We start from the raw sequence: 54,209 nt of genomic DNA on the forward strand, positions 1-54,209 counted from the left end.
ACCATTGTTGCGATTGTATTTTTGAAGCCAGATGGAAGTTTTCTAAACTCTTCACTAAAACACATAGTAGGAAGATTGATAAGATTTATTAAATCCTCTCTATCATATAAACCATCATATACTTTTTTAACTTCCTGCCAATGTACATTTTCAAGCAACTCTTCGTCCTCAATAATGATATAAGGTGCAAATAAAGACTTCTTACGAACAAGTAAAGCTGAGAGTAAGTCCTGATACTCAATATATCTGAAATCACCCATGTTACTAAACTCATATGTAATCTTTGTCTTATCACCAGTAAATAGAAGAGTACCTGCGTACATAGAGCGACATGGAATTAAATCATCTGGTTCATACTTCTTAGGTTTCTTAACCTCCGCAACTGTTTCCTTTACTGTATCTTTTTCAACCTTTGCATCTTCTGCCTTTGTTTTTGCAGCAGAAGTAGTTGTAGCTTTCTTCTGATAAGCCATTTATATTTTCTCCTTTCACTCAATTCAAAAAGGACTGCATATCATTTAGATATACAGTCCCAATATTTTTATGTATTACGCACCGATTGTCCAAGTACCAAATCTTGTGTTAGTCATAGTCTTGATACCAAAACGAGATTTGAACTCGTACTCTTTTGTATCATCGGCATTTTCACCAGACTCAGATACTTCCTTAGTCTCATCCATTCCCTCATAATACATCTTAACAAACTTGTCGATGTTAGATGGGAGAATAAGAAGCTTTGTATCATCTTCAATGTAATGCTCTACGTCATTCTCCTTAAATGCCTGTGGAAGCTCGATAATCTGAGTACCCTCAAATGTACCAATTCTACCAGTGTTATAAACATCGTTCTTTGCAGCCTCAGAAACCCACTGAATATCTCCAAGGTTCTTTAATCCTGCAAGAGCAACCTTTGTACCAACGATAGTAGCGATACCACCTGTAGCAAGCTGAACATCAGAAATAAGCTTTACAAACTTATCATGATTAGCTGCATTTAACTCACCACGGATATTCCACTTAGTAGGAACAGGAAGAGAAGTACCAGCACTCATAACAGCTTCATGAAGAAGAGTATTGATTAATCTTGTGAAAGCTTCTGCAATCTTATTGATTAACTCACTCCAATCTTCAACGCCCTGAAGGAATCTTGACATTTCCATGTAAACCTTTGCACCATAAGACTTAACATTTACACCAAATTCCTTACCAGCACCAAGTCTCTGTCTCTCAATACTGTGATGACCATCAGCAATCTCAGCAATAGTGATAATACAAGGATCTTTTGTATAGAACTTGTTTGTCTGTCCAAGAGCGAGAGTCTTAACCTCTACATACTTCTGGAATACAGGGGAACTTGTCCAACCAGATACAAGAGTATCTTCAACAGTCTCTTCAATAACCTCGAATACGGCTTCTCTTACAGACTGTTTCTTAAATGCCTTTCTTACCTCATTAGGAGTCGGAGTCTCAGAAAGACCTGCCATCTCGATAATTGTCTTACGAATCTTATCATTTGCTTCTTCGATAGAATACTGCTTTACAGTACCTTTTGCTGTGTCAACACACAGACGAGAGAAGTTCTTATATTTTGTCTCATCAAACTTTTCAACGATTACATCGCTCATTTCATTAAATCTTAATCTCTGCATAGTATATTAATCCTCCTTTCTACCGAATTACGCATATACCTGGGAATTCTTATCTACCCAAATACGATAATTTCCATTTGCAGCAACCTCGTAGATATGTCCTACAAAACCATACTCAGTCATACTTGGTTTCTCACCAGTTGTAAGCTTAAAATCTGTACCATCTACGAATACATATTTTCCAACAGCTAATTCTGCATCAGAATTGAAAGCTTCTGTAGAAAGTGTGAATCTATCAGTGTCCTGAATCTCGTAAGCTCTCATAACTTCACCCTTACCGTTGTAAAAGTTAGATTCCTCCTGCATCTTTGTTGTATATTCCTCATAAATCTTTGGAGCAGTTAAAATGAGAACAATTTTGTCTCCCTTTGCAGGAACTTTTGCCTCAAATACATCTGCTTTCTTTCTGTCACCAATTACAGCAACAGAACCATTGTCAATATCCTTAGACTCATTTACTAAGTTGTAGTGATGACCAACTTTTGTAGCCTTAAGTAAAGTTGACTCAGCAACACCGTGCTTAGTATATGAAATGAAATTACTAGCCATAGTTTTATTTCCTCCTTAAAATTTCTAATTTTTGTGCAATAAAAAACACCTATGGATTTTCCATAAGTGCTAATTTATAAAGTTATTTAGTTTTTGATTTAATCAAACAGATCACCATATGGTTTATATGTATCTTCCGTTTCTTTTTCTGCATTAAATGCAACTCTGCTCACATGTTTCTTCTGTGGTGTTTCACCTGCAAAAGAGAATGTCTTATTCTTTTTAACAAGTTTTCCAAGAGTGGCATCAGCCTTCTCAGATAACTCTTCCTTAGAATATTTGTTTACAGAATCCTCAGACATAAGTGCTTTGAATTCGTCTGTATCAAGATATTCTGAATATGCTTCGTCATCAAATACAGTCATCTTATCTGCAAATACTTCAGCAGATTTATATGTGTTTAATTCCTCTACAACAGAAGAGTAGTTAGAACGCATATCATTAAGAGAAGCATCTTCTTCGTCAGTTACCCATACAGAGTGAACAGCAACTCTATCGCCTACTAATGAGAAATTGTCTCCATCTCTATTGAATGACTGTCTGTAATATTTTCCATTCCAATAATCAGACATAATAAGAGTATTATCTTCATAAACAGTTACGCCATAATAAGCATTATCTGCTTCTCCATACATCTGATTAACAAGATTGTAAAGAGACATAGTAATCTCATCTAATGATAAAGAAAACTCTTTTACAGAACCGTCAGACATTGTTACAGAATATTTTTCTGGATTTACAGATTCATTTTCTGTTACACCTGTATCTGTAGTTTCATCCTGTGTATTTTCAACTAGATCTTCTTCGGCATTTTCAGTTGTTTCTTCGGAGGTTTTATCGACTGTTTTCTCAGATTCATTCTCTGTTACAGTTACTTCCTCCTCAGTGGTTTCTTCTGTTTCAGTCACCTCTACAGTTTCAGTAACTTCTTCTTCAAATTTTTCCTTTTCCACTTCGATTGTTTCCTCCTTTCCGCTAATATCGTTTTTATTATTGAAACAAACAGACTCAAGTTTTTCGAGTCGTTCTTGTAAATCAATTAAAGTAGAATCATAGTCTGAAAATAGACTATTATTTTTTGCATTAAAATCAGCAATGTCTAACCTTGCGTTAAGCATCCCTTCGCCAATATCTTTTTTGGTGTCTGGATCTTTGCCAAGTAAAGTCGCACCCATAATAACAACATCAGTTAATTCAAGAATCTTATTTTTTCCAGAATATTCCATCTCATTAACAGCAAGTTCTACGCTAATCTTTGTTCCATTTTTTCTTTCTATAATTGAAGCTGCATCAGTATAATCAACTGGAATAGCACAATATCCGTATAAAAAGTTATGTCCAGTTTCTTTTTCAACTTCAAAGAATGGTTTATCAGATGTAAAACAACCAACCTGTTTTTCGATGTAATTTACCGAGCCATCATCGTTTAATTCCATATCATGTGAAGTGAAATCTTTTAATGTCTCACCAGTTTCTTCATCTTCATATTCCATAAAATTTGCCAATACAGGCTTGTATGCCATTGTTTTTGAAGCTTTCTTTAATGCTTCATCTGTTACGCTAGAATGATTTCTATTTTCGCCAGAATGCATTAACTTGACTTTGCAAAATAGAAGTGATTCATCTTTATAATCAGCGTTTTTATCTACTTCAAATTCAGCAGGTACTTGTACAAAAATTTGATGTCCTGATTTTTCTGCACTAAAATGTGTTGAACGCTTATATCTATTTGAATAAAAATCATATAAATCTTCCATAAATAAAAGACGTTTTGTATTCTTCTTAGCCATTTATCCTCCTTTCCGACAAAATAAAAAGCCGTCTAGGAAGACGACTAAAATGTAAGTATGTTTGTACTTTTTACTTTATTTATATCAACACTATCTGAAAAATTAATTGAAGAACTATTCAGAAATGTGTAGATGTTTTTATTACCAGTTTCCATTTTCTGAAAACCACATTTCACAAGAGCAGAAGCAGTAGTAGCATCTGCTGTGATTAAAAATTTTCCTTCCATTCAATTACTCCTTATTTTCCTGCCTTGGTTGTTTCATTCTTTTCTGCGTCACGAGTTTCCTCTGTTGAGTCTGCAATTTGGTCGTCTTTCTTAGTCTGACCACCACCTTCATTATCACTCGTACCACTTTGCGTATATGAAGATGAGAGAGGAGTAAAATAATTCATTAATCCTAATGACTTCATCATAAAAGCATTATTAACAACTCTTGAAGGTGAAGAACCATCCAACGTTGCATAATCCATTGTATCTATACCCAACGTAGCTTTATCTTTTCTTTGAGACATCTTTTCATCAAGGTCAAATACAGATACATAATGGAAATAAAATTCAAAATCCTCTGTGATATTTAATTTGACATATCTCTGGATGTTTGCTTCAATTCTTTTTAATAATTCCATAGGAAGCGTCATATCAACTGTGATAGAATGTTTAAGACCAACAGAACCTGATTTTTGACCATTGAATATCATTTCCGATATACCAAGAGAAGAAAATAAATTTTTAATTGCCTGTGAATATACATTAGTATCATCAACCTGATTTTTATTACCAAACTCAATCTTTTCTACTTCACATGGAGTCCATGCTGAACCAACAAGACTTGGTAATACTTCATCAATCGCAGCTTGAGTAGCTTGTACAATTTCAAGGTCTACAGCAAAGTCATTTACTTCGCCTGAATTTTCATTCATAGGGATTTTTGATAAGAGAAGAACATAATTTTCAAGTTCTGTTTTAGAACGAATAAGAGCTTCGTAATCAAGCAAATCTAAGAGAGATACGAATACAGGTAGGAAGTAGGGCAGTGGTACAACTGGATCATCACCACATATAATACAGATAGTTTTCTCTGGTGGTAATTCAAACCATTTATAATCATTACCTTTTGATTTATATGTTTCGTAACCTTCTACAAAAACATCATCCCATAAACCTTCTTCTGAATCTGTTTCACTATCAGTACCATATAAGAAATCCTTATTGTTACCAGAATCAAAATAAGAGGCATCGAATTTTACAATCCACGTATCATTTTCAGCACGAGAACCGATTTTATAATATTTTGGATCAAGCGGATGTATAAAGAACGAATCACCATCATCATAACAAAATCCACAATAAATACCATCTCTTAGACAAGTGGCAATCATTTGCGAACCTATTTCTTTCAGATCCATTTTATCTAACCTGGTACAAAGTTCTTGATATCCTTTAATGTATTCGGATGCATCCTGTGGAGGATTTGCCCAATCGGGAGTATTGTAAGATACGTTATAACTAAAGATAGGAGTGTAAGCATAATATTCTATAATCTTTTTATAGTTATGACTGATACGATATAAGAAAGCAGATATATCACGAAGATTGTCAATATTGGCAAGAGGACTTTTTATGTATGATTGAAGTTTCTCTTTTGTGTATTGAGTATATGTCTTCGATGTACCTTTGGATATATTCTGCTGTAAGATACGTTGTAATTCCTGAAAGTTAATCATCTGTGCATATTTCTGAGTAGAAGTGGTTAGCTCATTTTTACGAGTTGGCGATGATTCTGTCTGTACTGATTTCTTTGCAGAATTATTTGTTTTCTGTGTTGCCATTTATATTTCTGATTTCCTCCTTTCCTTAGTTATAGAATCCCCATTTTTTAGGGCGTTTTGAGACACCGACCATTTTGGTGATGTCAAAATTGTTTGTACGTTTCTTGTTTCTGATATGATCCATTCGTTTTTCAGATAAATACCATCCAAGCATAGCCAAGACATACGCACGGTCGTCATGCATAGTAGCTTCTGAAGCGCCCGTATCAGCGTCTTTATACGCAGGAAGTTTGAATGAATCTTTACCACCTTCACGCTTATTTCTACAGATATTAACAATTTCCTCTTTCATTGCATCAATCTGAACTAATGCAACTTCTTCATCAGGTGTTAATTTATATACTTGCGTTTTAGCAGCTTCAATCAACGAAAGTCTTTCTTCCAGCTCATTTTCATATTCATCAATGCTCAAATCCAATTTGTCTAATTCTGCACGAATCTTTTCTTCCGATTCATTCATAAGTTTGGTATCAACTTCCATTATATTGAGATAACCTTTGTTATCATATTTTTCTGTGAAATGAATTTTGTCTGCTTCAACCATTTTTATTAAAGCCTCAAACATTTCAGATTTATATTTTGATGGTTCAATTAATTTCAGTTTTTCAACTGCATTAGGGTATCTTTTAGCATACACATCACCATTGTTATATTCCTTATCCAATAAACCACGGTGAACATTACCTTTTTTATCTTTCCAATCTTCAATTAAACTGTCTCGAACCCAAGAGTTTCCACCTCCACCAGAACCAGCATCGGCTAAGAAAATTTCAATATTGTCATAATCCAAAGCTTCACCGTTATAATCAAGAAGTATTTTCCTAATTTCTTTTATCTGGTCTTGAGTCATCATTGGTGTCTTTCGTCTAAGACCTAAATCGGAAAAGGATACAACATTTACAATATCCATTGTATATCCATCTTCCTCGTTATAAAGTAATTCACCTATACCTAGAATTGAATTATCGGTTGAACGTGCTGGATCATATGCTAAAACAAATGTTCTTTCATTTGTATCATTACATAATACAGGTGGACGAGTATAAGAATTTCTAACAATTAAAGCTCTTTTAATAATCTGGTTCGCATTCCCGTCTTGAGTGAATTTGTTATAATACTCACGTTGAGCTTTTTCTGGATTATTTCTTAATTCTGTCTCAACGGTTTCTCTATTCAAAAGTGGAACATAAGGTTTACCATGAAAAGTAGCATTAATAACAACATCACAGTTAATATCTGCTACAAAATATTTTGGATCACCTAACATCATTTTCTTGGAAAAATCACGATACTTTTGATAAAAAGCTGTGTCAATAGAAGAAGCAGAAGAAGCATATAAGAGCTGATGTGGAAATTCCTTTGGAAGAGAAGATATATCAATATTTCCACCAAGTTTGAAATTTGAATCAAGAGTTGTAAATGCACCAATAACATTAAATTCTTCTTCTGAGAGCCAGCCACCCTCATCAAAACAGACGCACTCACACCTCTTACCTCTTTTGGCATTGATATTACTATTCAATGTTTTTACAAAGCTACCATTATACAGTCTATATGTAAAGCCCATTGGATTGTGGATAAATCCATTTGAGTTTGCTTGCGATATTTCAACTTCATTTTTAAAAACATCTGTAAGACCAGTCATTGATTCAATATTTTTTAATGCAATATCTTCGATCTTCTTAAAAGTTTCTTGGGACTGGTCTGCTGTTCCTGAACAAATGTACGTTCTGTAGTTGTTGAACAGAAGTCCCTTTATTATGGTAAATAAAGCAAGTAATGTCGTATTATGAGTGATTGTATTTTTTTCACCACATAGATATAAATGTGACAATGAATCCACTTCAATGCACCTCATAGGAACTGGATCACATGGTTCTATAGAAATAATGTGCTTGTGAAGTGATTTTATTGGAATATCATCTCTTAATCTTTCATGTTTTCTTACAAAATTAAAACAGCTATTATTTTTATTAGTTATAAAATAAATGCGTCCCACGTCAAAGATTCCTGTTTGACATTTTTTGGTTGAATATTTTACATTATGTTTTATTCCTAACGAAGACAATAAAAAAGACACATCATTTAATAATGTGTCATGTCGTTCTATACTTTGTGTAAATTCACATCTTCCTTTTTTATCAACTGTACCATCAGTATCCATTAATCCTTTTAGAAGTTCAAATCTATCAGAAATAGAAGAGTATAAATAATTGTATGGTATTCTTTTTTCTGCGTTTAACAAATTCAACTCTCTTAATTTCGTTCTCAAAGGAGTTCCATCAGAAAGTCTAATTGTTATTCTTTTTTGTGTTGCTCTATCGTTTCTTATAGAATAAACAAAACTGCCAGTCGCTTCTATGTGAGAACATAATTCTATATAATCGTTGTTACAAGAATTTATAGTTCCATCTGAAGAAGCACCATCACCAAGCCATAATCCTAAAATATATGGTGGTATTGGTAATTCTTTTTTTGAGTATTGTAATGGCTTACATAAGTCAACATAATAATTATATTCATAAAAATTATCTTTTCTTACACAACCATCATTCTTATGATTATTTTTTCTTAAACGTCTATAGTCCTTTAATAATTCTTTTGTTGTCTTTACAAGATATTTTTTTTTCTTGTGATCATGTACATACCAATTATGATCTGCACACGCTTTAATCGTTTCACCATCACTAAAAGTAATGATATAACTTTCTGGAATATAGTTAATAGGAGACAAATATATAACTTTTGTTGGGTTGCCTTGTTCGTCAAATACCATATCCCCCAATTTTAAATCTCCCATTGTTTTATCACCATTTGGAGTTGGAATACGAGTATTTAAATCAAGCATTTTTCCTGCGGCACGACTTTCCAACCATAACACAAATGGTTTTGTCCATGAATTCATAAAGGTATATTCTTGTGCATCAAGAAGCTCAACTCCTATAAATTCTTTCATAAATTTTGTCGGGTATTTAATCCCAAATTGCTTTATTTCCGCTAATTTTTTATATCCTTCCAACTTCCTTTCAGATATTTGAAATTCAGTTGGTTTAACATAAATTTCATAATTTTTGGGTATCAATATTCCAGATTCAGTAGTCTCAAACGCCATAACTAATCCTCCTCAATATTGATTCCGTTTTCTTTTACGAGAGCTTTTAAGTCAATGTTTTCTCTGAGTAAAATACGGGCTTTTTCTTCATACTCATCAGCAATTCTCTTATATTTTGTAATAAGTTCTCTCTGTTGAATAATCATATCTGCTGAATCATTTTCGTCTAACATAATCTGCTTTAAGATAGAAGCATTACTGATATCTGCAACTTGCTTTAGACCAGCAGAGTATTCCACATCATATAAATTTACTTCTGCATCTCGTAAATTCATTTCTTTCATTTTACGGACTTTTCCAGTCCATGTGTTTTCACCCTTAGTTGAATTAACACTGTGCTTCAATGAAATTCCATTATCTGCTGCAAGCTTTAAAACCGAAGCGGTTATTTTACTTTTTGTATCTTCGAGATTTTTGATAGTAGATATATTTGCTTCAATATTTGTGTAATCATTCATAAGCCTTGCAATAATATCATTCATTTTCTCTATATGGTTAAACCCTTTTACAATTTCAATGATAGAAGAGAGTCGCATTCTATCATCATTTGCTTCTTCAGCAGCATCCAAATAACCAATGAGAGTTGCATATAAAAAAGGCTGTTCAGCAGTTGATTCTTTTGAAAATGGATCATAGCCTAATAGCCTTATAGCATCTTTTTTATTCTGTTCATAAGCTGACATTATTTCTTCATCTGAACTATCTTCATTTTCTACGGAAGAATTATCAGAACTATTTTCTGATATATTTGTTTTGACTTTATAAAAATCGGAATCAAAATATGTCATACCATTATATTGCCCCATTGAGATCTGACGGATATATGCAACCCAAATATTAGATTTAACTCTTCCAGAAGCAAGGTTTTCCATTTCCTGCATACTTGAATCCCATATCCTATCAAGGTATGGCTTATTTAAATATTTCAATGCGAGCTTCACTGATTCTTTATCAGGCTCATGTTCAATATTTTTATTGTCTACTTTTAATGCTATTTTACGAGCACAATCTTTACAAATAGGAGTAAGACCACTTTTACACATAGGATCTGTACTCATATAAAATTTATTCCTTGCTTTATGTGTATCACACATGTAACACCAAGCACCTTCTTTAAGTGACTTGATTTTCTCTTCTTGTGTTTCAACTTTTTTCTTTAATTGTGCAGCCGTTAATTTTGTAGGCTGTGTCTCTTTTGTCGTAGCCAAACTAACGACCACCTCCTTTTATTCCAATATAAAAGGAACTAACTAAACAGCTAGTTCCTCATAATAATTTTCAATGTTTTTATACTTATCTATAGTACCTCTGACTGTAGTGTCAGAAATATCATATTTTTGTGAAATTTCAGGTAAAGAATATCCACTTCTATATAATTCAATTATTTCTTTTTCTATTTTATCATTCATTTTCTTATTGCCTGGAGTTCTATATGGAATATTTTGACCGTTTAGATATCTACCTACAGTAGAAGGAGAAATATGTAACTGTTTTGCAATATCATAATTGATAACACCTTTATTATGTAATTCAAAGACTTTTTGATATATTACATGATATTTATCATCATTTTTTATTTTTCTATTTGCATATATTGTTTTTTCCACTACAGATTGAGAATAACCAAGAACTTTTACAACTTTACTAATACTACCTAACTCATCATAAGAAGATAAAATTTCTTCTTTTCTGATATTACGATAATATTCACCAATATTTTTTGTATATTTTGTTAATTCTGGTAGTATATAAGAATATGTCTGACCTGTACAAATAGCCGTAACTACTGCACGATTTGTATTGAATTGTTTGAATATTTCTTTCCTGTCTATACCAAGAAATATCATCATTTTAATGTGCCTTACATCATCTTTTGAAAGACTCGCTAAAACTCCACGCTTTGCTAATGACATACTGTTTTTAAATTCTTCTGTTTTCTTACCTACGCCATTTCCACCAAGCTCATCATTATATCCAAAATCTTGATTAGCTGAATTGAAATAAGCAATATAATTTATTTCACACTCATTAAGTTCTTCTTGTGTTCTACATTCTTTTAATATTTCAAAAGTAAAATTGTCTTCTCCATATTTATTCCACGCATTTTGCAAATGTGTATTTCCGTGATATCCACCTCTTAATGATGCTCTGTGATTTGTCCATCTTTGAAATATATTCCAAGACTGTCCAACATATTTTTTATTATTCTTAGTATTGGTAATTAAATAGATTCCAGAAACAGTTTTATGTCCATTTCTTTCATTACTACATTCAGGACATCCACAAGTATTTCTTTTTAATCTTGTACGAACATCATTAAAAGAATATTGTTGAACACCTATATATCTATGCTTTTTACAAATATAATCTAGTTTGGAATGACAAGTCTCATATTTTGATTTATCAGATATAAGTTCCAAACCACATTCATCAAAAACTCTTTTTACAATATTAAAATCTGTTAATTTTCCTCTCATAACATTTCTCGCTTTCCACTCGCAAAACCAATTAAAATAGAGTGAGAGAGTAGTGCGAGTATCTACTATACTGAAGCTCATGACTTCTTCAGCTTCTCACTCCATAATCCAACCACCTGCAACCGAAACAGTAACAATCCTCTCATAGTTGGCTATATATTTATTCTCTTTTACACAATTTACACTTGACTAATTCGACAGATTGCGATAAAATATGTCAAACTTATAAAAGGAGATGATATAATGGTTGAAGTTAAAAACATCAACGGAACATCAAAAGATAGATATTCAAATCCTAAAGGTTGCTCCTCTTGGATAACATATTGGGAAAATAAATCTTTACTCCCATTCCCAACATATTGTCAATGTGAGGAATGCTATAATCGTGCAAAAGTGGGAGCACACGTTAAGAAAACACATGAAAGCAATAAATGGTACATAGTTCCATTATGCTATGAGTGCAATAAGAAAACCGAACCATTTAATGTAAATGAAGATGACTTGGTAGAAGTAAATAAAGAAAATACCGTTGATTTATGGTAATAGTATAATTAAATGGAGAGTTGACAATACTCTCTATTTTTTGTATATAAAACCATTTGTACAAACATTTTGAATTTTTGAAAGTGCAATTTCTAACACTTAGCACACCTTCTACGATTTGAACATAGACCTGACGATTTTGGAGATCGTTGCTCTACCAATTAAGCTAAAGATGCATATAACAAAAGAGTCATCTTATTTGAGATGACTCTTTATATCACTGTTTTATAAAACTAATTTATTTATTTAGCGGGAAAACTTGCTCCATACTTTTTTTGTCTGGGAAAATAGAATCAAAGACATATGTGTTTTTTGTGGCAGATTTATCATCTAAAAAACCATCTAATGTATATTTTCCAAAAAAAAGAACATAAATATAATTTAATATTTTACGCATAAAAAATACCTCCCAAAAAAATAAACACATATATTATAGCATAAAGACATTCAAATGTCAATAAATTAAATATTATTATGTATTATTTTTTTTAAATAATGTTGATATTGGGACAAAAGCATAAATATGATATCTGCGAATGATTTTACAATATCAATATAAAATTTTGCTTGTCTATCTAAAAAAGCAGAATCTGATTTAGAGTCTACACATAAAAACCCAATCACATGATATACATTTTTTAATTTTGATCCATATAATTTATTTTGTTCGATTTGTATTGGCACTACAATTGTTCCAATATAATCATTTTGCCAATTAGGATTTGAATTTTTATAGTATTTTCCCTCTTTTCGTAACTTTTTGTCATATTCTAATAAATTCTGCTGATAAAAACAGTTCATACTTAGCCCATTTACAGGATTTACAATCTCTAAGAAATCTGTATTTTCACATAATTTTATTAAATCTGTTTCATACTTTCCTCTTGTTGTTTCGGAGTTATTAGACCGGCAAAATGTTCTTAAATAAATATCTTCAATACGATCTTTTGGTTCTGTTACAATTTTTACACAACAAGAAACTTTTTGATTACAATAGGTTTCTAAAACATTACACAAGTAATTCAAGATAGATGATAGATACACACGATAAAGATTAGTAAGTGTTTTTGTATCTGGATCATTGTTTTGTTTATGATCCTTCATTACATCAAAATAGATATCTCTTGAATCATGTGTTAATTTATGATAGTTAAAAGATGCAACTTTTAAACCATCAAGATATAATTTTTGATATTTTCTTATTTGACATATTAATAGAATAAAAAATGAAATAACAGCAATTATAAATAACCATATAAAACTAGTCCTATTTTTATATAGCGCAATAAAATTAATTACACTTGTTATAATTGTAATAACGCCAGAAACAACGGACGTAATATTAATAAACCACAAAGGTATATTATTCAATTTCTCTTTCATTAAACTTTCACCTCAATATTTATTTAATATATTATAATATATTATCTTATAATTGGGCAAAAGTCTACAAAAATATTTAAATTTATAATTTATAGCCTAAATTATTCTATATCCTGTAATATTTTTCAAATTTCTTCACATACTAATACTAAAATACACAAGGAGGTTATCATGAACGCATCATATAAAACAGCAATCCAATTTCAAGATTTATATATCCCAGTAAAAATGTTAAAAATATCACACAACAATTCCATAGAGCTTAATCAACTCTGCAAAGACTCTAAAGAAAGAGTATGTTACATCAAATTCTGTCCGTCTTGTAACAAGGAAATAACAAATTCAGATATAGTAAAGGGATATAAATATGCAGAAGATAAATATGTTGTCTTAGAACAATCCGATATAGATTCAATCACATCGAATCAAGACAGAACACTTTCAATAGAATATTTCTGTAAACCTAAAGAAATATCAAGTCTTTTAATAGATAAATCATATTATCTAATTCCAGAAATGGAATCAGAAATATCATACGAACTTCTTCGTAAAGCTATGATTACAAATAGGGTAGTAGCCGTTACCGAAATAGTGTTAGGCACTAAACAAGAATTAGTAGCTTTATTTTCTGACAAACATTGTATTATTGCAACCATTTTATTTTATGAGAACGAGATTAACGAATTACCGATTATCATGAAGCATAAAACAGATAAACAGCAACTCGAAAATCTCAAACAAGATATCTTAGATAATACAAAAGAATTTGATTGGGAATCTCATTATGATAAATATCAACTCAAGTTAAGAAAATTGATATTTGATAAAATTCCAAAATGATATTGCCTTTCTCATTCCATCCTCGAATGGCGAGCTTTCATCTAAACTGCATAGGACGTGTCCTATTGTTACAACAGTACCAGTCCGAAGACCACAAAGGGCATAGGGCAGTAGTAAGTGTTGAGCTTACACACCTAAGTTCCGTATGCATCCAAAAAATAGGTTTTGACATCAGGTTTACCGCATAATACTCGGTATGGGATTCGAACCCATGTTATCCGATAGAAAGTCGGAGGTCTTTGACCACTTGACTAACCGAGCATATTTAGGGTGGGAAAGTACCACCCATTATTTTTTACAGAGTATATTCTGTAGTTCCTTCAAAAGTATTATTCAATGCACGAATTTCAGCCAACTTCTCAGTAACAGCTTCCTTAACTTTCGTAGCAAATAATACACACTGAGCCTGTGCATACAGTTCCTTCTTATCAAGAACAGTATTTAATACTGTATCAGGATATTTTGTTACATCTCTTTCAAAGTGAAATGCTAAATCTTCATTGATAAGTTTTCTCTCATTTGTTACATCCGTAATCTCTAATTCAACAATAGTAGAATCGTCTTTCGGATCTGTTGTTACTTCTGGAACCCCATTATTAAGCTTTATATTTCCCTTGAACTGAATTTTACTATACTCGATATACTTATTGTAATTTGCAAGTAATTCTTTTTCCTGCTCACTCGTCAAATCAGCAGTGCCAAGACTTGTAACAGTAATATCTACACTTGCAATATCATTTTCTACATTAAATTTCTGATCTAATTTCATGAATTTGTACCCTCACTTTCGTTTGCAATTATTTGGTTGTATGCATCTTTGAAACTGATTACTAAATCCCTTAAAGTCTCTTTATCAATAGTACAATCCAAATTACTCATATCAATATTTGGATTTGATACCGTAAACTCCAATATATTTCCATTGGGTGCAAATAAAACTTCCACAGATTCATTAAGTAGAAGAGTAATAGAATCAATTTTATTTCCATTATTCGATGTTACTCGTTTTACTTGACCGACTTTTAATCTATCATTTTCAATAGATAATCTACTTGCCATTATATATACTCCTTTCTTTTATTTTTATTTCCTTTTATTCATTAACTGGGCATACTGGATTCGAACCAGTAAATGATGGGATCAAAACCCATTACCTTGCCTTTTGGTGAATGTCCAATATAAAAAAAATAGGAGAGTAACGACCCTCCTATAAAACTATAAGATTATATCATTTTATCGAATTTCTTTAGTTTGTACTTGTTTACAATCCAAGTTGCATTTTTATAATAATTACCCACAGGAACACAGTAACCACCACTTAATATCTTTCTAATTTGACTAGAAGAATTCTTGGTGAATGGGGCAGTACCATAACAACCATTATTAATAACACGAAGATATGCATATACTCCATTTTCTAAACTGCTATATCTTACACTACCACTTTTAATTCCCCATAGATTATAACCTCGACAATGTTTTCCTAATGTACTTTCAACCATAGCTTGAGAAATTGCTGTTGATGGTAACACACCATATCGTTTCCACTCTTTAATACAGATGTTTGCTATTGTATAAGCTCTGTTTTTCTGAACTTGCGATAATCCAATCAGTTTTACAGATTTAACCTTAATTATTTTTGGCTTTTTAGAACAAACATATTTACTATTTACATATGCAAATTTTCCTTTATATTCAATTTTTGTCCATTTTTTCTTCTTACCATTAACAACAGTAATTTTTTTACCTAAAGGAAGGATAGTAAAAGACTTACTTTTCTTAGTTGGTTTTTTTCTAATATGAACATTAGCTTTTACATACATTTTTTTAGTTGTATATGCTTTTAATCCTTTACCTTTTGTTTCAAGAATAGATTCTTTTCCAGTCTTTTCATCAATGTTAAAATGTTCTGATACAAAATCTTTAAGATTATCAATATTCGAAATGTATTCAGATTTTGAAATTGATGAACCTGATGCTATTGATGGAGTAGTAGTGACTGTATTTGCAGTTACTTTCATTGTGTTATTACAAGTTATTAAAAATAAGCCTGCAACAATTAAAAAACTTTTTCTCATAATTTCCTTTCTTTTGCAGTTTTCTTGTTACATATATTTATTCTCTGTTTGAGATTGGATTATGATGAATGTTGTGGCAGGACTCGAACCTACAATTATCATAAATGATCGTTTTGACTCCTTTAGACTACACAACGCTTAAATAGAAAATTTTCTACATATATTTTATTTTATTCGCTAACCAACACACGAACTGGTAAAATATACAAACACCTATGCCACCCAAAATACACTGCGCTTGTGTAGTGACATTCCATATTATGTATTGGTGACGTTAATCCAAACTTGCCCATGTTTTACCCAACACTTGTATGAACTCTGCAAAATTCATACAACTTAGACATAAGTTTTTATGATACAGAAATTGCAGTTTTGTATCATGGCAGTTACAGACCACAGGCTCAAAAGACACTGTAGTACAAACTTCAATTTAAGGTTCTCATTAACGTAGAGAAGCACGAACATCTTCTCATTTATGAAGGCTGAGAGCCACCGAAAATCCTAGATGTCGGTAGGAACGATATACTGCATTAAGGTTTCGTGCGCACTAGAGTCTTTGTATAGTCGGCTCTACCAAAATGCAATATTTGAGGAATCACATTAATGTGACAAATGGTCTTACAATGCTACATGAATAGCAAATGCCAAGAAAATTCTCACTTTAGCTTTTGGTATGAGAAAAGAATAGCTTTGCCTTCTATAACCAGTCGTAACCTTGTCTTTTTATAGCGTAGGACGACATCAACGCTGTTTATAAAAATCTACCAACAAATTGATAGAGCACCCTCACTTCTTTTGGATGTGAGCAGCTTATTATATTTATTTATTCTCTGTTATTGGGAATTTTTGACAGAATCGCCAGTATCTTATGTGGTTCAGCGTATAAGATTGGATATGAGATTGGTAAGAATGCAAGAAAATAACCGCATGGTCTGGTAAACTTATGGCGGTTAGATTCATTCTTTCCAATATTTGATTTCAAGACAACTGTTCTGCTATACGGATAGTGTCTTTTATTTATTCTCTTCGTCAGTAACATTAGAATTTTTGCTTCTTAGAGCATTAATTTTATTCATAACCTCTGCTTTGGTCTGCTTACGGCAGTAAAATTCTCTAGTTGTTTCAGTGGAACGATGATTGGCAAGCTCGGCTGCCAATGCTAAATCACCAGTTTCCTCATATACAAGATTTAGCCTAGTCTTACGCTGACAATGAGGTCTATAGTCAGAAATTCCAATAATTTCGCCATATTTCTTCATTCTATCTCTGATTGCACTGTCACCCATAGGTTTGTATTTTCCTTTATATTTTGTAATTAACAACGAATCACATTCTAAATGGTCATAATCATTCTTTCTCATCTCAAGCCACTCTTGAATGAGTTCTTTTGCAACACTCCCAAAAACAACCTGCGTATGATAACCCTCTTTTTCCCTTATGTCAACAAACATATTATGTTCCAAATCAAGCTTGGATAATTGTAGTTTTAACAACGCACCGATTCTATTTGCTGAGTCAAAACTTACTTCAAATAAAATCTGGTCTTGAATTGAATACTTATCATTTTCAGATAACTCTCTACGAATTGTCTGAACTTGTTCTTCTGTAAGGAAGTAAGAGTTCAAAATATGTTCCTCATTAGCTTTCTTCATTCTATCAAGTTTACCGTCAAAAGGATGATACTTAACGAAGCCACGCTTCATAGACCAAATATAGAATGAACTAACAGCAGAGATTTTCATGTTGATAATCTTTTTATGATTCAGAAGTGTTTCTTGACAGAACATAATATAGTTCTCCATAATATCAACGGCATTTTCCATAAACTCATCTGAATACAAATCTAAATCTCCATAATTTTCACCTAACCACATAAGAAAATGACGAAACAATCCTTCATATCTTTTATATGTAGTATCTTTAACATCCTGATTTTTTATAATATTTGATTGGAGATATTTCTTATATTTCTTCAAGTTATCAGGATTTATGAATTTCTCCTTATCCTTGGTAAAATATTTTACCCTTGTTACATGTGCCACTAAATCACTTCCTTTCGTATACAAAAAAGAAGCGAAATAGTAGTGGACTAAATCGCTTCTCTAAAGTTATCTAACTAATTTCATAACCCAATTGTTATAATTTTCAATAATCCATTTTCTACCTTTTTCAGTCCATTTCAGACAAGGCGAAGAATGTTCTTGTGTGTAACTCTGATAGTCAGCATATCCATCAGAAATTAACCATTCGTAATCTGCATAAGGACACCAAGTACCTGACTGATTTTTGAAAATGATTTTATTCATATTCATAATTTTATTTAATTTTGTGGCACTCTTAAATCCTAAGTCCTTTGCAATCACAGTTGTAGTAATAAGACCTTCTTTATTCAGAACATCATCATGGTATTCAATTTTTGGTTTTTGTTCTTTAATTTCCGCAACAAGCGGAGCAGTAGCAATTTCAACAAGTTTATTGTGTGCATATGCAACTTCACTTGCGTCTTTACTAAATAACATAAGTTTGAATTTTTCTTCTTCTGTAAGCTGAGTACTTGATTTAAGTTTCTCTTCCATTTGGTTAAAAGCATTTATGTATTTCAATTTCCATTCAAGTGCTTCTTTTCCAGTAAAGCCCATTGATAACAATGAAAATCCATCACGATTCATAAGATATTCTGGATTTTGTTTTCCATTAGAAGCCTTGTAACTACTTAATTTGAATAGAGCGCAAAATTGCGCTGTACTAATTTCTTTAGAAATATTCTTTATTGCTCTAAGAACTTCTTTGTGATTTTTCCCAAATTTCTCAGCAACTTCACGACTACTTGCTAATACTTGTCCATTTTCTTCTTTTAAAATAATTTCACTCATTTGTAAAATCCTCCTATTATTAAAACAATTGTTATTAGTAATAGGAGAGTGGCAGGTAATTATCCTGCAAACTCTCCGTTGTCGATGCGATAGGAACATACCCTATACATGCGTATCATCAACAGAAAGGTAGAGATAGGAGAGTGCAAACCATCCTACAAACTCTTTATTGAATTATCCGTTCAACCTATATTTATATTCTCTGTTCTCAAACTCAAAAACATTGAATTAGTGGGCAGGGTTGGACTCGAACCAACGAAGCCGAAGCGCCTGATTTACAGTCAGGTGTAATTGCCGCTATACGACCTACCCGTACAAAAAGAGTGTGTAGTATACACCACACACTCTAAGTTCAGATGTTATTCGGAATCAGCAAATTTGTCTCTTAAACACTTACACACTGATTCTTCTATAACATATCCTATAACTAAAATCCAAAAGCCTTTAACATCTTCTGAATATCTTCATGACTTAACTCATCGCTAGAGTAGTAAGAATAACTCATATAAGAGTCGCCATCCGACCTACTAGCAGTAAATCCGTGAGTATTTCCATCTTCGTCTTCAGAAGTACGTAAATAAGTTTCATCATGACAATTACAGTTCTTACAATTACCATCGCAGTCATCTTCCTGACCAAACAGAATAACTTCTTTATTCTCATTTACACAATAATCAATGATATTCTGCTCAATATCACCATCCATATCAATGTAGAAAATATCTGTTTTATCAAGAACACCAAAGTCCTCAATAGGAACAACAGTGATTACACCATTGTCATCAACCGATACTAAATATTCGTCTATATTCATATAATCAACAAGGTCAATCTCTTTAATACTTGTCTCATCAAGTCTAATAAGATTATCCAAAATATATCCAGCAATTTCTTTATTTACAATTACACCAATTGTTTTATCAGTATGATATAATCTATTGATATAAATAGAGATAATGTCATCAACCTTATCCTCAAGATCAATCATCTGAATGTTTTCGTATTTATTTTTCTTCAATACAAATTTCCTTCTTTCTCCATAAAAATAAGAACTATGCCAATAAACTAAGTTCTTTATCTAAAATTTGTTCTATATTATCAAAATCCCAATACCAAATTTCTAATAGTTTGATACTATGTTCTTTTGCATATTGTCGTTTTCTTTTGTCATGTTCTTGTTGAATTTGAAAATATTGCTCTCCTCCAAAATACTCTATCGGTTTTTCATGTTGTTTACCTTGAAATTCAATAAGTAAATTAGATGATGGAATATAGAAATCATAGGATAGTTCACCATTATTTACTCCATGTAATTCTTCGAATGTTTTTTGATAAACTACTTCTATATTTTTGTTTGTAAAATAGTTCATAATAGAAGTTTCTCCATTTGAAATATTACATTTTTTACAAGGAAAAATATAATCTGTTAATAATTTTCCAGCTTTAGAATATTCGGAAATGCAATTACATTTTTTATGTTTTATCTTTATTGGATTATCAGCCCCAATATAATCACTAACCAAATCGAATTGTTCACCAAATAAAATATTAAATGTGTTTATAAATTTCTTTTTATTTTTATTTATAATTTTTATATTAGAACAATATGGGCAATGTGAAGTTTTGATTTTTTCAAAAATTTTACCAGCTTTGTTTAAAGAAAATTCATTATGACATATCATACATTCATAATCCATTTTACTATCAATTCCAATATACTTAGATTTAGGAAGATATCCTAAATTTTTGGCTTTATTTACAAATTCTTTTTCATTCATACCTATGTAAATATCATGCTTACATAATTTATTACTACATTTTGTCTTACTTTTGAAAAAATTAGCAGGTTTCATTTTAAAAACAGTTCCACACTTATTGTGCTTAAATTGTATTGGTGTACTTGAGTTGATATATTCACTTAACACAGAATATTCATCACCAACCTCATTAAAAACTTTGGTTTTATAGAAGTCAGTAGTAATAATTTTTCCACTGCATTGAGGACACTTTGCTCCTGACGCTTTTAATACATGTGGTGTTGTTTCCCATTTGTATCCGCATTTTTTACATTGTATTTTAATTTTAGAAATTGCATTAATATATTGAGATAATAATTCTAAGCTTGGATTTAATGTATATATTTCATTTTTAAATTCGTTATTTGTTATTATCTTTCCCATTGTTCTGTCCTTTCTTGTACTTTTTACAATATAAAAGGCTAGTGCTTTTTCACACTAGCCATATCATTCATAAATTTTTCTGTTTCCTCAAAAATAAAAATTGTCTTTTCTTTATTTTTCTTGTCTGGCTTAATATCATAAATTGGATTTCCCAATTTTAATAAATATCTTGCAACACCAGCAGTAAATATTGATTTATATGTCAATATTTTTGTCCTTTCTTTTTGTAATGATTAAATATTTTTTGCAGTCTTTGACATCTTAAATGTAATTTCCTGATGTGCAGGAGTTACATATGTTTCGCCAGCTCTTTCACCTAACATAATCTTTCCTCTACGCTCTGGGACTGTCTTAACCTTAAACTTTCCAAGCTTTCCAACTGGAACTGACTCTTTAGCGTTAGCTTTTAATGTATCTGTAATGACCTCTGCAAATGTGTCAAGAACAACAGCGATGTCGCCTTTCTTAGCTCCTTCAATTCTTTCTGCAATTGCACTTATTAATTCATTCTTTACCATTTTTAATTTTCTCCTTTATTTTCCTTAATATTTTATTGTAATATAAAAGAGGGTAGCGTCCATATAAGGTACACTCCCTCGATATAACGATTTTATAAGGATAATCGTGAACCAAAGTTTGTTTTTCTTTAACAATATGTTATAATATATAATATTCTCCCCACCTACTGATCATATTTTGTGAAAGGTTGGTGATTCTCATGAACAAATGTGTTTATCCATATCTTGTTCATGTCAATGCTTACACTCGTGTAAGATTCGGAAGAATTGAACATGTTTGTAGACATTGGCGTAGATTTCCTACGAGATAGCTTGTCTGTTGTTATTATCTTTCAGTGCGGATCGGTAATTACTCGACAACAGACGGGCGGGAGAGTATTTATCTTAGAATTGGTAATTTGTTAGTCTAATTGAATATCATATAAACAAATTAACCCTTTGTCAGCTATAACTGATACTGTTTGCTCAGGTCTATTAACTTTTCTTATTGAAGTCGCAAATTGATCGCTACCTGATACACATCCTGACTGTATTACTTTTGTATCATATACTGTTTCCATAGCATTAGTGTGTCTATGCCCTAACAACACAATGTCTGGCTTTACATTGAACATCATTGTAAAATTCTGTACAACATTACTTGGCGAATCCTTATGTCCATGTGCTGCAAACACATTATTCCCACGGATATTGAACATTGCAATTTCAGGTTCAATATTGTTGTTACCAATAGTAATATTCTCAAAATTCTGCATTCTGGCTTTTAAATAGAACGGCAAGAGTACGTCCATATTTTCGCCATCTAAACCATCTTCCTTTTTAGGGGATATCCTAGAATGATTACCAGGCGTTGTATATACATAGATATGATTAAAATGATTTGCTAATCTAGTTAGCATAGCAGAAATCAACTCTGAAACATATTTGAACTGTTCCATAAGATCCATATTGTTCTGTAATCGAAGATTATTATGAATAATTCCACTAAGAATCTCGCCAATTACAAGATAACAGTTTTCAGATTGATGCATTCCACGGATATCTAAAATATCAGAGGTGAATTTTTCAATTCGTTGCTTTAAAATATCTTCATCAAAATCATTCTTCCAATTATGTATCTCAATTCCAGTATGAATATCTGTTAAATGCACAAGTAAATCTGTTGAACTGTTAAATAATGTATAATGTACTGGAATATTCATTGGTTCAACATTTTCGCAAATAATTCTTTTAACCATATCAGCATATGATTCTTTACGAGCTTCCTGTCTAATGAGTCGATTATACTCAACTCTTGCATCAGAAAGTTTAATCTTTTCTTTACGCATTTTAATTAACTCAGCATTATCTGAATTATTTTCTGTTTCTACTGGTTCATTAACCCATCCAGCGTCAATATACTCATATAATAATTTACTACCTTTGCGTACTGTATCTCTGTGCTCTAAATCACCATTAAATTCAGAACGAAAGTCAGCAACATCTTGCCATTCTAAATTTTCATCTGTTCTTTTTCTCTTGAGTAAGTCTAATTGTTCTCTAAGAAATTCATTCTTCTCGATGTCGTCCACCTACTCTCTATTCTTCATTAGATTCAGTAGGCTCATCGAGTTCACTTTCCTCTTTCACCTTCACGTTTATTTCAACATCGCTACCGTTAAATACCGATAGAAGAGTAACAAGCTTCTTTTCTTCGCCATCTACTTCAACAATCATACTATCTGTGTCAATGATACCTGCAATTTTCATAGATTTCTGCTTTGTTTCCTTAAATACAAAGTTTGCCATTTATCCTTTTCCTCCATAAATCAAAAATTCCCACCAGATTTATATCTGCTAGGATTATAATAATTATCTTTCTTACCTTTTTGTTTTCGAGTGTCTAATATTTTCTGAATTTTATCACGATACTCCTTACTATCACTTAACCGATACATACTTATAAGTGTATGATTTTGTGAATTTAATGGGATTTTATCATAACAAATATTATGTATAACAGTCTTTGCTAACTGCTTTGATAACATATGTGTGTGATAGTCACCTTCAATATCAATTCTTGTCACTCGAAAACTACCATCTTTAATTTTCTCAATTTTAAAATCTTTTTCAGTCATAGGCGTTACCCAACTGACTGAATTTTTCGTATTTTTTCTAAAGCATTTATATTATACATTCTTTCACAAAGATAATATTTTCGATTCTTAGTATATGTATGAGATATTCCATTTTCACCATAACAAATTTTATAATCTCTATTAAGAATCATCGCTTCTTGTTTCGTAATCTGAACTATTTTGATTCACTCCTTTTGAGTTATTTCTTCCATATAACAATAGAAGAGTAATTGCAGGTAGACGAATCGCACGTCTTCCATGAGATTATGACTCTCATATGCTTCTTTTACAACAACCTGCGATAAAAATAAAATAGCTAGTGAAAGCACCGATTTTCAGTGCAACCACCAGCGTAAAAAGTAATACAAACAAAATAAATACTTTATTATGATAGCAATAATCCCTTCGGATTGCCTCCACAAACGCACTCATATTCAGCCACAATATAATGAAATCTGAGCATATAAACCGTCATCCATATACTTTTTCACCAACAGGAATACACCTGTCTCTGTATCGGTTCGATTGGTTACGAACATCTTTCACCCGTCATTCAGAATTAATCAACCTCAAACTTACTTGTATAATTTGATGTTCTCTTTATATACCTTGTTCTTCTACTGCCTTGGGCTACTCAATCACTTGACTTATCTTATACGATCCATTTCCAGATCATCACGGCAAATTGACTTATTTTGGTATTCCCCTACTTATCTCCTATAGATTACCAGTCTACAGGCATCAGGGTTAAGCATTACAGTGTAACTCTCTATTACATCAACGACAAGATAGCAGCTTTTAACTACATTTGCTCTCAGTACATACGCTTATCTTTAAGGATTTTCCTAATATCCTAATATACCTCACGGTAGTTTGGAGCAAATCATTATAAAGTATCCCATATAATAATTTGCCGATATTCACGCATTCTCAGCACAGTGACTAAACCGATCTACACTGAGTTCATTGCAATCATAGTAAAGTATTTATTTTGATTGTTTCTATTTTATTTGTCAGCCAAGAAAAGCTGATTTCATTGTTTTCCATTACTGATATATAACACCACAAAAACAGTTATAAACCCTTATTTTATAAGGAAAACTCGGATTTTTAAAAAGTCTAGTGATTATTTTTCCACCAACTTCTTTTAGTTTCTAACCTACGAATTCTTTTACAATCATTACAATATTGAGTATTTCTACCTATTTTCTCAATAATTCCACCACATCGTTTACAACGAGAATACTTATTATTGTGCCCACGCTTAACAGAGTAATAGTCTTTTTGGTAGTTTTGAAAATACGCATTTAACGATCTATTGATGTACTTAACATAGAAATTATCTTCAGTGATAAAATCATAATTATTTACAATCTGAGTCTTATCCTCATATTCTTCAATTAGTTTGCAATTATCAAAGCATCTTCTTAAAAATCCTTCAACAACCTTTTTATACTCATTCCAAGATAATGTCATTTTCTCCATTTGAAAACGTTGTTTAAGTTTTTCAGCTTTGTCAATCGTATCATCAATAATATCCGTGACTGTATCTGCGTCCATTTCAATTCCAGATAACCAATCAAAGTATATTAACTTTGGTTTCTTTAATAAATCCATGTACTCCTTATTGAGAATTACCTCTTTATCAAAATATTTTGTATAAATATTATTGATTTTCTGCCTGATAATAGCACACCAATTTTCATCTTTAGTCATTGACTTGTAATATCTGTATTCAATTCCTGACCATGTATCAAATACTTGTCCAAGTTCTGTATTAAGTAAATCCTTTCTGACCTTAAAATAAATTGTTTTCATATATGTACGTCTTTTATTATCAGAAGCCCATATTGAGGAGCAGAACGAGTTGAATATCTCGTCCTTTACCTCATTATTCTCTGCTTCTTTGTAATCTTCTATAATTTCATATAGAAATGTTTCATTACAGTCGTAAATATGTATCACCTGCCTCAAATTCATAGTATTTTCCAAGATATTCATATGAATTGTCCGTCTTATAAGGAACTTCTCTTATTGATATATTTCTCTTTGGATTTGTGTTATTCTTGAGATTTTCAATGATATAATCACCATAAGCCGACCATGCAAGAGATTTACTAATAGAAACAGAAAAGTAAGAAGCTTTAATAACATAGTTTGCTATAATATTTTCAGGCAATCCAATCTCATTTAGGAGTTCTGCCTTATAATCATTTACAACTTCATCCATATTGAATTTATGGTCTTCATCATCCAACTTATCTCTATGTAGATTCAGATGCTGCTTGATATCAACCGCATACATATTTATAAACTTCCTACATTTCTTTAAGACTTTTCTATCAGACAAATCCAAATCATTATCAATGATTAAGCATCTAGTATCAACCAAATCAATTTTATTATCCCATAAGATATTTTTCTTTTCCCAAGTTTCAATATAATCACATAACTCATTCATAGGAGAAGGAGAGTGATATGCATTAAGATGTTCTTTGCCCTCATCAGAAACATCTCTATTCTTCTTGATTATATTCATATAGGATTTCATTTTTTTAGGATAGTTATGAAGTAAGAAATATGGAAGCTGTTTAAGATGCTTTCTAAGACCTGAATTCATATGCCATCTGAATCCTGTTTTAAGGAAGTCGATTTCTTTGCCTTGAAAAATTCTTAGAAGAGAAGAGTAATCAGAATATAATTTTTGAATATCTGGATTAGTCGTATATTTATTCTCTATACTTGTGGCAACATTAGTAATTTCACCAATACGATTATCTCTTGTCATTACTTCATATTCAATTAGATTCTCTTTTGTGTATGGTTTTGACTGAGCAGTTACTTTATCTTCAATATCAAGTATGATATGCTTGTCTATTTTTGAATCAATAATGATAGGATCATTGCTTAAATAGAAAATATCCCCATCAAAATCTGCGCCACCTTGCTGTGGAGCTGATACATCATACATGTTAAACATTACTACATCTTGGTCTTTAAAATAATCGAACCATTTTGTAAGAATGTCATTTCGTACAATCTTAATTTTATTTACTTCTGATGGATCAACAAGCGGAGAACGGAATGAACAACAATATCCTGGTTCAAAATTTGCTGTATATAATTCTCTTTCTCCAAGACAACCAACTGGTTCTTCACCAACGGCATACTGAAGATAACCAATCATATCACCGACACCTGTATGATAAAAACCTGAACAATAAATTTTACCAACCTTTGCTTCATCAATAGACTTTTTAAGTTTTCTATAGATAAATTGCTTAACGGCAGGATCTTTCAGCATAACATCATTTACCAATGCAGCTTCAAGATATTTACTTTCTGGCTCATAATCTTCTGTATCAGTAATTCCCATGAATTTATATGTATAGAATTTATCACCTTTAATGATTTTTTCATACATGTTAGTGGTATATTTTGCAAGCTTAATGATTTTCCCATCATTCTTAGAATCTAATATATCATAGTCCTTTTTTGTCTTATCTGTATAACATTTGACATATTTATCATTCCAAAGATCCAGACATTGTAAATACTGAAAATTCATTCGTGTATATTTATTTAAATGCTTAATATGATGGCTGTATTTACTGATTCCAAGTTTGAATTCATACTTTCTAACAGTATTCATATATTCAACCCATGCGTTTTCGCCATAAGTTGACTTAAAAATCTTGTGCCCTTTAAACATTGAAATATTCCAAATGCAATCTACATCATCAATGTTATGAATATGCCCATAAATGTCAGTAATAGTGGTGTAACCCCATTCTTTAAGAATTTGTTTAAATGGTACATATACAGAATATCCTTTAATAAATGGTAAACGCACCTGTGTTCCAATAACTTTGTAGTCTAATCCAAGTTGCTCACTCACAGTATTCATAAAGTTTTCTTCATGACAGCCACATCCGTCAAAAGGTGATAATCCAATATCTTTTAATCCTTCTTCAATTTCTCTGGTTTTATATTTCTTTTTCTTACCAGTATTTTCATCAACAAATTCTTTTTCTCTTTCAACTACATATTTGATAAGCTGATTTTTCAATGTTTTTTCATATTCGCCTATAATTACAATATTAGGCATATAATCTTTAATAAGAGTACATGAACTGAATGGTAAACATCTCTGAGCTTCGTACTTAGAAATAACACACTCATCAATTTTAATATCCATCTGAGTAATCAAATATAACTCATCAAAAATTTCATCACATACAAATGCAGTAATTCCATCTTTACCTTGGGAAGCTGATTTACCAAAACGAGAGTAGTGGATTCCATTATATGTGAATCCATCATTTAGAATTCTTCTAAGTGATTCCTCTTGCTTTGGATTCTTCTTTGCAACAACCAACATAAGTTCACTTATATGAGATGATGATTCGCCACGAAGTCTCTGAATCTGATCAAATAAAGGAGAATCACCTTGCTTGATAAGATATTCTTTTTTGATTTCTGTATCTCTATTAATCTGAATATTAAAATCTCCATCAATAAGTTCTCTTATTGGAATTTTTACTAATGTATACTGTACCTTTTTTATAATTATCACCTCTTATTCATAAAATTCTGGAAATGTTTTTCTAAAATAATTATCAGACATTCTAAAATATTTATCATAGCCATCAAAATAATTATATTTCTGCTGCATTTTAAACTCTTTGAACATAGGGAAGAAGTGATTTAACATAGAGTCAGAATATATATCTGTTTTAAAAATTCTTCGACACATAACTTCACCTGGATTTACATTTAACCTACCAGACATAACCATTTGGTCGGACAAAAATTGCTTATACACAATATCTAAACTGATATTATATCCATCTTTCTTAGAAATACCATACTTAATAACGTGGCGATTACCATCTTCTTCATCAAATACAGTTGTATGACAGTCAGGACAGATAAATGTCACATAATTCATATCATCTATTTTAATTAATTTGTGTCCACAAATAGGACAGATAGTTGTTTTGTTCATATAAAATCCTCCTAAAATAATTCTTATACTTTTATATTCTCTTTTCATTTTATAGAAATCTATTTATTTATCATGAAAACAAATGAAATGAAATTTCTATTTACTCCACAAAATATACAGGTACTTTTCCCATTCCATATTTCTTATAAATCAAATAAGAGCAATATCCATCCACCAATTCAAAATTTTTGTTTAACTTAATTTTGCCTAAAGTTCCATATTTCCTAAAATTATATAATTTTTCTTTAAATTTCTTAGAATTTGGACTTGTGATTTGAAAATCATATGTAATAACAATATCTTTAATAGGTATCCAATACTCAATATCAGTTCTATAACCAAATAACAAATTTTTTAATATTTTAGTCATCATCATTAAAATCCTCCATTTCTTCAAATTTATATCCCAACCAATCAGCCAACCAATTAATACCAGGGATACATTCCCTATGTATATATTCACCATCATCATTCTCTAAAAACTCATCACCTATTTCAATAGGTTCACTGCATTCACAACACATATAACTGCTTTGTACTGGTTCATACTCTGGACATCCCACCTTATGATATCCAACCCCATGACAATAAGGACAACATAATCTCATGGTTTAAACCACCTCCTCTACATATTCATACCCATACCCATCGTTGGTTGTATAGTATATGTGTTTGATACCAAGATCTTTGATTGCAGCCATACAACTAGGACATGGTCGTGCCAATCCGTGTTCCTGATCATAACGAGTCCTGTAAATATACAATTTCACTTTGGAAAAATTAATATTGAGGTGACGAATAGAAGAGATGCAACTAATCTCGGCGTGAAGTTTTGGTAGGAGATTATTGATACGATATTGATTATAATACTGTTGTAAAGGATGAGTTTTATCTGTATTATATCCAACACCAATAATTTTACCTTGGTATACTGCAACACAACCAATATGTATTTTTTGAAAATCTGATAAATCGGCAATATTACGAGCTTTTAAGAAATATCTACGATCCGTTTTACTTATCAAGCCAAACCTCCCAGTAACCGTCACGGTATCTTGTTTTTAAGTCTTCATAATGAAATTTCAATAGATCAAGGATGTGATAGATATAATAAACATAATCGACCTGACCCGCACGTATATTACGTAGCACATCATTTATAAAACTGCAATATTCCTGCCAATTAGTTGCTCCACTATATTCACCGTATTTCTCAGTATTCCATGTACCAGGTTTCTGAGAATATTTACCAGTCATTCTCGTAACAGTTGTAGCTGGTGTAACAAATAGCTTGCGAATCTGAAGTTCTTGCTGCCATTTTTCATCGGTGAGATCAGAAGATGGTCTTCCGTTTGTATTACTTACAAGTTTCATCTCTTTTAATTCTTCTAAAGTCATTGATTTGTATATATTCATTTTTTTCTTTACCTGCTCCTTTTCAAAAATTGTCTTTTCAAGGTTGTCTGCCTCTACATATTTATTTATTCTCTTTTTGTTTGGTGTTGATGTTGAAAAATCTTCAATATCAATTTCACCTGAAAATGTGTTATAGTTCTGTGTGTAACTTGTTTTCATATTTTAATAATTCTCCTTTAGTTTTTAAAATAATTTTGTTCATTGCAATCAGCTCCTTTTGAGTGCTGCGTTAATTGGTTTCTGTATTTTATTGTTCTCCAAAAGTTCTATCTGTTTTTTTATTTCCTTATCAGGACTATATTCTTTATCAATTCTTTGACCGTGTTCATCATGAATAAAATGCCTATAATCAGCAAACACCTTTGGAGTAGTAGCATATTTTTCTTTGCCATCCTTAATATATTTTTCTCTCTTCATAGGTTGACATTTTACAATTTTGAGTTCTTCTAAAATGTCAACTATACGACTAACATATCTTTCAGAAAGTCCAATATCTTCTGAAATAGTCTTAAAATATCTATAACAACATAGCGGTTTGCCATCCATTCGATTCAAATTAACACGAATATAAGAGAGTACAAGTAGAATATAAGCTGATGATATTCTTGCAGTATCAATCTCTTTATCCTTTAATTCTTCTTTGAAATTTAATATTGCATCCAATTCATCAAAGTAAATGATTCCAAACTTGTCAGGAACATCAAATTTTTCTATATTAAGTTTTACTTGCTGGTATTTGACCGAATTAGTCTTTTCTTTTAGACTTTTCTCAAAATCTGGACACAATTCAAAGTATCCATAATGATAGAGAAGTAATAGAACTTCATAATATTTCTGATTTATCTTTCCATCTCTGTAGTTAGGTTTCAATTTAGACCAGTGGCAAAGCTCTGTTGTAGAAAATGCCACTGTGTCATCAAGTGAACGCCTTGCACAAAGATATGAGAAGATTATCACACGTTTAGACGAGAGATCTTTATCATAAATGATTTCTCTTGGAATTTTTACATAGTTTGGCAAGACGTATCACCTCACTATGCTGCGAATGGATTTATTTCACCGTTATTGGTAGATTTTAAATACTGTGTTAAGGCACGACATTTTTCAGAACTAAGTACACCGTTATCTCTTTTTTCAATTAAACTATCAATACAATGTCTAATATACCATCCAGACGGTGTCCAATAGTTCGCAAATTCCTTTGCTTGAGAATACATACTATTTTCTTGCTCATAGTTTTCCATATTTAAATCATGCCACGAATCTAAATCAAATTTAGTAGCAATATCTCCATAAATCTTTTTAAATAAAAATGAACTAAATAATACATATTCACAGCTATCTATATCATTATTAAATAAACTCCAAACTCTTGATTTACATAATTTATTAAAATTCCTCTTTCTTTTTGAATGAAATGGCGAACAAATAACATTTGTGTTTTTCTTTAAGTTTTCTACCTCTGTTTGTGTCTTTTCATGCTCTTTTTCTATAATGTCAATTCTCGCTTTTTGCTTTTCGCTTTGTTCTTTAATTAGTTCTAACTGTTCGTTAATGTCTTTCTTGTCAACTTCATTCAATTCATTTCTAAGATAGTCTCTTTCATTCTTTGTCATTTCTGCGATAGCTTTTGTTCTAAAATTTTCCATATGTAATTTCCTCTCTTTCTTACTGTACGTCTACGACATAATCAATATTATTATTTAAAAGTTTCTTCATTTCATCAGACCAATCATCAATCCTGCTAATAATATCTGTTAAATTTCCGACACATACATCACTAGAATCAAGCCTTTCCATACAACGCTTGAATTTAATTGGAGCAAGCTCTGTCTCTAACAATTTCTGTAATCTTACAGTCAGACCTGCCAATTCGGTAGCAGAGTCGATTTGACGACCTAAATCGGTTTTCTGTTTTGTAAGAAATTTAATATCAGATTTTAACTTGTTATATTTATCAGATTCTTCCTGATTGAGTTTGACTTTTCGTTCCAATATATTTTTCTCCGTTTTGAGTTCAGAGATTTGTGTTTCTAACTCTTTTACTTTTGGGTTATCATTTTCTAGCTGTTTAATCTTGTCAATATACTGTTGAACTTGCTTTTGCGTTATTTTTTTTGTAGTATCCATTGAAGAAATAAGTTTAATCTGTTCATCTTCTGATAATTCTTTCATTATTGCAAGAGCAGTATGCGTTGTTACAATTCCTGTATCTACGAGATCTTCTAATTCAGGGATTGCTTTTGCCAAACGCATATAATTGTTCATGGTTTGATGGCTTATACCATAATCTTGAGCAAGATCCTTTTGTGTGGATGGAGCATTAGCTAAATCTGGTGTATGCAAAATTTTTGCACTCACCTTTTTATGCTGATTTCCTTGAAAAGATTTTGCACCATGCTCAAATCCATACCAATCGTTCAAAAACTGAAAACACTTGCCAAGTTTAATAGGATTGGCATTACCAACTACACGTTGACGTAGATTTGATTCAATTAAATCCTTTACATCAGTTTCTTTTTTGTAATCATCATCAGAGTAATGAATAACCTTATAATCAATACTTTCTATATTTAATACCTTACAAGCTCGTACTCTTTGATGTCCACTGATAATAATGTTTTTATCAGTGATAGTAATAGCATTTGTTATTCCTGATGACCTCACCGACTGAATCATAGAATCCCAAGCATCACCTGTCATATCATCAAAGAATTCATTATTCCTTGGATGTGGTTTTAATTCGTTAATGTTAATCTGTTGCATTTTTTAATCTTCCTTTCTTTAATAAAAATATTTTTGTTTTACAGTTACAATTTGTGAGATGAGAGTGTGATAAGTGGTTCAATAGTATATTCTCCATTTGAATTCAAAAAAACATTAAAAATTGCACTTGTATGAAATTGTTAAAAATTCATTTGGGTACATGCTGTATGTACCTAAAAGTGAAAATTTACTTCATTTGGGTACATCCCAGCTATCAATTTTGTGCAGTCTATATCTATATAGACTCATATTATCAAGAGAAGAATATTCCGTTTGTATTTCGCTAACGCTACATACAAACTCCATAAATTTTTGTTTAATTGTTATTGGTTGATTTAGGTACATGATGTTTTGGATTGATGGTTTCATTTGGGTACATGTATGATGTACCTATAGTTTTATTCTCCATCTGGGTTATTATTCTGTTCCAAATCAACATACTTCTCTTTGTAAATATCCTCTACAAAGAATACTGGTAATTTGTCATGGTACTTTTCATATAATTCCTCATCAGAAATACGAGAGTAGCATTTGCCTATTGGTGAGTTAACTTCTCTGATATAATCTTTTATAATAGATTTATTTTCCTTGAATCGCTCATTTATTTTTCCACAAATAGTACAGTAGGTATATAAACCTGTATTAAGACGAGTCTTTCCTGCAAATATAGATTTGTTTTGAATCAGACATTCTTCATAATGATGTTTGTGCTTTGATTTGCGGTTACTCTTTGAGATATTACTTTCTGTTGACTTGAGATATTTTGGTATTTCTGTTTCATATTTGTTCATTTGGTTTTCATTCCTTTCTATGTTGATATTTATATATTCTCTATCTGAATTGTATTTATGAGCTTGTTATCAGTTGTCTACCCTAAAGATATTCTTTTCTCGCTGACGCTGCGAAAAGACCGTCCCTATCAAGGGACTATATCTATGCTGTCGCATGAATAAATTTTTAATCTTACTTACAATAGTGATGGAAGAGTAATTGTTTTTATAGTCTACTATTAGAGATATTTGTTGTAAAATGAGATAATTTTAAAATTTTATACAGTTTATGACAAATTGTATGTCTGACTGTTAAAATGGATTTTTGATGCAATTTTTAACGATTTGAGTGAGCATATAGAACATATGAAATATATGAATCAATTTATCTTGTTATAATATTCTTGTTATTATTTTTTGGTTTGGTTGTATAATATAATGTTTTTTACCTGCTATTATGGGCGATTATCTTTAAAAATTGCAGTAAATTTCGTTTGAAAGGCATTTAATGATAAATTGGTAGGCTAGAACATAAAGTGTCTAATTTTTCTTTGAGAATGAAATTTTGTGAGCATATAGAACAGATGAAATTTTGATATAAAAATAAGACATCTTACGATGCCTTATCAAATATTGTTGGTATTTTTGTATTTATATTATTGGTATCAGTTAAATTATTTTGTTCTAATAAATTATCTACTATAGACTCAAATAGTTTACGCAGTGTTTTGTTATGCTCAATCACATCAAGTGTATAACATGATTCTAAATGATTTTCATAACAGTAATCATCTATTTCTTGATTAAGATCTATGTCTGGATATGTATTTTTCATCTCATTATAGAGATTTTTATATAGTTCTTTATAAGATATTTGGAAATAGTCTGTTGAAAGTTGATATTTTGGGAACATCTTAGTTGACCAATATGACCATTTCTTTTTAGGAAGCTGTTGTGGCTTTTTGAGAAAGTTAATTTCTTGCTGCATTGATGTCATTGTCTGTGTGAGAGTGGTAAGTGTATTAGTTATTGAGGTCAATGTTGATGTTATCTGAGATAAATCAGGCGTTAATTTATTATGTCTGTATTTTTCTATGATATCCCATGTCCAGTCCATAAACATGTTAGCATTCTTTTGTCTTGACCAACGACAAATCTCCATAATACCTCTTTCTGTATAAAGCATTGTGTTATAACATTTCCCATCAGTTGCCCTCAGTTTAGTGGTAACTGATAATTCGTCTAAACGATTTCTGTGCTTAGAATGAATGTTATCAATTGCTTTTTGTGGATTAGAATATTCCAATGCCTGACCAATCTGTTCTCTTGTTAAAAGAATGTCATCATTCATATTCCTGTAGAAGTTGCATGGTAAGTTGTTGAATGTTTCAGTTGAAATTAATGTTAAGTTGCTCATAATTTGATTCCTTTCTTTTTATGTTAAATGCGATTTATAAGTTTCTGATTGTATATTCTCTGTTTGATTTTATTTTTTTGCATAAAAATAAGACAGACTGAGTAATCAATCTGCCTTAAATAATTAATTTTTATTTAGAATATAACCAACTAGACTCTGGTTTAGCTATGAGACGAGCATTATTATATGCCATATCAAGTGTTAAGCATGTATATCCTTGATAACAATTATCTAATTTTGTGACTGCAAGAGCTAAATCAGGTTTTCCTTCATCTGTGTCTAAACATAAAGGAAGTAATAATTGGATTTTATCTTCATAACATTGTGGAATTGCTAATTTATAATTTGCTGAAACTCTACGTTTCATTAATTCAACTGCGCCTGTTAAGATGCACATTTTATTTTCTTTTTCTAAAAATCCTTTTGGCAATCTTTCTTTATTCTTTTCATCTTCCAAAATATGCTTGAAATGTATGTCTATTGGATAATGCCAATCAAACAATAAAAGAGAAGGATCTTCAAAATAATTGGCTTTTTGTGGACGTTCAGATATTCCATGTTGATTTAATTCATGCCCAGTAAGAAATGATACATTATACTCTTGATCAGAATATGCATATATTGATTCATAATATTTTGTAAAAAGTCCTGTATTAAATAAGGCATAATTATCTTTTCTTATAATTTGTCTTTCTGTTCTAAGACGTTTATAGGTATGAACTAAATAATTAGTTAGTATACCATTATTAGGATAGGTCGGATTTGACCAAATTTCTTTATCTGCTTTTTTAGATAAAAGTTCAGTATATTCATTCCAGTTTACATTAAAATGCCCCATATGCTCAGCTCCTTTTGTATTCTTAAACGCTTCTGTAAGTATATCATATTTTTGAGATTCTGGAAATGGGAAAGTAGCAGTGTTATCTGATTTATATAATTCAAATGGATATGATTCATATTTTTGTAATTTTTGTGGTATGTATTCACCTTGTAAATTATTGCAAGCTGTTTGATATGCTTCTAATGGGGTGTTGGCATATACGAGATAGATATGGTCGTAAGGTTCGTAGCAATAAGCTGCTGTCGTTGGTATTAGATATGTATTCATTTGAGTTCTCCTTTAAGTTGAATAATTATTTTTTGTATTGATTATATAGTTATTCTCTTATTGGAGTGATTTTGTATGGTTTTTATATACCCCTTTATGTTGATAATAGATGTGACGATAGAAGGTTAAGTTTTTTAAGATGAGAATAGTAAATTTTTGATACAAAAAGTGTTATCGAATTTTGCCTTATATAATAGGTAGTTTTTAATTTTTAGATAGAATTTTTAGAAACATGAATTTTTCAAAAATAGGGTTTGACAGGGCTAAAAGTATTGATTTTGTTTGGTTTTAACGATATGGGGTACGATAACTGGTTTAATGGAGTAAATTTGGGATTTTGCTTAATTTTTGTGGGATTTTAAGAGATTGTTTTTTTTTTGATTATAAAAAATGATGGATTATTTTTTAGTTGGTGTATAGATGAAGCTGCTATACCCAGAATAAGAAACAAGAACACTTGTTTTGGTTTTTACTACCCCCCCAAACATATGTTTTTCTGCGGTATTTCTTCATTTTTCCGCAGTCGAACAAAAGTTTGGTTTTTCTTTACTGGATAAGTTGAACAAGTGTTCCGAACATCTGTTTTTATGCTGATATTGAGCTGAACAAAAATTTATCGTAATTTTTTTAAAATTATCATTGACAATAACATAATCATGTGATAACATAGATAATGTCAATAGAACATAGCAACACACGAAAACAATTTTTAAAAGTTTTCAAAAATGCTATTGACAATCACATAAAAATGTGATAAGATATAGACAAGTTGAAAGAAGTACTGTAAAACGAGCCTTCCTTGTAAGGTCGGGAAAATTACAACTTGACAATCACACGAAAGTGTGATAATATAAAATCACCGCAAGGGGGATAACCTCAAAACGGTAAGTACCTTGGAAACTGTATATTGAAAAAAGTTTTTATGTAAAACTTTTGGTTGCTCCCGTACTAGGTGGAGTGTAAAAAGTCCAAATTTTTTACATAGAAAAGGAGGTGTATTCAATGATATACATCTTGTTAAAGTTAGTTTGCTACTTGTTGGCAATACTAATCTTAGTTGACATTTTACATAATGTCAGCAAGTAACAACTAACTTATTTTCAATGTATAAACATTGACACCTCCACGGCTTATGCCGTCACTGAAAAATGAAGTGACTGACTATAGACCAACCATCTATAACTCTATCACAGTTCGGTGAAAATTTCAATATATTTTTTTTAAATACCACAATAATACCGCCTTTTTGGTGGAAGTGGGTTATTGCAACTCATGTACTTTGTGGTTGCACATTGATAATTAAATAGTAGTACCGTCTGTAATTTTAAATTACGGTAAAGATGGGCTTATCCAGTGAGATAGTGCTTGTAAAAGTGCAATGACTCTCACGACCCCGACGGGATAACGATAACGCATTCTTTACAATTTAAAACGAGGTACAATCTGCCCTATAAGCAGGGATGTGAATAAGGGGCAGTCCATAAGGCGATAGTGAAAACCTCAAACACGCTAGCAGTCTGTCTATTTGAAGGCTATAGTGACATGGTGTGTGGTGCAAGTCCTAGAGGTCAATAACTATAAAGTGGTGTAGATTATAAGTCCGTACTTATAAAAGTTATTAAGACATGACTAATAATAGTATCTAATTCCACTTGTGGGCGATGAGATACAACGAGGGGTTGTAATCATTAAAAGGTTATAACCCTCATCAAAGTTTTACATAGTGTTTTAAGGCTAGATAAGTCTATCTGAAAAACATTAGGCACACTACGAGTGCAGACTTTTCTGAATCAAAAATAAATGGTAGTTTGTGTCATTGTAACATCAGCTCTAGCACTAGCCTTTTGCCAGTGTGTAAAACACTAAAACTATACAATAATAATGTTCGTGGATGTCCCCACGCTAAAACTAGGATGGATGGAGTATATATTATGGCTAAAAATCAGATTAACTTTTCAAAAATGACAGAGGTTGCACACAATCAGCTCAACACATTTAAAGAATCAGCTTATGCAATAGCAGAAGAAGATTTACGGTTTAAGGCTGAAATGAAGCCACTTAAAGCAAAGCTTGACGCAATCCTTGCTAATCGTGACAATGACATGAAGCAGGGAATGTCTGTTGACGAGGTTGTTGTAAAATTCCCACGCACCGAAATTGACAACGAGATCCGCAAGGCTGAAACTAATCATCAGGTGATTGTTGAACCGCTTAACAAGGCTATGAAAGATAGTTATGTTTTCGTTCCTGAAAATATCTTTACGGCATATACGCTTAAAATCAATGACGGTAAGCGCGGTGAATTTCTCAAGGCTATTACTGAATTTCTTTCTAATTTAGGCATTGAGGGATGTTCTCAGGGACAGATTAGCAAGTTTGCAGAATCAATGTCGGATAAACTCGGCGCAAAGTATGCCACATCAAAGAAAATTGTTGAGGATGGCACTCTTGTAACCGCCATGAAAAAGAATCAGTTTAACAAACTTTTCATGGCTGTATTCTGTGAAATGTATATCAAGTAACTGAATTTGATATAATAAAAGAATAGTGCATAGTTAGAGGAGCAGATCAACGCAAAAGGTCTGCTCTTTTATAGTGTGCATTATCACAAATTACTTGTAAATCACACAGTTATGTGATAGAATGGAGGTGTATCTAATGGAGGTAAAATAATATGATTGTATATAAAAAATTAGAAAAAATATTGCAAGATAGAAACATGCAATGGAAATCATTGTGTAATGCTGGAATTTCTGTAAATATGCCAGCTAAATTTTCAAAAAACAAACCAATGAATACGGACATTATAAACAAAGTCTGTGAATATCTCCATGTCCAACCAAGCGAAATTATGGAATGGATACCTGACGCAGAATATAACAAGGCAAACGAAGAAAAACAAGCAATAGAAGCCCAAATAGCAGAACTTCAAGCGAAATTAAAGAATATGTAAGGAAGTGATTATAATGAATAAGAAAAATAATTTAAATGGGATAACCTGTGTACGCTTTAACGACTACACAGATTACGACCCTAATCGTTGTCACAACGGAGGTAGCTATGGTTTCTGGACGGACTATGACCGTCTTGAAAACGGAAAATGGGAAATCAGTTACGGTACAACTGCCGATTTCTCATACTGTCCTCGTTGTGGCAGTTTCAACGATCATTATGAAGGTGATGATTGTTGTTATGATTCGGGCTATAGTTGTGGAGAATTTGAGCAGATAACCGAAACTGAATTGCTCAAACTTATCAATGAGTTTGAGGAAACAGATAAGGAGTATATAGAGTACGAATAAATAATATATACTCCTTTATATAACCACGCAAACCAAAGCACCCATCACATAGGGTGCTATTTTTATACCCAAAAACGCAAAATAAAAGGAGGAAAACAATTATGTATCAGTACACAAATAAAAATGGAGAAACTTTTGGAATCTCACACACAGAATCTAGCACTATGGCTTATATTAACGGCTCATATGTGGCACAGGCAGAAACGGAAAGAGAACTTGAAGAAATTCTTGACCACTTTTCACACACAGATACTAATACAACACGCAATTATATTGGTATCTCAAAAGAAGAAAAGGCTACCGATTAAGGTAGCCAACTTCCTATTTAAATGCTTTTCCTAAAGCGTTACGGAAATCATCGTTATTAAAAACATCAACATCATTTTCAATAATATCTAACTCCTGTAATGTCTTACAGATTGTGCGAATGTAAACGAAACGAGAAAAATCTGTTGTGGCACGAACAACTTTTACTAAATCCTCTGGCGTGATTGGATTATGTAATTGTTCAAGATTTGTCACACGAAAAAAATTCTCGTCTTCACACTTACAAGCTTCTTCGGAAGCTAAAGCAAGTTTAGAAATAAGTTCGCTTGTTTTAATTTTATCCATAATAAATACCTCCTTTGTGTTTATTATTTATTATACAAGGGAGTACAGTAAAAAGCAAGGAGGAAGTCAACATGACAACAAAAGGAATAAAAACAAATAACCTTGCGTTCACAATGCAACGCAAGTCATCACGGAAATACAAAAAGGACAAACCTGAGAAATGGATCAGACAATCAGGCGAAAGCAAAGCGATGTTAGCAAAACAGTTAATGTCGCTTTTTTAATTGAATAAAGGCGAATAATATAAGTAAACAATAATAAATATTAGGAGGAACACATAACAAAATGGAATCATTTAATTTTAGGATAGTGCCAATGTCAAAAGATGTTGACATAATTGATACAAACAGGGTAACACCTGTTGAATCTTTGTCAGGTGTAAAACTTATGGAGTATATTGAAGTGGATAAAACACTTTTGTACTCCAAAAGACAAGAAAAAAGAGAAAATGTAAATGCAAACGAGAGTAAATCATTTGCATCAATTTTAGGTGACGCAATGAATAAATTAAGGAGGTGAGATTGTATGAGTATGATACACACTAAATTGACACAATACATTTGTGCACTGTCAAAGCCTGAGCAGGATAAAATTCTTGAAAAGGCAAAAAAGAAAATTGAACAATTAGTTTCAGAGTGCGAAGTCGAAAATGAACTTGAAATAATTCGCAATTCAAGGGTCTGTGATGTTGCGGATTTAATTGAAGCATAAATACAGGAGGTGATTTTTATGGTAGATTTAAAAAAACCCACTTGTAAGGGGTGTAAGTATTATAATGTATGTGGTGAAACAACAAGAAAAGAGCCATGTGCAGGAAAAGAAACAAGTAAACAGAAATAAATAATATATAAAAGCAAAGGGCGATTGTCAGAAAGATGATCGCCTTATTTTAATAGAAAGGTTAAAAAGGTAAAAATTATGTGTAAAATCAACGGAAAGAAACTGAGCGAAATCAGAATAGAAAAAGGTATCTCAAGAATGGAATTGGCTTCACGGATTGGATTATCAAAATCATCCATTCAGAAATACGAAACAGGTGTAGCAAATCCATCTGATAAAGTAGCAGATAAGATTTGCATGATTTTGAAAATAAACAAAAAAGAAATTGAAGTACATGATATAGGATATAACTTTATGGATAATACAAGTAAGACTGTCGAGTATGTGCGAAAACAGAAAGGATTTATTAGATATTTAACACCAACTGAAACAGAAAAATGGGTTCACAATCATTGTGAATTTGATGAAAAGACAGCTAAATGCAAGATACAAACTGCTTTGAATAATTCTTTTGGTATAGCAAAAAAGAAATACATACTGCTTGATCCGACACTTGTACATATACCAGATTGGCAAAGAGATACAGACATGGCAAAAACCATTGAAATTGCAGAAAATTATAATGAGAATAAATTTGATCCAATTAAAATTTATATACATGATGGGATTTTAGATGTTGCTGACGGTGCACATAGATTAGTCGCAATTATTAGAAAAAACGAAGAAGCAAAAAAGAAAGATGAACCGTTAATACAGGCACAAATGGAAATAACAGAATGCAATGAGCATGAGGCAATTCTAACATTCTTAGGTCAGCAGTCAGGGCGAAAAACAATGAGCGTTGCAGATACATATAGAGCAGGAGTTAAAGCAAATATAAAAGAATATATAGACTTTAAGAACTTATTTGAAGGATATAATATTCAAATTACAAGTGAAATGCACAAATTAAAAAATCCAATAGGTGTAATAAATCCGTCAGGAGAAGCGTTACGATTAGTTGAAAGAGATAGGGAAACACTCATTAAAGTTTTGGATTTGATTATTAAATTGGATTGGTGTGGAGCAAAGAAAAATGTATTTATTATCCGTAATTTAAAAGCATTACAGAGTTTATACGCAACATACGGAGATGAGATTGAAGAAAAATTACTGAAAAATTGCAAAGGTGCTGTTTATTTTGAAAGTAAAATATCTTGTATAACAAGCAAAGCAGAACTGTATGACATTCTTTCAGCAGAAATCAGTAAATAAAAGCGAATATATAAATGAAAGAGGTGAGATTATATGAGAGGATTACCAAAAAGACTTTCAAGAGAGATGCGAGAATTTGTCCCTATATTGGAAGTGAATAATTACGAATGTAGAAGATCAAGCGGTAGCCATTTTATGTTTGTAAATGCAGTTTCAGGGAAAACATTAGTTGTAAATACTCATCTTAACAAGATGGTTAGACATAAATTAATTAGGGATTATAAATTGAATTTGGAGGTGCGTTAAATGAAAGAATTTCATAGAGAATTGTTAAAACTAAACAATTCAGAAGGCAAATGCTTTGGACTAATTGAAACAAGCAACAATTATATTGTAGCTTGCGATTACGACCCATCACAGAGATGGAGAGAGCAATGGGGACATGGCATATATTATTCATTTTTAAATGAAAGAGAAAAAATATTTGCTTTAGAAAAAGCTTCTCATATATTGAGAAGGAAGGCAGATATATATACAGAAGATGAAAGAGAAGAAGCTCTGCACAACGCAAAATGTGGAGGAGTTCCTGTTGAAAGTTTATCTAAAGAACAAATCATGTATCAAGTGCATGATTATTGGAATGAATAAGGAGGTAAGGAAAATGAAAACATATAATTTGGTAGGCAAGGACATAGGGATAGAAGTTAAAGCTAATTCAAAAGAGGAAGCTATCGAAAAAGCGGAAGAGATTTTGTTACAGGGATTAGGTGGCTATGTCGAGTGCATAGATATGATATATAAGGTGGTAAGAGAGTGTTTTGATCCAAAGTTAAATGTAGCACCTTATGAAGAGATAATAGAAAAAGAATTTAAAACCTATGAAGAAGCTTGGAGTTATGCTGAAATCTTAGCAGAGGAAGAGGTAAATGATCTGAATGAAGATTGTGAATCTGGAATTAGTTTTGGAATAGCTGAAGGTGATGAAGCTTACCAGAATAATAAAACTATTAAAGTGCAGTGTTATTGTGAAAATGATGATAACACTGAAGAAGTGACACATTACAGAATAGAAGAAATGGATATTTCATAGGAAGGTAAATGGTGATAGCATGAAAAAAGTAAAAGTAACAATGACTGTTGTATTAAATGATGAAGCAGGTGTAGAAGAAATTAAAAAGTGGGAGCATCACATTGACTATATGATTGATATGGATAGTTATCCAGAAATTCATCACATTGAAAATGTAAATGTTGAGGAACAGTAAATGCGTGTTTCTTATGAATTGGAGGTAAGAGAAATGAAATATAAAAGACGGTTAAGATGTATAAAGGATTATGAAGAAGATTTAACAGGCGATGATGATTTTGCTACAGTTTGGACGGCTGGTAAAGTATATGGAGCAATTAAGCATCATGACGGAACATATACAGTTGAAACAAATATGGGTACAAAAGGAATTGTAGGTGTTGATTATTCATGTACACCAGATTATTTTGAAGAAGTGAACACAAACTAAATGCTTGTTTTATTAGATTAGAAAGGTAGGTAAGGGAAATGTATATTTTTACAATTACTTATAATTTTGATGGAAGTAGTGTTGCAAAGAAATGTGAGACAATGGAAGAAGCTATTAAAACACTTCATGAGTATCTTGATGAAGAAGTAAACACAATCAAAAACGAAAGCGAATATGAACCATCTGTATTAGATTGGTCAGAGGATGATGTTGTTCTTGTATATGCAGAAGGCTATACAAAAGAAACAGAAGATAGAAATTATGCATTGGAAGATTGTGCTTATTATAGAATTTTTGAGGTGTAAGAAATTCGCATTTCATTGGAGGAAATATTATGACATTTAAAGAGATGATTTTTAAAGGCTTATGTGATGGAACAGTAAAGATTATCAGTAATCCAAACGATGATTGTATTGCTTGCCAAATTGGAGAATTTTGGTTTTACTTTATTGGAAGTGAAGATGAAGATTTAACACCTGATGAAGTATATGAGTCATATACCAAAGAACAACTTACAGAAATGATTTATTCAACATTGCAGGATATGGAAAAGAATGAATTTGATGAAGTTGAATATTATAAAGCATTTTTGGAAGAAGAATATGAAGCGAATAATAAAAATATAAGCATGAATGAATTGGCAGAATTATTAGATGCAAGAGATAAATTATGTGCCTTTTGTGAAAATGATAATTGCGAAAAATGTCAAGTAACAATGCTTATTGATGATGCTTACAATGAATGCCCCGAAGCAGATGAATAAAGCAAATTAAACTAAGATTTCTTAGGAAGGAGTGAAGAAAATGACTAAAAGAAAACCACGATGGAAGGATTTGTCTTTTGAGGACAGAATAGAAAAGCAGTTAGTACGGGCTGGATTGTCAAAAGAGAATGCTTCTAAATGGAAAGATACTTATAAGAAGCGTCATACTAAACAGAATAATGCAACCGCAAAGGCAGTTATGAGAATAAATACCTAGCTGCCTATTTTATTACAAGAAAGCGAGGAAATGAATATGGAAAATTGGGTTGACAAAATGAATGAGATGTTTGCTGAAAACTGCTATACGGACAATGGACGTGTGACAGTTGATTACTGCAAAAATGCAGACAAGTTGTTAGTTACTGTTTTGGAAGATACTTTTATTATTAGCAATTTGGGAGAGTATACAGATTTTGGGCTGATGATGAAGTGTATGGAGATGGTGAAATCACTTTACAATAAGTAGACTATAAAGGGGGATGAATTATGTATGATTTTACAAAAAACGAAATGGAAATTATTAAAGATAACCTGATGGCATTTATTGCAAACTTTGGTTATCCACGGATTACAAGAGGAGACGATGGAGAAAGTTTCTATGTATTCACTGATGATTCAGATTCATGGAGACAGTATTGTTACAACATTGACTATCTCAATGGATGGTTATATGGCTGCGTTCAGGCAGCTTGTGGAAATCCAAAGCGAGATGAAGAAATGAGAGAAATGTGTAATAGTGCAAGTTTTAGAGAAAGATATGCAATCTTGTATGGAGAAAGAGAAACGAAAAATATCAGTGGACATAAATGCTATGTGTTTACATATTCAGAAGATGACGAATACCAGGATGCAAACGGAGCTTTATATGACATAGTGACAAGAAGTTGGAGAAATTAGAAAGGCAGGTTGATTAGTATGTTTGAAAAATATAATGACGCAGAACAGTTGAGTTGCAAGAATGTGTTAGATGGAAGATATGTATCAAAAGTTGATGGATGGAAAGATATTGATGATGATACAAGATATGAATTATTTAAATTATTCAGAGAATATGTTGCGAATACAGCAAGAGGCAGACGTAGACAGAGAATTATGAACGCAAGTATGAATTATGTTGAATCTTGTGGAATTTTAAACAGACTTTATTACAGTTTTGAAAGAGACAGAGTTGAATATTGTTGTGGACAGGAATGGAATTCAGAAATGGCAATATTAAGAGATTGCTTTGATTAAGGAGGTTGAGTGTTATGAAAATAATTGACAAGGCTGTTTTATCAGACGGAACGAAAATACAGCTTGAAGATTGGCATAGTGAAAACACAAAAGCATATCCAGATTTACACGGATATATGATTGGTGCTTATCCGATAGCAAAAAACACAAACAAATGGGGGCTAATAAAAACAGGTAAGAGATTTAGGTTAGGTATTGATAGAAACGAATATGCAAAATATACCGATGACATGGTGCTTGCAGATTATGAAGCGTTGAAAAATGGAACTAAAACACTTGCTGATTTGCGAGAACATTTTTGGAACAGAGAAAAAGATGCGTTTTACTTAGGCTTAATTGATAAAGAGCCAGAGTGGTAAAGGAGCGTGATTATATGGCAAAACAGTTTATAAGAGAAATAAAACCACATGTGAATCTATATAGAGATACATTAAATGGAATTGCGTGGATTGAAGATGGTTCAACTGGACTTGGAATTAGTGTTCATTCAAACATAGATAAAAGCGGCTCTGTTACAGGAATGAAAAATCTTGGTTATTGGGACAGATCAGACAGAATAGTACAGAGTCATGGATGGAAATATAATATTGACAGATTCGTATGTGATAAAGACAACAAATTAGAAATGATTGTGGCTGATGAATGTATGTGTCAAGGTTGTATTGAAAGGAGACAAAAATATGGCAAAACAAATATATTACTTGCATAGTTGTAATGAATGGAAAGAGTATTCCAGCATGAGACTTTTATTCATTGGCACATCTCAACAGAAGTTAAAGATGAAAATCTCGAAAGAGATTGAAGAAGGCAACATGGAATATAAACCTATCACTACAAGATACGATTATGTGGATGGAGAATTTAAGCTAGTTGACAAAGAAAATACTCCAAAAGAACAGGCAAAACTATTCAGGAAGGATTGGGAAACAGAAACAAGGGATATTATTAAGTCTGAATTAAAATATGGAGATTTTGATTATACATATAATAATGAAGAAATGTAATCAAATGAAATTGTAATTTTATAAGAAAGGTAAAAGGTGATAATTATGGCAGATAAAAAGAAAACAAAAAGATTGCACATTGCAATGACTTATACATTCGTGGGGGATGTAGGAATTGATATTCCTATGGAATTGTTAGAAGGTAAAACAGAAGAAGAACAGTATGATATTGCATTTGATTATGCAAAGAATCATATTGATGAAATTCCAGTTGCAACCAATGCAGAATATCTTTCTGATTCGGATGAATTTGAAAGAGATGATATTGATTTTGAAGAAGATGAAGACTAATATAGAGAATAATAAGGCAGACGCAAACAAATGTGTCTGTCTTATTTTATTGGAAGGAGAATGAAAAATGAAACAAAATCGGGTTTGTTATTACATTGAAGATAGTCAGTTTGGAATGTATGTATCATATGGAATATATGAGTATAAAACAACATGTACTCACAAAGTATCACGGTTGAAAGCACCAGAAATCAGACTAATAAACGGAGTTCCATTTGATGATTTCCAGTCAGAAACGGAATTTAAGAAAGTTCCTAAAGGATGGACTTATAGTACAGATTTATATACAGTCACAGAGGATCTGGAAAAGAAAGATAAAATCAATGCTGCAATGAAAGGTAGATCCATCAAAAATCCTTTAGATATTCAGTGGTTATTTGATAATGGTTATCTTGTAAAAATGGAAAATGTAGAGCCAATTATTGAACCTGAATTTAATCATAATACATATAGACTTGTGAAAAAATATCCTGCATGGACACAATGTTATGGAAGTCATAATGATGCATATCCGAATGAAGTGTTCGAGACTTATGAGGATGCTGAAAAGCGAATGAATGAAATTAAGGAAATCAGGCACAGAAAAGCGGTTGAATGTGCATTATTAGACTTTTATGAGGATTTAGAATGGGCATTAGAAAAATATGAAGCTGAACATGGTGGAAGAGAAATTGAAGAAATAAGGCAGAAAATTTTAGCAAGACCACATTTAGATGACACTATGTTTAGATACTACAAGGGAGAAATTCTTGTCGTATCAAGGGAAGCACATAGAAAAGATACACATATTGAATGGGAAAAGATAGCATAGAAAGTGAGGTTGGTTGATATGAGAAAACACGAAAATTTTCATTGGGGTGGATATAAATATGCACCTGAATCAGTAGGATTTTCCTTAAATGGAAAGCACATAAATTTCCCAGAAGAAGTAAGAAGTCGTTTGGCATATTTAGCAGTATGCGGAGAGAACAAAAAGTTATTAATTGAATTAAAACGAGCATTACGAGCAGAAGAAAAGAAACCACGAGTTGTAGGAAAATGTATTTGTTTCTTTAAGAAAGATTCAAACGAGTTCTATTATACACAGCAGCTTAGATATAGCCCAGATGATTTACATGATGCATTAAGATGTTATAAGGAATGGAAAAGATATATTCAGAGTAAGAATTGCATGTTGGAGACTGGATATGAAGTAACTGAGGGTGAATTTAATCCGTACGGAGAGAGTAAAGCAAAACGGAAAACTATTACAAGCGTTGTAGACTTGACAAGATGTAGAAGTATTAACATTATAAGAGAACCGATTTTTGGATAGGAGATAGCAATTATGATAGTAGACAAAATAGAAAATAATATTTGGACTAGAACAGATACAGACGAAAATGAGGTTTTATGTAAGATTGAGTCTTTAGGAAACAATGTTTATAAAGCAACTAATCGCTTCACAAAAATTACAGCGGAAATTGTGCCTATTGATGATTATAAAACGTTGATAAGATGTATTGAAAATAAGCAAGCTGATAAAAATGGAGTATATAGGAAAACAAAGAAACTGGCTGATCATAATACAAGTTGGTTAAATTATATGTGTCAGGAAATTGGCTTCGTAAGAAAAGCTAAACCAACAGAATAAAATCAAAGGAAAGAACTGTTTCTTAAAGAGAAAGCGAGGTAGCAAATATGATAGTAAGAGCAATATGGGAATTTGATGTAGATGACTCGGAAATGGATGGGAAATGTGTAGATATAAAAGGATTATGTGAAGATTTAACAAGAAGAGAATTGGAATATTGTTTAAAACACAATAAATTAAATGCAGATGATTTTCAATATGAATGTCATCCTGAATTACCTAGTGATTGGGATTAAGAAAGTGAGGTATAAGATATGAATGTATTAAGAGTAGAACTTATAAGGGAGATTGGAAATGTAAAAGAATACAAAATTACTTATCAAGAGGATAATGTGGTTACAGCAAAAGTTGTAGGGAAAACTTTTAATTATGATGAAGAGGAAATTAAAAATATTCCGGAAACTGTACTTAATTTTGCAGAGAATTGGATTCTTGGAGAACTATAAAGGAGCGTGAAATTATGACAAGCACAATAGAAAGAGATTTTGTAATAAAAAATGGTGTAGTAAGTTTTCCAATGAAAGAATATCCAAACTATTGTGGAATTGAAGATATTGGATATATTTCACACGGAGAATGGGCTGATGCAGAACTTGAATACAAGGGAGAGTTATTTAATGAACATATAATAACTGATCCAATGTATGATAGATTTTATGCGGATTTTCCTGAAAAAGACGGAGATTATGATGAATTTGAAAAGTATGTGTATGAGCATAGTGATGAAGTGTATGAGTTGTTAGAATATGAATTATTTAAAATAAGGAGTGATGAAAAATGAAAATTACGCAGACAAGAGTAAAGCAATATAACAGTACATATAAAACAGTTATTTCAGTTGATGGGATTCCTATATGTATTACACGGAGTAACAAGAGAGCAAGTGACATTGTTTCTTATTTGTCTGGATATGAAGTTGAGATTAATGATGGAAAATTAAAAAAGCAGTTGGATAAGATCAGAGTTGGAAAGTGAGGTTGAGTAATATAAGTAAATTAAGAGTATGGTGGATTCCACAGGTAGGGGCAGATGGTGGAGCATTTTATATTCCAATTAATACAGTAGAAGAAGGCAAAAAGATTATGGATTTATTGGCTGCTTATGACGCATTTCAGTTACAGAACAGAATTAAACCAGATTATTGCAATACAGGCGGTATTCAGATTTGGAACGAAGAAGAGTCCGAATGGGAAGATTGGTGGATGGAGACGGAAGATGATTATTTCGATGATGTGGATGATTATTGTGAGCAGTGTGAAAAGGCAGATGAGTTGGAAAATTTTAGAAGCAAACTGTTTAATCAGATTGATTGGGATAAGATTCATAAAATGACAATGTAAAGAAATAGCAATTTCATTTTAAGATTGGAGAGTGATTTTATGGTAACAGAAAATGGAATGGTAATGATGACAGTTGAGGAATATAACTTATTAAATATGACAAAAAGCAAAGTTGAGGAACTTGAAAAGTCAAATGAAATGCTACGAAAAGCAATGATACAGTTAACTGGTAAGGGCAATACAACGGATATTAAAGTTTCTCGTTCAGATTTTGTTAAAATGCACGATATGGCAGTGAACGAAATGTTTGAGACAAATAGTGAAGAGAACGATGTTTATGGACATAATATCACAGTACATTGGCATGGAATGTATTGCAGTTGTTCAGATGGAGCAACACCAAGTAATTATATAATTCCTGCAATAGTAGATTGTGATAACGAATTAGATTTGGAGGAGGAATAAAGTAAATGAGAGAATTTATAGTTAGATGGACAGCAAGTGGATATTGTGTAGACTTTTATTATATGGTTGTTGCTGAATCATTAGATAAAGCAAAAGAATTATGGGATGAATATGTAAATACACATGAGGATATTCAATATTCATGGAATAAAGCTGTTAAGGCAGTTAAAAATCATTATGGTGGATATATCACATGGAAAGATAATGGAGAAAGTGATAAGGCTGAAGGCTGTTATAAAATGGAAAATGTGAATACCTATGAAGGTAGCGATCATTTAAGAGACTAAGGAGTGGCAAAATGAGAGATATTGATATTCACTTTAGACAAACAGGAGATAATGAGTATTGGTTGATATACAATCAAGAATCATTTGTAATTAAAACATATAATGATGGAAAATTTCACAACAAATTATATGAGTGCGAGAAGGAAATTCCAGAAGAACTTGAATGGTTTGTTGATACTGTAATTAGAAGAGAGTTAGAAATGGAGTGATGATATATGTACAAATGTGGAAATATGTAAAGCCTGAAACAGACAATTGCAGTTACAAAGATGATAGATGTTGTTATTATTGTGATAAGAAATGGGATTGTAAAGCAAAAACAAAATGTAAATTTGATTGTTGGGATGATGACGATGATAATAAAGATGATGTAAATGCTTATTGGGAAGATGACAAGGAGTGATGATATATGAAACTTACAGAGGAAACCGTAATTAAGAAATATAGAGAAAATGATATTCTCATTAAAACAATTAAACAATTTTACTATGATACAGAAGAAGAAAAAGCTGAACACTGTAAGGAAATGGAGCATAACGGCTATAATGATAGTGGTCAGGTAAAAAAGAATCTTGGAACAATCATGAAACCTGAACATGTATGGTTTGGAAGCTATTATAAATTTGAAGTTAAATAAACTTGAAACAAGAGTTTCAAGTTTTAATTTTAGAAAGGAAATGGTGAACATTATGAGTATGAGAAGTAGTTTTGTATATGGATTTGGATTTAATTGTGATTGTGATGAGGGAAAATTAATTGATTTTATCAAAAATCATAAAGAAACATTTACTAAATCAGAATGTGAAAAGAAACTATATGATGAATTGCTCGATTATACAGAAAATGAGTATGATTTAGAAGATTTCTTTAAAGATTATGAGTGTGAGAATAATGGATCTTATGGATTAGGTGCAATAATTGCTAATATCATGTCAAGAGAAACTGGGATTAGATTTGATTATTGTATGCCAGATGATAGTGGTGATACATTAGCGTCTGTTGTGTTTGGATCTGGCTATCCTTGGCAGCTTAATGATATTGAAAGAAATATATCAGAAAAAGCATTAAAAGATACCTGTAAAAAATACATGGATGAAATTGGTTTAATTGATGAACCTGATTATTTAGAACTTGAGTATTTTGGATAACCATAAAATGAGGTTTACTGTGAAGAATGGAGGATATATGATGAAACGTGATTTAGTAGATGAATTGTATAAAATAGCGTATAAACGATATAGAGAAAAATATCCAAATAAAGATTTCGCATCTATTCCAAATTTTTTAGATTCACTTTGGTTCAGTATTGAAGGTGAACTTAATAGAAATGGATACGATGCTGCAAGAAAATATGCAGAAGAAGCAGAGTTAATTGTATTAAGGTGAATGAAATGAGGATTTGCTGTGAAGAATGGAGATGATTTTATGAGTAAGCTAAAAGAGAATTTGATAAAACAATTTAATTATTGTAATGCAATAGCAGAAGATATACTTCAAAATAATAAGTCAAAGGAAATTCAGGAATATACAAAGAAATTTGCAGAAATTGAGAGTTCTTTAGTTGGTGGAACTGATGCAGATTGGATTCGTATTAACTGGGGAGATATTTATATCTTCTTGTGTGATAACGGAGATGTTGGTTATCAAGTAGACCCATTAGCTGAATATGGTGGCGAGCTTATTGATATGTGGAATTGCGCAAAAGAAGATTTTATAAATGCAATTTTATCATTAGAAGATGCACCAATTATTAGAGACGGAATTACTTATTTTGAAGCAGATGAATCAGTAGATGAACCCGGTATGTATATAGTAATGAAACGATGATTTATTAGGAAGATTGGAGAAATTGATATGAAGTCACATACAGAAAAACATAAAGTGAAATTAAATCCATGTAAATATTGTGGTGAGGCAGAAGTCGAAATTGTATATAACAGATTCAATAATCAAGATCATTGTGTTGTGCAATGTAAATGTGGAGCATATGTACAAAGATATTGTACAAATCCATTATTAGCACCAGAGCTTGAAAAAACTGTTATTGCGATTTGGAACAATGGTAATATTAGTAAGCCATTGTAAATATAAAACAATGATTTACTACGGAAAGTGAGGAAATTATATGGAAGAAAAATATTTAGAAATTGCAAGAAAGTATCTTTGTGATACGAAAGAAGGACTCAATAAATCAATTTGCATTACAATCAAAATTTCTGATATTGATAATGCAGAAGACAAAGAAAAATTTATTAAAGAGAAAATTGAAACTACATCATATAAATTCAGTATGGCAACTATCCATACAGACCAATATGGAATAAAAACAATTATGCTATTTAATCAGTAATCTAATGAAACGGAAATTTGCTGTCCTTTTAATAGGACACAAGACATGATATAATATAAAAAAACTGGGGGTAGTTATTATGGCAGAGTTGATTGGATTTATTTTAACAATGGGCATCTATTTTTGGTTATGCAGTTTAGGAAACAAACCAAAAAATAATCAGAAGTTTGGCGATGGAAAAAGTCGTTATGACTTTCAAGATTACGTTGACAATAAGGCAGATAAGTATAATAAATAGGAAAGATGGTGATTAAATATGTTAGTAGAAATGTTAGCATTGTTAGGATTAAAAGGTGTTGCAAGCGTAGGACGTGCAGTTGATGATGTAAAAACGAAAAGAAATACGACAGCCTTAGATTCAAATGGAAATATAACTTGTATAGGTAGAACTGGAAAATATTATGTCAATGGAGAGGAAACTTATAGTTGGACACAAGAAGACAAATATGGGAATACCCATAATTTGACAATCGGTGTACATAGTGGAAAAGTGTATAGGGATTCTTTTGATGAACGAATGCGTCAAGAAAATAACAAGGCAAAAGAGAAAAAAGTTCGTGCAATAAAAAGTGGCAGACCAACTTATGACAAATACAATCCAATGACTCAAAGGGTGATGGCTACAGAAGTTACAACAGATAAAGTAATTGTTTGCTTTGGAGAATTTTTTAATAAAAAAACTAAAAAAACATCTTACAGAAAGTGGTATTTGCAACCAGGGCAAAATAAATACAATTGTCAATCACCTGCTTCAGGAGATCGAGGAATTGAAATAACGGAACAAGAATATAAAAAGTTGCATGATGATCGTCATGATTTAGAAGGAATTCCAAGCGGAGAGGTTTTAAATGAACTATGGGGGGACTACATGTTTTCATTAGATTGGAGTGATTAAAATGAATAAGCAGTGAAGAGAAAACGGAGTTGATAAAATGATATTGTACAAAAATGTAGATATTTGTGATTTAGAGTCAATTACTAAAAATGGAATTTTAAGTATGGATGAGTGCGGAAATAATAATTGGGACGAAGGAAAACGAGCAGAAAATGATACATCGGTGGTATATTTATTT

General features: G+C 31.5%; 83 protein-coding genes and 4 tRNA genes (2 of these 87 cut by a window edge). 46 read left to right on the plus strand and 41 right to left on the minus strand.

Going from position 1 to position 54,209, the window contains the following annotated elements; translation table 11 throughout:
* From DWZ63_RS10295 to DWZ63_RS10335, 9 genes are all read right to left on the minus strand, one after another.
* Window positions 1-473 carry the 5' portion of a hypothetical protein gene (locus tag DWZ63_RS10295; protein WP_118499798.1) on the minus strand. The gene continues 97 nt to the left of window position 1, outside the view, so the window shows 473 of its 570 coding nt (coding positions 1-473); it begins with the start codon at window positions 471-473; its stop codon lies beyond the left edge, outside the window.
* Window positions 474-548: 75 nt separating this feature from the next.
* A complete protein-coding gene (locus DWZ63_RS10300) occupies window positions 549-1,649 on the minus strand; it encodes a hypothetical protein (RefSeq protein WP_118499799.1) in 1,101 nt (366 codons plus the stop codon).
* 27 nt (window positions 1,650-1,676) lie between these two features.
* Window positions 1,677-2,198, minus strand: coding sequence for a hypothetical protein (locus tag DWZ63_RS10305; protein WP_118499800.1), 522 nt, complete (start codon window positions 2,196-2,198; stop codon window positions 1,677-1,679).
* 98 nt (window positions 2,199-2,296) lie between these two features.
* Window positions 2,297-3,988: a hypothetical protein gene (locus DWZ63_RS10310; RefSeq protein ID WP_118499801.1), complete on the minus strand. Its 1,692-nt coding sequence runs from the start codon at window positions 3,986-3,988 to the stop codon at window positions 2,297-2,299.
* A gap of 44 nt (window positions 3,989-4,032) precedes the next feature.
* Window positions 4,033-4,215 carry a hypothetical protein gene (locus DWZ63_RS10315; protein ID WP_118499802.1) on the minus strand — a complete coding sequence of 61 codons (183 nt, stop codon included), beginning with the start codon at window positions 4,213-4,215 and terminating at the stop codon, window positions 4,033-4,035.
* 11 nt (window positions 4,216-4,226) lie between these two features.
* Window positions 4,227-5,819 (minus strand): hypothetical protein, encoded by a 1,593-nt coding sequence (locus tag DWZ63_RS10320; RefSeq protein ID WP_118499803.1) that lies wholly within the window; start codon window positions 5,817-5,819, stop codon window positions 4,227-4,229.
* Window positions 5,820-5,844: 25 nt separating this feature from the next.
* Complete coding sequence (locus DWZ63_RS10325) at window positions 5,845-8,931, minus strand: LAGLIDADG family homing endonuclease (protein WP_118499804.1); 3,087 nt, start codon at window positions 8,929-8,931, stop codon at window positions 5,845-5,847.
* 2 nt (window positions 8,932-8,933) lie between these two features.
* Complete coding sequence (locus tag DWZ63_RS10330) at window positions 8,934-10,139, minus strand: hypothetical protein (RefSeq protein ID WP_118499805.1); 1,206 nt, start codon at window positions 10,137-10,139, stop codon at window positions 8,934-8,936.
* Window positions 10,140-10,181: 42 nt separating this feature from the next.
* The gene (locus DWZ63_RS10335; RefSeq protein ID WP_182431492.1) at window positions 10,182-11,408 is read right to left on the minus strand and encodes a GIY-YIG nuclease family protein; all 1,227 of its coding nucleotides are present in this window, start codon (window positions 11,406-11,408) and stop codon (window positions 10,182-10,184) included.
* Window positions 11,409-11,651: 243 nt separating this feature from the next.
* On the opposite strand from DWZ63_RS10335, the gene DWZ63_RS10340 reads away from it, so the two are divergent.
* Window positions 11,652-11,951, plus strand: coding sequence for a hypothetical protein (locus tag DWZ63_RS10340; RefSeq protein ID WP_118499807.1), 300 nt, complete (start codon window positions 11,652-11,654; stop codon window positions 11,949-11,951).
* Between the two features lie 103 nt (window positions 11,952-12,054).
* On the opposite strand, the gene DWZ63_RS10345 is transcribed toward DWZ63_RS10340, so the two are convergent.
* The 3 genes from DWZ63_RS10345 to DWZ63_RS10350 form a co-directional block, all read right to left on the minus strand.
* Window positions 12,055-12,127, minus strand: a tRNA-Trp gene (locus DWZ63_RS10345).
* Window positions 12,128-12,189: 62 nt separating this feature from the next.
* Window positions 12,190-12,348 carry a hypothetical protein gene (locus DWZ63_RS15730; RefSeq protein WP_182431493.1) on the minus strand — a complete coding sequence of 53 codons (159 nt, stop codon included), beginning with the start codon at window positions 12,346-12,348 and terminating at the stop codon, window positions 12,190-12,192.
* A gap of 65 nt (window positions 12,349-12,413) precedes the next feature.
* Window positions 12,414-13,334, minus strand: coding sequence for a hypothetical protein (locus DWZ63_RS10350; RefSeq protein ID WP_118499808.1), 921 nt, complete (start codon window positions 13,332-13,334; stop codon window positions 12,414-12,416).
* 171 nt (window positions 13,335-13,505) lie between these two features.
* Here DWZ63_RS10350 and DWZ63_RS10355 point away from each other — a divergent pair, with 171 nt between their 5' ends.
* Window positions 13,506-14,174, plus strand: coding sequence for a Ku protein (locus tag DWZ63_RS10355; RefSeq protein WP_118499809.1), 669 nt, complete (start codon window positions 13,506-13,508; stop codon window positions 14,172-14,174).
* Between the two features lie 188 nt (window positions 14,175-14,362).
* On the opposite strand, the gene DWZ63_RS10360 is transcribed toward DWZ63_RS10355, so the two are convergent.
* The 28 genes from DWZ63_RS10360 to DWZ63_RS10490 form a co-directional block, all read right to left on the minus strand.
* A tRNA-Glu gene (locus DWZ63_RS10360) sits at window positions 14,363-14,435 on the minus strand.
* 34 nt (window positions 14,436-14,469) lie between these two features.
* Complete coding sequence (locus DWZ63_RS10365) at window positions 14,470-14,943, minus strand: hypothetical protein (RefSeq protein WP_118499810.1); 474 nt, start codon at window positions 14,941-14,943, stop codon at window positions 14,470-14,472.
* On the minus strand, window positions 14,940-15,233 hold the full coding sequence (locus DWZ63_RS10370) for a hypothetical protein (RefSeq protein WP_118499811.1): 294 nt from the start codon (window positions 15,231-15,233) through the stop codon (window positions 14,940-14,942). Before DWZ63_RS10370 ends, DWZ63_RS10365 begins: the two co-directional genes overlap by 4 nt.
* Window positions 15,234-15,278: 45 nt before the next feature.
* Window positions 15,279-15,350: transfer RNA gene (locus DWZ63_RS10375), tRNA-Gln, on the minus strand.
* A 47-nt stretch (window positions 15,351-15,397) separates the two neighbouring features.
* Window positions 15,398-16,252, minus strand: a complete 855-nt coding sequence (locus DWZ63_RS10380) for a glucosaminidase domain-containing protein (RefSeq protein ID WP_118499812.1) — start codon at window positions 16,250-16,252, stop codon at window positions 15,398-15,400.
* 1,013 nt (window positions 16,253-17,265) lie between these two features.
* Window positions 17,266-18,294 carry a site-specific integrase gene (locus DWZ63_RS10385; RefSeq protein WP_118499813.1) on the minus strand — a complete coding sequence of 343 codons (1,029 nt, stop codon included), beginning with the start codon at window positions 18,292-18,294 and terminating at the stop codon, window positions 17,266-17,268.
* 66 nt (window positions 18,295-18,360) lie between these two features.
* Window positions 18,361-19,125: a phage regulatory protein/antirepressor Ant gene (locus DWZ63_RS10390; RefSeq protein ID WP_243020586.1), complete on the minus strand. Its 765-nt coding sequence runs from the start codon at window positions 19,123-19,125 to the stop codon at window positions 18,361-18,363.
* A 232-nt stretch (window positions 19,126-19,357) separates the two neighbouring features.
* Window positions 19,358-19,437 (minus strand) — tRNA-Tyr (locus tag DWZ63_RS10395).
* A 115-nt stretch (window positions 19,438-19,552) separates the two neighbouring features.
* Complete coding sequence (locus DWZ63_RS10400) at window positions 19,553-19,999, minus strand: hypothetical protein (RefSeq protein WP_147353221.1); 447 nt, start codon at window positions 19,997-19,999, stop codon at window positions 19,553-19,555.
* A 178-nt stretch (window positions 20,000-20,177) separates the two neighbouring features.
* Window positions 20,178-21,305 carry a zinc-ribbon domain-containing protein gene (locus DWZ63_RS10405; RefSeq protein WP_118499815.1) on the minus strand — a complete coding sequence of 376 codons (1,128 nt, stop codon included), beginning with the start codon at window positions 21,303-21,305 and terminating at the stop codon, window positions 20,178-20,180.
* Window positions 21,306-21,343: 38 nt separating this feature from the next.
* A complete protein-coding gene (locus DWZ63_RS15735; protein WP_182431494.1) occupies window positions 21,344-21,511 on the minus strand; it encodes a hypothetical protein in 168 nt (55 codons plus the stop codon).
* 27 nt (window positions 21,512-21,538) lie between these two features.
* Window positions 21,539-21,823, minus strand: coding sequence for an HU family DNA-binding protein (locus tag DWZ63_RS10410; RefSeq protein ID WP_118499816.1), 285 nt, complete (start codon window positions 21,821-21,823; stop codon window positions 21,539-21,541).
* Between the two features lie 401 nt (window positions 21,824-22,224).
* Window positions 22,225-23,394 (minus strand): hypothetical protein, encoded by a 1,170-nt coding sequence (locus DWZ63_RS10415; RefSeq protein ID WP_118499817.1) that lies wholly within the window; start codon window positions 23,392-23,394, stop codon window positions 22,225-22,227.
* Window positions 23,395-23,401: 7 nt separating this feature from the next.
* On the minus strand, window positions 23,402-23,611 hold the full coding sequence (locus DWZ63_RS10420) for a hypothetical protein (RefSeq protein WP_118499818.1): 210 nt from the start codon (window positions 23,609-23,611) through the stop codon (window positions 23,402-23,404).
* A gap of 20 nt (window positions 23,612-23,631) precedes the next feature.
* A complete protein-coding gene (locus DWZ63_RS10425) occupies window positions 23,632-23,940 on the minus strand; it encodes a hypothetical protein (RefSeq protein WP_118499819.1) in 309 nt (102 codons plus the stop codon).
* Window positions 23,941-25,059: 1,119 nt separating this feature from the next.
* Window positions 25,060-25,920 carry a hypothetical protein gene (locus tag DWZ63_RS10430; protein WP_118499820.1) on the minus strand — a complete coding sequence of 287 codons (861 nt, stop codon included), beginning with the start codon at window positions 25,918-25,920 and terminating at the stop codon, window positions 25,060-25,062.
* Entirely contained in the window at window positions 25,883-28,516 is a 2,634-nt protein-coding gene (locus tag DWZ63_RS10435) for a hypothetical protein (RefSeq protein WP_243020588.1), read from the minus strand. Before DWZ63_RS10435 ends, DWZ63_RS10430 begins: the two co-directional genes overlap by 38 nt.
* A 3-nt stretch (window positions 28,517-28,519) precedes the next feature.
* Window positions 28,520-28,948 carry a hypothetical protein gene (locus tag DWZ63_RS10440; protein WP_118499821.1) on the minus strand — a complete coding sequence of 143 codons (429 nt, stop codon included), beginning with the start codon at window positions 28,946-28,948 and terminating at the stop codon, window positions 28,520-28,522.
* Between the two features lie 100 nt (window positions 28,949-29,048).
* Window positions 29,049-29,324 (minus strand): hypothetical protein, encoded by a 276-nt coding sequence (locus DWZ63_RS10445; protein ID WP_118499822.1) that lies wholly within the window; start codon window positions 29,322-29,324, stop codon window positions 29,049-29,051.
* Complete coding sequence (locus tag DWZ63_RS10450; protein WP_118499823.1) at window positions 29,311-29,556, minus strand: hypothetical protein; 246 nt, start codon at window positions 29,554-29,556, stop codon at window positions 29,311-29,313. The genes DWZ63_RS10445 and DWZ63_RS10450 overlap by 14 nt, the downstream gene beginning before the upstream one ends.
* A 3-nt stretch (window positions 29,557-29,559) precedes the next feature.
* Window positions 29,560-29,973: a deaminase gene (locus DWZ63_RS10455; protein ID WP_118499824.1), complete on the minus strand. Its 414-nt coding sequence runs from the start codon at window positions 29,971-29,973 to the stop codon at window positions 29,560-29,562.
* Window positions 29,963-30,523 carry a hypothetical protein gene (locus tag DWZ63_RS10460; protein ID WP_118499825.1) on the minus strand — a complete coding sequence of 187 codons (561 nt, stop codon included), beginning with the start codon at window positions 30,521-30,523 and terminating at the stop codon, window positions 29,963-29,965. The genes DWZ63_RS10455 and DWZ63_RS10460 overlap by 11 nt, the downstream gene beginning before the upstream one ends.
* A gap of 48 nt (window positions 30,524-30,571) precedes the next feature.
* Window positions 30,572-31,384, minus strand: coding sequence for a hypothetical protein (locus DWZ63_RS10465; RefSeq protein WP_243020590.1), 813 nt, complete (start codon window positions 31,382-31,384; stop codon window positions 30,572-30,574).
* A 14-nt stretch (window positions 31,385-31,398) separates the two neighbouring features.
* Window positions 31,399-32,013 carry a hypothetical protein gene (locus tag DWZ63_RS10470; protein WP_118499826.1) on the minus strand — a complete coding sequence of 205 codons (615 nt, stop codon included), beginning with the start codon at window positions 32,011-32,013 and terminating at the stop codon, window positions 31,399-31,401.
* Window positions 32,014-32,032: 19 nt separating this feature from the next.
* Window positions 32,033-33,130 (minus strand): ParB/RepB/Spo0J family partition protein, encoded by a 1,098-nt coding sequence (locus DWZ63_RS10475; RefSeq protein WP_118499827.1) that lies wholly within the window; start codon window positions 33,128-33,130, stop codon window positions 32,033-32,035.
* A gap of 398 nt (window positions 33,131-33,528) precedes the next feature.
* Window positions 33,529-33,921, minus strand: a complete 393-nt coding sequence (locus DWZ63_RS10480; RefSeq protein WP_118499828.1) for a hypothetical protein — start codon at window positions 33,919-33,921, stop codon at window positions 33,529-33,531.
* A gap of 592 nt (window positions 33,922-34,513) precedes the next feature.
* Complete coding sequence (locus tag DWZ63_RS10485; RefSeq protein WP_147353222.1) at window positions 34,514-35,317, minus strand: BRO family protein; 804 nt, start codon at window positions 35,315-35,317, stop codon at window positions 34,514-34,516.
* Between the two features lie 130 nt (window positions 35,318-35,447).
* Window positions 35,448-36,425, minus strand: a complete 978-nt coding sequence (locus DWZ63_RS10490; protein ID WP_118499830.1) for a DUF3825 domain-containing protein — start codon at window positions 36,423-36,425, stop codon at window positions 35,448-35,450.
* A gap of 1,931 nt (window positions 36,426-38,356) precedes the next feature.
* On the opposite strand from DWZ63_RS10490, the gene DWZ63_RS10495 reads away from it, so the two are divergent.
* The 4 genes from DWZ63_RS10495 (at window position 38,357) to DWZ63_RS10510 (ending at window position 40,035) form a co-directional block, all read left to right on the plus strand.
* Window positions 38,357-38,947: a hypothetical protein gene (locus DWZ63_RS10495; RefSeq protein WP_118499831.1), complete on the plus strand. Its 591-nt coding sequence runs from the start codon at window positions 38,357-38,359 to the stop codon at window positions 38,945-38,947.
* 152 nt (window positions 38,948-39,099) lie between these two features.
* Entirely contained in the window at window positions 39,100-39,378 is a 279-nt protein-coding gene (locus tag DWZ63_RS10500; RefSeq protein ID WP_118499832.1) for a helix-turn-helix transcriptional regulator, read from the plus strand.
* Between the two features lie 13 nt (window positions 39,379-39,391).
* On the plus strand, window positions 39,392-39,727 hold the full coding sequence (locus DWZ63_RS10505; protein ID WP_118499833.1) for a hypothetical protein: 336 nt from the start codon (window positions 39,392-39,394) through the stop codon (window positions 39,725-39,727).
* A 101-nt stretch (window positions 39,728-39,828) separates the two neighbouring features.
* Entirely contained in the window at window positions 39,829-40,035 is a 207-nt protein-coding gene (locus tag DWZ63_RS10510; RefSeq protein WP_118499834.1) for a hypothetical protein, read from the plus strand.
* A gap of 13 nt (window positions 40,036-40,048) precedes the next feature.
* Here DWZ63_RS10510 and DWZ63_RS10515 read toward each other — a convergent pair whose 3' ends face one another.
* Complete coding sequence (locus tag DWZ63_RS10515) at window positions 40,049-40,339, minus strand: hypothetical protein (protein WP_118499835.1); 291 nt, start codon at window positions 40,337-40,339, stop codon at window positions 40,049-40,051.
* A 71-nt stretch (window positions 40,340-40,410) separates the two neighbouring features.
* Here DWZ63_RS10515 and DWZ63_RS15740 point away from each other — a divergent pair, with 71 nt between their 5' ends.
* From DWZ63_RS15740 to DWZ63_RS10695, 40 genes are all read left to right on the plus strand, one after another.
* Window positions 40,411-40,563: a hypothetical protein gene (locus DWZ63_RS15740; protein WP_182431495.1), complete on the plus strand. Its 153-nt coding sequence runs from the start codon at window positions 40,411-40,413 to the stop codon at window positions 40,561-40,563.
* A gap of 61 nt (window positions 40,564-40,624) precedes the next feature.
* Window positions 40,625-40,858 (plus strand): hypothetical protein, encoded by a 234-nt coding sequence (locus DWZ63_RS10520; RefSeq protein ID WP_118499836.1) that lies wholly within the window; start codon window positions 40,625-40,627, stop codon window positions 40,856-40,858.
* A 6-nt stretch (window positions 40,859-40,864) separates the two neighbouring features.
* Window positions 40,865-41,050, plus strand: a complete 186-nt coding sequence (locus DWZ63_RS10525) for a hypothetical protein (RefSeq protein ID WP_118499837.1) — start codon at window positions 40,865-40,867, stop codon at window positions 41,048-41,050.
* Between the two features lie 207 nt (window positions 41,051-41,257).
* Entirely contained in the window at window positions 41,258-42,373 is a 1,116-nt protein-coding gene (locus DWZ63_RS10530; protein ID WP_118499838.1) for a helix-turn-helix transcriptional regulator, read from the plus strand.
* A 33-nt stretch (window positions 42,374-42,406) separates the two neighbouring features.
* A complete protein-coding gene (locus tag DWZ63_RS10535) occupies window positions 42,407-42,619 on the plus strand; it encodes a type II toxin-antitoxin system HicA family toxin (protein WP_118499839.1) in 213 nt (70 codons plus the stop codon).
* A complete protein-coding gene (locus DWZ63_RS10540) occupies window positions 42,620-42,961 on the plus strand; it encodes a hypothetical protein (protein ID WP_118499840.1) in 342 nt (113 codons plus the stop codon).
* A 13-nt stretch (window positions 42,962-42,974) separates the two neighbouring features.
* On the plus strand, window positions 42,975-43,403 hold the full coding sequence (locus DWZ63_RS10545; RefSeq protein ID WP_118499841.1) for a hypothetical protein: 429 nt from the start codon (window positions 42,975-42,977) through the stop codon (window positions 43,401-43,403).
* A 19-nt stretch (window positions 43,404-43,422) separates the two neighbouring features.
* A complete protein-coding gene (locus DWZ63_RS15745; protein ID WP_182431496.1) occupies window positions 43,423-43,578 on the plus strand; it encodes a hypothetical protein in 156 nt (51 codons plus the stop codon).
* A 33-nt stretch (window positions 43,579-43,611) separates the two neighbouring features.
* Window positions 43,612-43,830: a hypothetical protein gene (locus DWZ63_RS10550; protein WP_147353223.1), complete on the plus strand. Its 219-nt coding sequence runs from the start codon at window positions 43,612-43,614 to the stop codon at window positions 43,828-43,830.
* A 38-nt stretch (window positions 43,831-43,868) separates the two neighbouring features.
* Window positions 43,869-44,135, plus strand: a complete 267-nt coding sequence (locus tag DWZ63_RS10555) for a hypothetical protein (RefSeq protein WP_118499843.1) — start codon at window positions 43,869-43,871, stop codon at window positions 44,133-44,135.
* A 29-nt stretch (window positions 44,136-44,164) separates the two neighbouring features.
* On the plus strand, window positions 44,165-44,593 hold the full coding sequence (locus tag DWZ63_RS10560) for a hypothetical protein (RefSeq protein ID WP_118499844.1): 429 nt from the start codon (window positions 44,165-44,167) through the stop codon (window positions 44,591-44,593).
* Window positions 44,594-44,633: 40 nt separating this feature from the next.
* Window positions 44,634-44,810, plus strand: coding sequence for a hypothetical protein (locus DWZ63_RS15750; protein ID WP_182431497.1), 177 nt, complete (start codon window positions 44,634-44,636; stop codon window positions 44,808-44,810).
* A 36-nt stretch (window positions 44,811-44,846) separates the two neighbouring features.
* Window positions 44,847-45,059: a hypothetical protein gene (locus DWZ63_RS10565; RefSeq protein ID WP_118499845.1), complete on the plus strand. Its 213-nt coding sequence runs from the start codon at window positions 44,847-44,849 to the stop codon at window positions 45,057-45,059.
* Between the two features lie 20 nt (window positions 45,060-45,079).
* A complete protein-coding gene (locus DWZ63_RS10570) occupies window positions 45,080-45,490 on the plus strand; it encodes a hypothetical protein (RefSeq protein WP_118499846.1) in 411 nt (136 codons plus the stop codon).
* Window positions 45,491-45,508: 18 nt separating this feature from the next.
* Complete coding sequence (locus tag DWZ63_RS10575) at window positions 45,509-45,826, plus strand: hypothetical protein (RefSeq protein WP_118499847.1); 318 nt, start codon at window positions 45,509-45,511, stop codon at window positions 45,824-45,826.
* A 14-nt stretch (window positions 45,827-45,840) separates the two neighbouring features.
* Window positions 45,841-46,185 (plus strand): hypothetical protein, encoded by a 345-nt coding sequence (locus DWZ63_RS10580; protein WP_118499848.1) that lies wholly within the window; start codon window positions 45,841-45,843, stop codon window positions 46,183-46,185.
* Window positions 46,186-46,199: 14 nt separating this feature from the next.
* Entirely contained in the window at window positions 46,200-46,535 is a 336-nt protein-coding gene (locus DWZ63_RS10585; RefSeq protein WP_118499849.1) for a hypothetical protein, read from the plus strand.
* Window positions 46,507-46,830 carry a hypothetical protein gene (locus DWZ63_RS10590; protein WP_118499850.1) on the plus strand — a complete coding sequence of 108 codons (324 nt, stop codon included), beginning with the start codon at window positions 46,507-46,509 and terminating at the stop codon, window positions 46,828-46,830. The genes DWZ63_RS10585 and DWZ63_RS10590 overlap by 29 nt, the downstream gene beginning before the upstream one ends.
* A 45-nt stretch (window positions 46,831-46,875) precedes the next feature.
* Window positions 46,876-47,121, plus strand: a complete 246-nt coding sequence (locus DWZ63_RS10595) for a hypothetical protein (protein WP_118499851.1) — start codon at window positions 46,876-46,878, stop codon at window positions 47,119-47,121.
* A 67-nt stretch (window positions 47,122-47,188) separates the two neighbouring features.
* Window positions 47,189-47,932 carry a hypothetical protein gene (locus tag DWZ63_RS10600; RefSeq protein ID WP_118499852.1) on the plus strand — a complete coding sequence of 248 codons (744 nt, stop codon included), beginning with the start codon at window positions 47,189-47,191 and terminating at the stop codon, window positions 47,930-47,932.
* A gap of 18 nt (window positions 47,933-47,950) precedes the next feature.
* Window positions 47,951-48,436: a hypothetical protein gene (locus tag DWZ63_RS10605; protein ID WP_118499853.1), complete on the plus strand. Its 486-nt coding sequence runs from the start codon at window positions 47,951-47,953 to the stop codon at window positions 48,434-48,436.
* Between the two features lie 12 nt (window positions 48,437-48,448).
* Window positions 48,449-48,754 (plus strand): hypothetical protein, encoded by a 306-nt coding sequence (locus DWZ63_RS10610; protein ID WP_118499854.1) that lies wholly within the window; start codon window positions 48,449-48,451, stop codon window positions 48,752-48,754.
* Window positions 48,755-48,801: 47 nt separating this feature from the next.
* Window positions 48,802-48,990 carry a hypothetical protein gene (locus DWZ63_RS10615; protein ID WP_118499855.1) on the plus strand — a complete coding sequence of 63 codons (189 nt, stop codon included), beginning with the start codon at window positions 48,802-48,804 and terminating at the stop codon, window positions 48,988-48,990.
* A gap of 18 nt (window positions 48,991-49,008) precedes the next feature.
* Complete coding sequence (locus DWZ63_RS10620) at window positions 49,009-49,200, plus strand: hypothetical protein (protein ID WP_118499856.1); 192 nt, start codon at window positions 49,009-49,011, stop codon at window positions 49,198-49,200.
* 14 nt (window positions 49,201-49,214) lie between these two features.
* A complete protein-coding gene (locus DWZ63_RS10625; RefSeq protein WP_118499857.1) occupies window positions 49,215-49,535 on the plus strand; it encodes a hypothetical protein in 321 nt (106 codons plus the stop codon).
* Window positions 49,532-49,729, plus strand: coding sequence for a hypothetical protein (locus DWZ63_RS10630; protein ID WP_118499858.1), 198 nt, complete (start codon window positions 49,532-49,534; stop codon window positions 49,727-49,729). The genes DWZ63_RS10625 and DWZ63_RS10630 overlap by 4 nt, the downstream gene beginning before the upstream one ends.
* Before the next feature lie 2 nt (window positions 49,730-49,731).
* Window positions 49,732-50,094 carry a hypothetical protein gene (locus tag DWZ63_RS10635; protein WP_182431498.1) on the plus strand — a complete coding sequence of 121 codons (363 nt, stop codon included), beginning with the start codon at window positions 49,732-49,734 and terminating at the stop codon, window positions 50,092-50,094.
* A 39-nt stretch (window positions 50,095-50,133) separates the two neighbouring features.
* Entirely contained in the window at window positions 50,134-50,499 is a 366-nt protein-coding gene (locus DWZ63_RS10640; protein ID WP_118499859.1) for a hypothetical protein, read from the plus strand.
* A gap of 5 nt (window positions 50,500-50,504) precedes the next feature.
* A complete protein-coding gene (locus tag DWZ63_RS10645) occupies window positions 50,505-50,786 on the plus strand; it encodes a hypothetical protein (RefSeq protein WP_118499860.1) in 282 nt (93 codons plus the stop codon).
* 11 nt (window positions 50,787-50,797) lie between these two features.
* Window positions 50,798-50,995: a hypothetical protein gene (locus tag DWZ63_RS10650; protein ID WP_118499861.1), complete on the plus strand. Its 198-nt coding sequence runs from the start codon at window positions 50,798-50,800 to the stop codon at window positions 50,993-50,995.
* Window positions 50,992-51,189, plus strand: a complete 198-nt coding sequence (locus DWZ63_RS10655; protein WP_147353224.1) for a hypothetical protein — start codon at window positions 50,992-50,994, stop codon at window positions 51,187-51,189. The genes DWZ63_RS10650 and DWZ63_RS10655 overlap by 4 nt, the downstream gene beginning before the upstream one ends.
* 6 nt (window positions 51,190-51,195) lie before the next feature.
* Window positions 51,196-51,423 (plus strand): hypothetical protein, encoded by a 228-nt coding sequence (locus tag DWZ63_RS10660; protein WP_118499863.1) that lies wholly within the window; start codon window positions 51,196-51,198, stop codon window positions 51,421-51,423.
* Window positions 51,410-51,934: a hypothetical protein gene (locus DWZ63_RS10665; RefSeq protein ID WP_118499864.1), complete on the plus strand. Its 525-nt coding sequence runs from the start codon at window positions 51,410-51,412 to the stop codon at window positions 51,932-51,934. Before DWZ63_RS10660 ends, DWZ63_RS10665 begins: the two co-directional genes overlap by 14 nt.
* Before the next feature lie 19 nt (window positions 51,935-51,953).
* Window positions 51,954-52,172 carry a hypothetical protein gene (locus tag DWZ63_RS10670; protein ID WP_147353225.1) on the plus strand — a complete coding sequence of 73 codons (219 nt, stop codon included), beginning with the start codon at window positions 51,954-51,956 and terminating at the stop codon, window positions 52,170-52,172.
* 18 nt (window positions 52,173-52,190) lie between these two features.
* The gene (locus tag DWZ63_RS10675) at window positions 52,191-52,613 is read left to right on the plus strand and encodes a hypothetical protein (RefSeq protein WP_118499866.1); all 423 of its coding nucleotides are present in this window, start codon (window positions 52,191-52,193) and stop codon (window positions 52,611-52,613) included.
* 27 nt (window positions 52,614-52,640) lie between these two features.
* Window positions 52,641-52,871: a hypothetical protein gene (locus tag DWZ63_RS10680; RefSeq protein WP_118499867.1), complete on the plus strand. Its 231-nt coding sequence runs from the start codon at window positions 52,641-52,643 to the stop codon at window positions 52,869-52,871.
* Window positions 52,872-52,911: 40 nt separating this feature from the next.
* Entirely contained in the window at window positions 52,912-53,136 is a 225-nt protein-coding gene (locus tag DWZ63_RS10685) for a hypothetical protein (protein WP_118499868.1), read from the plus strand.
* Between the two features lie 79 nt (window positions 53,137-53,215).
* On the plus strand, window positions 53,216-53,374 hold the full coding sequence (locus DWZ63_RS15755) for a hypothetical protein (protein WP_182431499.1): 159 nt from the start codon (window positions 53,216-53,218) through the stop codon (window positions 53,372-53,374).
* An 18-nt stretch (window positions 53,375-53,392) separates the two neighbouring features.
* A complete protein-coding gene (locus tag DWZ63_RS10690; RefSeq protein WP_118499869.1) occupies window positions 53,393-54,031 on the plus strand; it encodes a hypothetical protein in 639 nt (212 codons plus the stop codon).
* Between the two features lie 37 nt (window positions 54,032-54,068).
* Window positions 54,069-54,209, plus strand: partial view of a hypothetical protein gene (locus tag DWZ63_RS10695; RefSeq protein WP_118499870.1) — the beginning only. It continues 399 nt past the right edge of the window; 141 of the gene's 540 nt are visible here — the first part of the coding sequence; it begins with the start codon at window positions 54,069-54,071; the stop codon falls past the right edge of the window.

It is taken from the genome of Clostridium sp. AF34-13 (genome assembly GCF_003477845.1).
Taxonomy (GTDB): Bacteria; Bacillota; Clostridia; order Lachnospirales; family Lachnospiraceae; genus Butyribacter; species Butyribacter intestini.

Excerpts from the sequence above, each read along its gene's own strand:
- DWZ63_RS10450 (WP_118499823.1), bottom strand. The coding sequence starts at position 29,556 with ATGAGATTATGTTGTCCTTATTGTCATGGGGTTGGATATCATAAGGTG.
- DWZ63_RS10370 (WP_118499811.1), bottom strand. The coding sequence starts at position 15,233 with ATGGCAAGTAGATTATCTATTGAAAATGATAGATTAAAAGTCGGTCAA.
- DWZ63_RS10515 (WP_118499835.1), bottom strand. The coding sequence starts at position 40,339 with ATGGATAAAATTAAAACAAGCGAACTTATTTCTAAACTTGCTTTAGCT.
- DWZ63_RS10410 (WP_118499816.1), bottom strand. The coding sequence starts at position 21,823 with ATGGTAAAGAATGAATTAATAAGTGCAATTGCAGAAAGAATTGAAGGA.
- DWZ63_RS10520 (WP_118499836.1), top strand. The coding sequence starts at position 40,625 with ATGGAATCATTTAATTTTAGGATAGTGCCAATGTCAAAAGATGTTGAC.
- DWZ63_RS10580 (WP_118499848.1), top strand. The coding sequence starts at position 45,841 with ATGAAAATAATTGACAAGGCTGTTTTATCAGACGGAACGAAAATACAG.
- DWZ63_RS10380 (WP_118499812.1), bottom strand. The coding sequence starts at position 16,252 with ATGAGAAAAAGTTTTTTAATTGTTGCAGGCTTATTTTTAATAACTTGT.
- DWZ63_RS10405 (WP_118499815.1), bottom strand. The coding sequence starts at position 21,305 with ATGGGAAAGATAATAACAAATAACGAATTTAAAAATGAAATATATACA.
- DWZ63_RS10535 (WP_118499839.1), top strand. The coding sequence starts at position 42,407 with ATGAGAGGATTACCAAAAAGACTTTCAAGAGAGATGCGAGAATTTGTC.
- DWZ63_RS10390 (WP_243020586.1), bottom strand. The coding sequence starts at position 19,125 with ATGAGTGAAATTATTTTAAAAGAAGAAAATGGACAAGTATTAGCAAGT.
- DWZ63_RS10640 (WP_118499859.1), top strand. The coding sequence starts at position 50,134 with ATGGTAACAGAAAATGGAATGGTAATGATGACAGTTGAGGAATATAAC.
- DWZ63_RS10425 (WP_118499819.1), bottom strand. The coding sequence starts at position 23,940 with ATGACTGAAAAAGATTTTAAAATTGAGAAAATTAAAGATGGTAGTTTT.
- DWZ63_RS10660 (WP_118499863.1), top strand. The coding sequence starts at position 51,196 with ATGAAACTTACAGAGGAAACCGTAATTAAGAAATATAGAGAAAATGAT.
- DWZ63_RS10320 (WP_118499803.1), bottom strand. The coding sequence starts at position 5,819 with ATGGCAACACAGAAAACAAATAATTCTGCAAAGAAATCAGTACAGACA.
- DWZ63_RS10595 (WP_118499851.1), top strand. The coding sequence starts at position 46,876 with ATGGCAGATAAAAAGAAAACAAAAAGATTGCACATTGCAATGACTTAT.
- DWZ63_RS10485 (WP_147353222.1), bottom strand. The coding sequence starts at position 35,317 with ATGAGCAACTTAACATTAATTTCAACTGAAACATTCAACAACTTACCA.
- DWZ63_RS10315 (WP_118499802.1), bottom strand. The coding sequence starts at position 4,215 with ATGGAAGGAAAATTTTTAATCACAGCAGATGCTACTACTGCTTCTGCT.
- DWZ63_RS10590 (WP_118499850.1), top strand. The coding sequence starts at position 46,507 with ATGGCAAAACAAATATATTACTTGCATAGTTGTAATGAATGGAAAGAG.
- DWZ63_RS15750 (WP_182431497.1), top strand. The coding sequence starts at position 44,634 with ATGACTAAAAGAAAACCACGATGGAAGGATTTGTCTTTTGAGGACAGA.
- DWZ63_RS10445 (WP_118499822.1), bottom strand. The coding sequence starts at position 29,324 with ATGATGATGACTAAAATATTAAAAAATTTGTTATTTGGTTATAGAACT.
- DWZ63_RS10575 (WP_118499847.1), top strand. The coding sequence starts at position 45,509 with ATGTTTGAAAAATATAATGACGCAGAACAGTTGAGTTGCAAGAATGTG.
- DWZ63_RS10620 (WP_118499856.1), top strand. The coding sequence starts at position 49,009 with ATGAATGTATTAAGAGTAGAACTTATAAGGGAGATTGGAAATGTAAAA.
- DWZ63_RS10540 (WP_118499840.1), top strand. The coding sequence starts at position 42,620 with ATGAAAGAATTTCATAGAGAATTGTTAAAACTAAACAATTCAGAAGGC.
- DWZ63_RS15745 (WP_182431496.1), top strand. The coding sequence starts at position 43,423 with ATGAAAAAAGTAAAAGTAACAATGACTGTTGTATTAAATGATGAAGCA.
- DWZ63_RS10570 (WP_118499846.1), top strand. The coding sequence starts at position 45,080 with ATGTATGATTTTACAAAAAACGAAATGGAAATTATTAAAGATAACCTG.
- DWZ63_RS10495 (WP_118499831.1), top strand. The coding sequence starts at position 38,357 with ATGGCTAAAAATCAGATTAACTTTTCAAAAATGACAGAGGTTGCACAC.
- DWZ63_RS10475 (WP_118499827.1), bottom strand. The coding sequence starts at position 33,130 with ATGCAACAGATTAACATTAACGAATTAAAACCACATCCAAGGAATAAT.
- DWZ63_RS10650 (WP_118499861.1), top strand. The coding sequence starts at position 50,798 with ATGAGAGATATTGATATTCACTTTAGACAAACAGGAGATAATGAGTAT.
- DWZ63_RS10645 (WP_118499860.1), top strand. The coding sequence starts at position 50,505 with ATGAGAGAATTTATAGTTAGATGGACAGCAAGTGGATATTGTGTAGAC.
- DWZ63_RS10430 (WP_118499820.1), bottom strand. The coding sequence starts at position 25,920 with ATGAATTTGAGGCAGGTGATACATATTTACGACTGTAATGAAACATTT.
- DWZ63_RS10305 (WP_118499800.1), bottom strand. The coding sequence starts at position 2,198 with ATGGCTAGTAATTTCATTTCATATACTAAGCACGGTGTTGCTGAGTCA.
- DWZ63_RS10340 (WP_118499807.1), top strand. The coding sequence starts at position 11,652 with ATGGTTGAAGTTAAAAACATCAACGGAACATCAAAAGATAGATATTCA.
- DWZ63_RS10335 (WP_182431492.1), bottom strand. The coding sequence starts at position 11,408 with ATGAGAGGAAAATTAACAGATTTTAATATTGTAAAAAGAGTTTTTGAT.
- DWZ63_RS10350 (WP_118499808.1), bottom strand. The coding sequence starts at position 13,334 with ATGAAAGAGAAATTGAATAATATACCTTTGTGGTTTATTAATATTACG.
- DWZ63_RS10555 (WP_118499843.1), top strand. The coding sequence starts at position 43,869 with ATGTATATTTTTACAATTACTTATAATTTTGATGGAAGTAGTGTTGCA.
- DWZ63_RS10480 (WP_118499828.1), bottom strand. The coding sequence starts at position 33,921 with ATGAACAAATATGAAACAGAAATACCAAAATATCTCAAGTCAACAGAA.
- DWZ63_RS10610 (WP_118499854.1), top strand. The coding sequence starts at position 48,449 with ATGATAGTAGACAAAATAGAAAATAATATTTGGACTAGAACAGATACA.
- DWZ63_RS10690 (WP_118499869.1), top strand. The coding sequence starts at position 53,393 with ATGTTAGTAGAAATGTTAGCATTGTTAGGATTAAAAGGTGTTGCAAGC.
- DWZ63_RS10615 (WP_118499855.1), top strand. The coding sequence starts at position 48,802 with ATGATAGTAAGAGCAATATGGGAATTTGATGTAGATGACTCGGAAATG.
- DWZ63_RS10460 (WP_118499825.1), bottom strand. The coding sequence starts at position 30,523 with ATGAAAACAAGTTACACACAGAACTATAACACATTTTCAGGTGAAATT.
- DWZ63_RS10490 (WP_118499830.1), bottom strand. The coding sequence starts at position 36,425 with ATGAATACATATCTAATACCAACGACAGCAGCTTATTGCTACGAACCT.
- DWZ63_RS10560 (WP_118499844.1), top strand. The coding sequence starts at position 44,165 with ATGACATTTAAAGAGATGATTTTTAAAGGCTTATGTGATGGAACAGTA.
- DWZ63_RS10365 (WP_118499810.1), bottom strand. The coding sequence starts at position 14,943 with ATGAAATTAGATCAGAAATTTAATGTAGAAAATGATATTGCAAGTGTA.
- DWZ63_RS10300 (WP_118499799.1), bottom strand. The coding sequence starts at position 1,649 with ATGCAGAGATTAAGATTTAATGAAATGAGCGATGTAATCGTTGAAAAG.
- DWZ63_RS10685 (WP_118499868.1), top strand. The coding sequence starts at position 52,912 with ATGGAAGAAAAATATTTAGAAATTGCAAGAAAGTATCTTTGTGATACG.
- DWZ63_RS10470 (WP_118499826.1), bottom strand. The coding sequence starts at position 32,013 with ATGGAAAATTTTAGAACAAAAGCTATCGCAGAAATGACAAAGAATGAA.
- DWZ63_RS10505 (WP_118499833.1), top strand. The coding sequence starts at position 39,392 with ATGAATAAGAAAAATAATTTAAATGGGATAACCTGTGTACGCTTTAAC.
- DWZ63_RS10600 (WP_118499852.1), top strand. The coding sequence starts at position 47,189 with ATGAAACAAAATCGGGTTTGTTATTACATTGAAGATAGTCAGTTTGGA.
- DWZ63_RS10355 (WP_118499809.1), top strand. The coding sequence starts at position 13,506 with ATGAACGCATCATATAAAACAGCAATCCAATTTCAAGATTTATATATC.
- DWZ63_RS10565 (WP_118499845.1), top strand. The coding sequence starts at position 44,847 with ATGGAAAATTGGGTTGACAAAATGAATGAGATGTTTGCTGAAAACTGC.
- DWZ63_RS10550 (WP_147353223.1), top strand. The coding sequence starts at position 43,612 with ATGAAATATAAAAGACGGTTAAGATGTATAAAGGATTATGAAGAAGAT.
- DWZ63_RS10420 (WP_118499818.1), bottom strand. The coding sequence starts at position 23,611 with ATGGCAAACTTTGTATTTAAGGAAACAAAGCAGAAATCTATGAAAATT.
- DWZ63_RS10545 (WP_118499841.1), top strand. The coding sequence starts at position 42,975 with ATGAAAACATATAATTTGGTAGGCAAGGACATAGGGATAGAAGTTAAA.
- DWZ63_RS10510 (WP_118499834.1), top strand. The coding sequence starts at position 39,829 with ATGTATCAGTACACAAATAAAAATGGAGAAACTTTTGGAATCTCACAC.
- DWZ63_RS15740 (WP_182431495.1), top strand. The coding sequence starts at position 40,411 with ATGACAACAAAAGGAATAAAAACAAATAACCTTGCGTTCACAATGCAA.
- DWZ63_RS10605 (WP_118499853.1), top strand. The coding sequence starts at position 47,951 with ATGAGAAAACACGAAAATTTTCATTGGGGTGGATATAAATATGCACCT.
- DWZ63_RS15730 (WP_182431493.1), bottom strand. The coding sequence starts at position 12,348 with ATGCGTAAAATATTAAATTATATTTATGTTCTTTTTTTTGGAAAATAT.
- DWZ63_RS10680 (WP_118499867.1), top strand. The coding sequence starts at position 52,641 with ATGAAGTCACATACAGAAAAACATAAAGTGAAATTAAATCCATGTAAA.
- DWZ63_RS10530 (WP_118499838.1), top strand. The coding sequence starts at position 41,258 with ATGTGTAAAATCAACGGAAAGAAACTGAGCGAAATCAGAATAGAAAAA.
- DWZ63_RS10625 (WP_118499857.1), top strand. The coding sequence starts at position 49,215 with ATGACAAGCACAATAGAAAGAGATTTTGTAATAAAAAATGGTGTAGTA.
- DWZ63_RS10525 (WP_118499837.1), top strand. The coding sequence starts at position 40,865 with ATGAGTATGATACACACTAAATTGACACAATACATTTGTGCACTGTCA.
- DWZ63_RS15755 (WP_182431499.1), top strand. The coding sequence starts at position 53,216 with ATGGCAGAGTTGATTGGATTTATTTTAACAATGGGCATCTATTTTTGG.
- DWZ63_RS10500 (WP_118499832.1), top strand. The coding sequence starts at position 39,100 with ATGATTGTATATAAAAAATTAGAAAAAATATTGCAAGATAGAAACATG.
- DWZ63_RS10325 (WP_118499804.1), bottom strand. The coding sequence starts at position 8,931 with ATGGCGTTTGAGACTACTGAATCTGGAATATTGATACCCAAAAATTAT.
- DWZ63_RS10630 (WP_118499858.1), top strand. The coding sequence starts at position 49,532 with ATGAAAATTACGCAGACAAGAGTAAAGCAATATAACAGTACATATAAA.
- DWZ63_RS10585 (WP_118499849.1), top strand. The coding sequence starts at position 46,200 with ATGGCAAAACAGTTTATAAGAGAAATAAAACCACATGTGAATCTATAT.
- DWZ63_RS10440 (WP_118499821.1), bottom strand. The coding sequence starts at position 28,948 with ATGAACAAAACAACTATCTGTCCTATTTGTGGACACAAATTAATTAAA.
- DWZ63_RS10310 (WP_118499801.1), bottom strand. The coding sequence starts at position 3,988 with ATGGCTAAGAAGAATACAAAACGTCTTTTATTTATGGAAGATTTATAT.